Origin of the sequence: Planococcus sp. ISL-110, from assembly GCF_018613575.1 — a bacterium.
Lineage (GTDB): Bacteria > Bacillota > Bacilli > Bacillales_A > Planococcaceae > Planococcus.
On sequence record NZ_JAGGPX010000009.1, the window covers coordinates 1 to 57671 of the forward strand.

Sequence of the window (57671 nt, forward strand, 5' to 3'; positions counted from 1 at the left end):
CAGAGTTATGAAATTGATTCATTATCTGTAAATTACAAATAATAAAGAGAAATACCCAAGTAAAATGCTTTCCCCTTTTAAACAATGCCTCTTGTTAACCAATTGAAAATAAAAAAACGTCCCTGAAATTTCAGGAACGTTTTCTAAATCATTAAACTGTTGCCACTTTTTTCTCTTTTTTGATTTGCTTGCTTCGCAATTGTCCGCAAGCTGCATCGATGTCGGCGCCCTGCTCATGGCGTACTCCGCAGTTGATGCCTTTCTTTTTCAAAGCATCGTAGAAAGCAGTGATTGCTTCTGGGGTGCTCTGCTGATACTGATCATGCTCATCAACCGAGTTGTACGGAATCAGGTTGACGTATGATAAATGGCGCTTGTCTTCCAGCAGTTTCGCCAATTGGTTCGCTTCTTCGACATGGTCGTTAACATCGCGCAACAATATATACTCAAAAGTGATGCGGCGGTTCGATTTCTCCAAATAATAATCGATGGACGCCATCAGTTTTTCGATGGGATAAGCTTTGTTGATTTTCATGATGCGTGTACGCAATTCATTGGTTGGTGCATGAATCGAAATTGCCAGATTCACCTGCAAGCCCTCGTCTGCGTAGTCATAGATTTTCGGTACGATACCACTAGTCGATACTGTAATATGGCGAGCTCCGATAGCCAATCCTTTTTGCGAGTTGACGATGTTCAGGAAGCCCATCAAGTTCGCGTAGTTATCGAATGGTTCACCGATACCCATTACAACGATATGGCTGACACGCTCTTCTTTTTGCTGTGTGTCAAAATGCGCTTGTACTTGCATGATCTGTTCAACAATTTCGCCCGCGTTTAAATCACGGCTCTTTTTCAAGAGTCCGCTTGCACAGAAACTGCAGCCGATGTTACAGCCGACCTGCGTCGTTACACAGACGGAATTTCCATATTTAAAGCGCATCAGTACGGTTTCAATCAAGTTGCCATCCTGCATTTCGAAAAGGAACTTGATCGTTCCGTCCGCTGATTCCTGTTTAACCGTTTCTTTCAATGTCTGGATTGCAAAGTTGTCTTCAAGCAACTGGATGCAGTCTTTCGAAAGATTGTTCATTTCTGCGAATTCCGTGACGCGTTTAATATACAACCAGTCCCATACCTGTTCAGCACGGTACTTTTTCTGGCCGTTTTCTAAAAACCATTCTTTTAACTGATCTATCGTTAATCCATAGATGGAATTTTTCATTTTAGAACCCTCATTTCAAATTTCACAATTGCTTATTATAATACTAAAAATATCGCTTGACAACAACTATTTTTGTTTAGACAGAAAAATCTGACTTGAACACTTGCTTATTTTCTTATCCCTAAGGGTACAGAATGATAGAAAGGAGTTGGTGTTATGAGCGCAATTACACATGTAGGACTGGCAGTTCCTGACTTGGAAAAAGCAATTGAGTGGTATAGAAAAGTATTAGGCTTCTACATTCTGGCTGGTCCATTCGACTTTGATGCAGCGGATGAAAATCCGGAAGCGATGACATTGAACCTGCAAGGGGATGATCTGAAAAAAATGCGCAATGTTCATTTGATGTCTTTAAGCGGTGTCGGCATCGAACTTTTTGAATTTCAGGACCCTACATATCATGCTGAACATTATGCACCCCATGCTGGATTCATGCATATTTGCCTGGTTGTTGAAGATCTGGTCGATACGATCGAAAAGGCTGTACAGCACGGCGGCAAACAGCGAAGCAAGATTTGGAACATCAATAAAGGCAAACCTCATTACCTGGTCTACACCGAGGACCCTTTTGGCCATATTATTGAGTTGTACACACGCAGCACCTCTGAAATTTATGGAAATCAGTAATTGAAAAAGTCTTCCCGCTTTTATTTCACTTCAAGCGGACGCGTTCCACGGGCACGGCTTCTGTCGCCGCCTTCTGCTGCTTTCAAGGAATGGAGTGTTCATTAAGCTTTGGAAAACCAGGGTTTGTTAGAGATTTCTTGACAGCTCGGAAAAAACCCAGGCCACCTTTTCAGGTGGCCTGGGTTTTTAAATTTATATAGCGCTTCCGCTTTTCTTATCGTCCAGACTCTAGCTGCCAGATTCTAGGGTCATAAGCTACTCTAGCTATGCGGCTAAAAAAACGCCGCTTCGCCAGATCGTCTTATGCCCGTCGGAGCTGTGCGGCCGTTTCCGCTTTTCTTATTGTCCAGACTTCAGCGCCCAGCTCTTCGGGTCATAAGCCAACCCAGCTGTGTGGCTGCAAACACGCCACTTCGCTAGTCTGTCTTATGCCCGTCGGAGCTGTGCGGCCGTTTCCGCTTTTCTTTAGATCAATTGTTCTTTTTTCTGAAGCATCGTGCCGTTTTTAGCTAAATCTGCATGCCATGAGAAAGCTTTTTCTAGAACATGCGGGGTTTGTCCGCCGCGCGTCAAGGCTTCATCATAATACTCACGCAATTGCGCACGGTACAATGGATGGACACAGTTTGCCAGGATGACTTCCACGCGTTCACGCGGAGCCAATCCGCGAAGATCTGCATAGCCCTGCTCTGTTACGACTACATCAACATCGTGTTCCGTGTGATCCACATGTGATACAAACGGCACTACACTTGAAATATTTCCGTTTTTGGCAATTGATTTTGTTACAAAAATCGCCAAGCGTGCGTTTCGTGCGAAATCGCCTGAACCGCCGATGCCGTTCATCATTTTAGTTCCTGAAACATGTGTCGAGTTGACGTTACCATACATATCGAACTCCAAAGCCGTATTGATCGAAATCAATCCGAGTCGGCGGATAATTTCCGGATGATTGGAAATTTCCTGTGGGCGCATAATAATCTTGTTGCGGTAATTTTCAAATTCGCCGAAGACCTGTTTCATTTTCGGTTCAGATAATGTAATAGAGCAGCAAGAGGCGAAGCTCACTTTCCCTGCATCGATTAAATCAAAGACAGAGTCCTGTAGGACCTCCGAATACACCTGTAAATCTTCGAATTCCGAATCGACCATGCCATGCAAAACAGCATTTGCAACAGAACCGATGCCTGATTGCAAAGGTGCCAATTTCTCTGTCAATCGGCCCTCGCGGATTTCAGAACGCAAGAATTCAAGCAAATGGTCTGCCATGATTTTTGTTTCTTCGTCCGGTGGTACGATATTTGAAGGTGAGTCCAATTGTTCGGTGAAAACAATGCCTCTGACTTTTTCCATGTCGATTGGAATTCCGACAGTGCCGATACGCTGATCGACAGCTGTCAATGGAATCGGTGAACGCTCGCCTTGTTTCCCAGTATCATAGATGTCATGCAAGCCTTCAAATAATTCAGGCTGCGCCATATTAATTTCTATAATGATGTTCTTCGCGTGCTTCGCAAACACAGCATTGTTCCCGACAGAAGTTGTCGGAATGATCATGCCGTCTTCCGTAATCGATAAAGCTTCTAAAATTGCAAAATCTATCGTTTCTGTGACTCCTGTACGAATCCATTCTGCCGTATGCGACAGATGATGATCCACGAACAGCATTTCACCGTCATTGATTTTTTTGCGCATTGCCGGTTCTGCCTGGAATGGCAAACGCTTGTTGACGATTCCCGCTTCCGCGAACAATCGATCGATGTCTGAGCCTAAAGAAGCCCCTGTGAAGACATTGACCTTAAAGCTTTCATTTTCCGCACGCTTGACTAATGCCAAAGGAACCGCTTTCACGTCTCCAGCACGTGTAAATCCACTAAGTCCAAGTGTCATGCCATCCTGTATCCATGAAGCCGCTTCCTCTGGCGTGGTCACCCGGTCCTGCAACTGTTTTGCTTTAATGCGTTCAAGTTTTTTTTCCATTCTTATCACTCTCTTCCGAAGTTAGTTTAGTAGTTCTTCTTTATTAATAAAGCGTTTTCATGAACGGTCGCTCGATAAAAAATCGCGTTTCACTTAAAAAAGGTAGAACTATTCATCATCTATCATCTTTTAATTATTAGATAATTTTAACTTATCCTGTTTCGGAATTGAGATTTTCAGAGTGGAAAAGAGTTAATTCCTGCGAAGCAGAGAAAAGGCTGTTTAAAGCAGCATTTTTATAACGAAAAAGTACTGTTTTCAGCGCTTTTCGGAGTTGGATGGCCGCTTTTCCTTTTTTTGTCTAGACTCCGGTGCCCAGATTCTAGGGTCATAAGCCAACCCAGCGGCGTGGCAAAAAACGCCACTCTGCCGGTCTGTCTTATGCCCGTCGAATCTACATGGGCCCCTTCGCTTTTCCTTTTTGTCCAGGCTCCGGTGCCCAGATGCTAGGGTCATAAGCCAACCCAGCGGCGTGGCAAAAAACGCCACTTTGCCGGTCTGTCTTATGCCCGTCGAATCTACACGGGCCCCTTCGCTTTTCTTTTTTGTCCAGGCTCCGGTGCCCAGATGCTAGGGTCATAAGCCAACCCAGCGGCGTGGCAAAAAACGCCACTCTGCCGGTCTGTCTTATGCCCGTCGAATCTACACGGGCCCCTTCGCTTTTCCTTTTTGTCCAGGCTCCGGTGCCCAGATTCTCGGGGTCATAAGCCACTCCGGCTGTGCGGCACAGAACGCCGCTTCGCCAGTGCGTCTTATGCCCGTCGAATCTACACGGGCCCCTTCGCTTTTCCTAGAACCCTAAGAGTTTTCTGAAGTAGCTGGAATAGGATTGGCTGACGGGGATCTGTTCCCCATTATTCATTGCCAGCACAAATGTGGAATGCGTATCCGGATAAATTTCTTCTATATGATGGACGTTGACGATGAATGAACGATGGCAACGGATAAACGATTCACGAGGCAATAGGAATTCGAATTCCTGAAGGGAGTTTTTATTGGTGCCCGAATAGCCTCCCGCATGAACATGGGTTTTGCGGTCTTTCACTTCCAAGTACTTAACTTCTGTGAACGGAATCGGTTTCCAGCCATCCGAACTTTTCACGGTCACTACCGACTTGCCTTCAGTAAATGCAGGATAGATGGCCATGACACAGCCTTGCAGCTTGCCGTCGTGGTCAAACGGCACCGCCATTCCATGGTACGGTACGCCAAAAAGCTCCCGATTGATGAATTCGGATGTTTTCTGATTTGCTGTCAATGCTTTGTGGGCAATGGTCCCCGGTTTTACCGGATCCCCGGCTTTTATCTTTAAATCCACACGTTTGCTTGGACGGTAGTAAATATATTCTTTTGTGTTTGTCACAGCAATCGAAATTTCATCAGAGAATAGTTCCCCCATGACATTCAATAGTGAACCCAGTGTAAAACTCTCCATAATAACCCTCCTGTTCAAGCTCAATATTTTGATTATACATGAAAAGCTTTTCTTCCATTAGAAAAACCAGCCCTCTAAAAAGACCGGTTTTGGAATTTCATTCGGATAACAGCATTGTACCCTTATTCGCCAAATTGGCATGCCAGGAAAAAGCTTTTTCCAGCACGTGTGGCGTCTGCCCACCCAGCAGCAGCGCTTCCTCGTAATACGCGCGCATTTGCTCCCGGTACATCGGATGGACACAGCGCTCGATAATTAGTGGAACCCGTTCACGCGGAGCCAGTCCGCGCAAATCCGCGTACCCCTGTTCGGTTACCACCACATCGACATCGTGCTCGGTATGATCCACATGCGTGGCGAACGGTACAACGCTCGATATGATGCCGCCTTTAGCAATCGATTTGGTGACAAATATTGACAATCGGGCGTTGCGGGCAAAATCGCCTGAGCCGCCAATTCCATTCATCATTTTGGTGCCAGACACATGGGTCGAATTCACATTGCCATAAATGTCGAATTCCAATGCGGTATTGATGGAAATCAGACCGAGGCGCCGAATCAGGCCCGGATGATTCGTAATTTCCTGCGGCCTCAAAATGATTTTATCGCGATAGGCTCCAAAGTTTCCAAATACCTGTTTCATTTTTTCCTGAGACAAGGTGATGGACGAAGCGGAAGCGAATTTCACCTTGCCTGCATCAATCAAATCAAAAGCGGCATCCTGTAGAACTTCCGAATACATTTCCAAGTTATCGAACTCCGAATCGATCAAGCCATGAAGAACTGTATTCGCCACCGAACCGATTCCCGATTGCAAAGGAGCAAGGCGATTGGTCAAGCGCCCTGACTCTACTTCCGAACGCAAGAAGTCAAGCAGATGCTGAGCCATCACTTCGGTTTCTTGATCCGACTGCAGAATAGTGGAAGGAGAATCTTGTTGTGCAGTAAAGACGATGCCTCGGACCTTTTCAAAATCAACTGGTATCCCAATTGTTCCAATGCGGTCATCGACACGGGTCAGCGGAATCGGTGAGCGCTGCCCCTGCATTCCGGGCTCGTAAATATCATGAACCCCTTTAAATAGTTCCGGCTGCGAAAGATTGATTTCGACGATGACATTTTTGGCATGTTTGACGAAAACCGAGGAATTCCCGACCGAAGTCGTTGGGATGATCATGCCATCTTCTGTAATCTCCAAAGCCTCAATCACAGCAAAATCGATTGGCTCAATGACCCCTGCCCGGATCCATTCAGCAGTTTGGGACAAATGGTGGTCAACGTAAAGCATATCGCCGTTGTTTATTTTTTTTCGCATAGCCGGGTCTGCCTGAAACGGCAAACGCTTATGGATGATGCCCGCTTCCGCCATTAATTTATCCACGTCTGAGCCTAAAGAAGCCCCAGTAAAGACATTCACTTTAAACTGTTCTGTTTCTGCACGGCGAACCAATGCATACGGTACGGCTTTGGCATCTCCTGCACGTGTAAATCCACTTAACCCAAGTGTCATGCCATCTCTGATCCAAGACGCTGCCTCATCAGCAGAGACGACCCGATTCTGTAATTCAATGGCTTTGATACGCTGAAGTTTATTGCTCAACTTTATCACCTTTCGGAGGCTTTAGTTTGTTTGCCTGTACATTTATTATACCTTATTTGCTGTCATTCAAATATAAACCAGGCTCTGGAATGGTGGATTTCATCAATTGCTTTTCACACCCCTGAAACAATATGGAATAGATATTCCCTTGGCCAAAGCTTTTTTCTGGCAATCAAAAAAGGCTTTTCATTTATGGTAAAAATCCTTAGCCCAGTGCGTGCAGCGCCAAAGCGCTTGGACTTTTGGCGTCAGTGGCTGGAGCGAAATCCTCAGCTTAAAGCCTTATTTTCACAAGACCATAATTCGGAAAATATATCCAGACAGTTCCGTTGACAGCAGGTAGCCGCTCAAATAATATAGAAAAGCTGAAGAAAATAAATTTGGATAAAACATTATAGAAGAATAGAGGATACCTGCCATGTCTGCAGACCAAAAAAAGAAGATTTCCATCCTGATGATCAATATGTTCATCGCTATCGCAAGCTTCGGAATAGTCATTCCGATTCTGCCTTCCTATTTGGTATCGATTAACCAAAGCGGCATGGCCGCAGGCTTGATGATTGCGATTTTCGCCGCTGCCCAATTCATTTTCTCGCCAATCGCCGGAAAATGGGCAGATCAATACGGACGCCGAAAAATGATCATTTTGGGGTTACTCGGCTTAACCATCTCCATGTTCGTTTTTTACGCTTCTGACTCCATTTGGATTTTGTATTTATCGCGCGTCATCGGCGGAGTGGGGGCAGCTATGCTGATTCCGGCAATCTTTGCCTATATTGCGGACATTACGACCTTCGACCAGCGTGCAAAAGGAACCAGCCTGGTTTCAGCTGCTATGTCTCTTGGAATTGTCGTCGGGCCTGGAATCGGTGGCGTTTTAGCTGATTATGGATTGAAACTGCCTTTCCTCGTATCAGCACTGGTATCTTTAGGAGCAGTCCTTTTTTCCGTCATCTGGTTGAAAGAACACGATGTCACAGATGCCGATCCTGCATTGGCTGCCAAGTTAACGGATGAAGAATCCATGTTCACCAAGATTGGCCGTTCCACCAAAATGCCGTATTTCATTCCATTGATCATCACGCTCGTTATGAGCTTTGGCTTGCTGGCTTACGAATCAGTGGTGGGTCTATATTTGGACAATCAGTTTGACTCGACCGCAAAAGATATTGCCTTTATGATTACCGCAACGGGAGTCGTCAGTGTCATCGTCCAATTGTTTATCGTTGACCGGATTGTTCGCCGCTACGGAGAAGTTGCCATCCTGATTTCGTTTCTCGGTGTAGCAGCATTCGGCTTCCTGATGTCTTTGTTTGCAGGAAGCTATGCCATGTTCTTTGCCGTTTCGCTGGTGATTTTCCTGGCCACTTCCATTTTGCGCCCTGTCCTCAACACCTTGATTTCAAAAATGGCTGACGGTGAAGTCGGCTTTGCAATGGGCATGAACAATGCCTATATGAGCATTGGAAATGTAATCGGCCCTTTGCTTGCAGGCGTCCTTTACGATATCAATATTGTATACCCATTCATTTTGGGTCTGATCATGCTGATGATCACCATGTTTGTCACAGTAGCTTGGCGGCGTTCACGAACCGCAAAAGCTTTTGCAGCTGTATAATGCCTAACGACTAACAGGTTCTTCCAGAATAGCCTGTTTTTCTTGTGCTTTTTATCGACCATTGGTTCCAGCTTTACGGGTTTGTTTATACGTTGTATAATATTTGTACAACAAATACCATAAATCTATAGAATGAAGGTAATGCTATGTATAATATTAAGGCAGCTGCCAAAGTCTTAGATATGCCGAAAGTGACCATCCGTTCCTGGGAAACGCGTTACAATGCAATCACCCCTGCCCGAACAGAATCTGGACACCGCTTGTATTCGGATCAAAATCTGGAAGATTTAAAATGGCTAAAAATACAAGTGCAGGATAACGGTATGAAAATCAGTGAGGCCGTAAAAAAACTGCATGCTTCACGCAAGCAGTTCTTTGCTCCAACTAAAGAAAATCCTCCAAAAGAAGCAATGGAATACAATGAGCAAATAAATCAACTTTTTCAGGCTGCGGCCGAGATGGATACCGAGCGCTTCAACTATTTGTTGGATCTGCATTTTTCTTTATTCCATCACCAGACAGTCTTTTTTCATATTGTCGCGCCGCTAATGGTGCGTATCGGAGAAGCTTGGGAAGACGGCATCATCAGTGTTGCCCATGAACACATGATCACCCATATTGTCCAACAACGCTTTAATCAGTTTTTCCGCATTTTTCCGGTTTCCCCAAAGCTGCCGAAGGTCATGGCGCTGAGCCCAAGTGGTGAGCAGCATCAGCTGGGCTTGCTGCTGTTCACTTTATTCATGCGGGAGAATGGTTTTTCCGTGGTTTATATCGGACCGGATACACCACTCGACGGCTTGGAGGAAATGGTCACTAAACAAAATTTTAAATTGATGTGCATGTCCATCGCTTCGCGCAAAATGCTGCCGATAGCCAATCAGTATATTGACGCTTTATCCAAGGCCAATCCGGAAATGCATTTCATCCTCGGAGGCCAGGGTGTCGATTGTGAACGAGCCGAAGGCAACCGCTGGTATTTGGGCAACGATGTGAAGATGTGGCAGCAATGGCTGGATGAACAGAACTTTTAACGGTATACAAAAACTCCCTCAATCTTAGATTGAGGGAGTTTTTGTATCGTTTTATTATAGTCTTATTCCCAATCAAGCTCCTGATAATCTTTTTGATAAGGTCCGTTGTCTGTTACTTCCGAATGATAGAGTGCTTTTAAGGCAAAGCCTTTTTCAAGTTCCATTTCTTTAATCAACACTTTATACCGTTTTTTCAATTCCGGATGATCGCTGACCAGCTGCTCCATTTTGGATTTTGTGTATTTCATCTTTATCCGCTCCTTTTGGATCTTCTTCTCTCATTGTACACTGCTATAGAAAAAAACGCACTTGCCTTGGCAAGCGCGTCACTGTTTATCCCGCTTTAACGGTCAGTAAGACTCCCACTGCTGCAAGCGGGAGCACTGACCGTAAAAGTCCGATTGGATCAACTAACAACCAGTGGGGGATGAAAAATCCCCACTGATTGAAGTTTCTCTTTATTGGCTTCAGCCTAAATAATGAAAAACGAAATTCGCCAGGAATAAACCGGCAATTACATACAGGGCCGGTGAAACTTCACGCCATCTGCCGGTTGCGATTTTCAGAACCGGATACAAAATGAATCCGATGGCGATACCGTCCGCAATGCTGTACGTGAATGGTATCAGTGCCACAATCATCAGCGCTGGAAAGCTTTCAGTCATATCCTTCATATCAAGGTTCTTGATGTTCTGCAGCATCAAGCCACCGATGATGATCAGGATCGGCGCAATGGCACTGTCCGGAATCAGTTTGATGACCGGAATAAAGAACGAAGCAACCAGAAACAACAATCCTGCCGTAATGGTCGTCAAGCCTGTCCGGCCTCCAGCTGTCATGCCGGCTGCACTTTCGACCGTAGCTACTGTTGGGCTGGTTCCAAAAACGCCGGATGTCATGGCTGACACGGAAGTTGCCTGAAAAGCACGGCCGAATTTCTCCGGATGCTCGATGAATGCCACTTGTCCGTGGACAAGCCCGATGTTTTCAAATACCAGTACCATCGTCAGCGAGAATACCGCAACCCAAAACGTCATGGACAGGATGTTGCCAAAGGACAGCGCTCCGAATACCGCAAATGCTTCTGTCGCATTGATTGACGACTCGCTCATACTGCCGAAATCAATCAACCCGAAAAACGAAGCGATGACCGTTCCCACCACAATCGTGATGAGGAAATTCCCTGGCACGTTGCGGATGAACAGCACAATTGCAACAAGGAAGGTCAGCACTGTCGCCAGCACCTGCGCTTCTGCAAGCGAGCCGAGTGCCAGGATCGAACTCGTCCCACGCTCAACGATGCCGCCTTTTTCAAGCCCGATCAGCATAAGGAATAAACCCAGTCCGACCGTAATCGCTTCCTTCAATGAATGCGGCACTGCCGCGCTAAGCATTTTCGCGAAACGCGTGAATGCCACCGCCACAAAGATCACACCGGAAACAAAAACGACCGCCAGCGCTTCCTGCCACGACAAGCCCATCGATTGGACCATCGTGTAGGAAAACAAAGCGTTGATTCCCATACCGGGCACCAGCAAGATCGGGGCATTGCCCCAAAACCCCATGATCAAACAGCCGAAGACCGACGCCGCAATTGTCGCGACAATCGCCGCTTCAAGCGGCATGCCTGCTTCCGACAGGATCAGCGAATTGACGGCGATAATGTACACCACCGTAAAAAAGCCAACCAAGCCCGCTGTCATTTCTCGTTTGACCGTTGTGCCGTTTTCCTGAAGACCAAAAAATCGATCCATCCAATTAAACATAGTCAGTACCTTCTATTAAATTAGCCCTCTCCCTACCCGCTCTGCCTATCGAAATAGGTAAGCCAAGATAGGAGTGTAATTCAAAAAGAGGGCGCTGTCAAGAGGATTTGCTTGATAAGAAAGCAAGTTTTCCACGAGCGACTGTAAATTTTTTTGAGCGACTGCAAATCCGACTGAGCGACCGGAAAATCGTTTGAACGGCCGGTAATCAGGTTTTTTTAACCATGTATGAAAATAGGATAGTTCTAGAGAGCAATGTAATGCTATAATTCAGTTAATTTATAGAAGGAGGGATTCATATAGGAAGAAAATTAGATCCATTGCCTCGAACGGAAGCATTGGAACTGTTGCTGGTGCGACTCAGCGAACAGCATCCGCAACGATCGTTTCTTGAGCGGGAGCTTCACTGGACAACTGCCGGAAAGAGAGGCGAGAGCCGCCTGCAGAAAAAGTTCAATGAATTCTATCTGGACGAAGAATTCCAGATACTATGGGACGTCAGCCTGAAAATCGCCAACTGGCCGGTTCAGATAGATGGCCTTCTGCTGACCGAGCGCTGCGCTATCATCATCGAGTCTAAAAACATCAATGGCCAGCTCCATTTCGATGAAAAGACGGGCGAATTTTTCCGCATTAATCCTGTGGGGGAAAAAACCGTCATGGAAGACCCCAGAGTCCAGCTGAATAAAAATATCCGCTTTTTGACACAGTTCTTCAAGATGAAAAAAATCAATCTTCCGGTAACCGGACTAATCGTCTTTACTGCCAAAGATTGCGAATTCGCATCCAAACCGCATGGCGCTTCTATCTGTAAAACTTATCAAATGATTGAGTTCCTCTTAAAGATTCTGCAGGCTTTCCCCCATGAAGCCGAACAGATTAAACTGTCTAAAATCAAAAAAATGATTTTGACAAATCAAACCCCTTATAAACAGTCTCCATTATGCACCTACTATTTCATTGACCCAAACGATTTGCGGCCTGGCATTTTTTGCCGTCAATGCAAGTCCCTATCGATGCAGCGGGACAAGCGCAGCTGGATCTGCAGCAGATGCGGCACGCGCGATTCCTCCGCTCATCTTTTGGCGATCCAGGAATATTTCACTTTTGTGGAACCGGAGATTACAAATCAAAAGTTCCGTGAGTTTTGCGGATTGGCATCTCCAGCCGTCGCTTCTCGCATACTTGCCAAGTTGGATTTGGAAAGCTCTGGCGCTGCGAAAAACCGAACTTATCATTATCGAAAAGAATGAGAATTGCCCCGCAAATTGCGGGGTTTTTTTTGGAAAATAGCTGAACGATTGCAAATCGATTTAAACGATTGCAAATTTTTTTGAACGACTGCAAATCCGCCTGAACGACTGCAAATCTTCTTGAACGTTTGCAAATCCGCCTGAACGCTCACAAAACCAAAAACGCAGCAAAAAAACCGCCTGAACCCTCTAAATACAAACCCTAAAAACCCACAATGCCCGCTTTCCGCAAGCGAAAAGCACTAAAACCAAAAAAGGGACCTGCAGCAGCTGCAGGTCCCTCTCCAATATAATGTTTAGACGAACATGCCGGCAATGGCTGCGCTCAATAATGACGCGAGCATACCTGCCGCAACGGCACGAATGCCGAGGCGGGCAATATCCGGACGGCGGCTTGGCGCCATTGAACCAAGTCCACCAAGCAAAATTGCGAGTGAGCTCAAGTTGGCGAACCCACAAAGGGCAAAACTGATAACCATTACTGTTTTTGGTGACAAGTTTTCGATTTCAGGAGCAAAAGCTGTGTACGCAACAAATTCGTTGAGCACCAATTTTTGTCCGATGAAACTGCCGGCCTGGACAGCTTCTGCCCAAGGCACACCGATCGCCCAGGCAAGCGGTGCGAAGATGACACCCAAAATACTTTGGATTGTCAGTCCTTCAAAACCGAACCAGCCGCTGATGCCGCCGAGCATGCCGTTCAATAAGGCGATTAACGCGATGAACGCAAGCAACATCGCACCAACATTTAACGCCAATTGAAGACCGTCAGATGCACCTCGCGCCGCTGCATCCACCACGTTGACCGAAGTTTGGTCTTTTTCCATTACAAATTCTTTTTCTTCGACTTCCTCTGTTTCTGGAATCATTATTTTAGCCATGATCAAACCGGCTGGTGCAGCCATGAAGCTTGCAGCAAGCAAGTATTCAAGCGGTACGCCGAGAAGCGCGTAACCCGCCAAGGTTGAACCGGCAACAGAGGCCAGTCCCCCGGTCATCACTGCGAACAACTCTGATTTGGTCATGCCTGCGATAAACGGACGGATGACAAGTGGCGCTTCCGTCTGTCCGACGAAAATATTCGCTGCAGCAGAAATCGATTCTGCTTTGCTTGTTCCAAGAAGCTTCGATAATGCGCCTCCCAGAAGTTTGATGATGATCTGCATGATGCCAAGGTAATAAAGAACTGAAATCAAAGAGGAGAAGAAAATAATGATCGTCAATACCTGGAAAGCGAAAACAAAACCAAATCCTTCTACATCAGCCGCTGGGCCGAATACAAAGGCGACCCCTTCACCAGCATAATCGATGACATTCTGGACTTTATTCGAAAGGCCCAACAGGAGTTTTCTCCCGAATTCCCATTCCAGCACCATAAATGCAAACGTCATTTGGATGGCTAGTCCACCGAGAATTGTCCGTGGCTTTATGGACTTCTTGCCGCTTGATAATAGGAAGGCGATTCCGAGAACAACGAATACGCCAAAAATGCCCCACAATAAATTCACAACTTCACCTCATAGATATTTTTTTATCCGGCTTTAACGGTCAGTAAGACTCCCACTTTTGCAAGTGAGAGATCCACTGACCGTAAAAGCCCGATTGGATCAACTAACACTTAGTGAGGAAAAAGAAAATCCTCACTAAGTGAAGTTTTTTATCAGAAAATTAAGCAAATAATTTGTTTAACTCTACTGTCGTCAGACATCTTACCAAATCTATTGAAAGAAGTAAATGACTATTGTGTGACAAGAAGACAACGCATTCATAAGTCCTATTTCCCGTTATACCGGGCTTTATCGGCCTACTCTCCCCTCTCTTCTATTCCAGGATCGGCTTTCCTGAGGAAAAAAGCCAAAACCACGCCAATAATACTCAAAACACCGACCACGAAAAACGAAATATTAACGCCGCGGATCAATCCCTGTACTCCATACTGTTCAGGATCGAGCGCAGTGCTGGTCATGATGGTCACCAAAAGCGCCGTCCCGATCGAGCCCGATACTTGCCGCATCGTATTGCTCATTGCCGTGCCATGCGGGATCAGCCGTTCCGGCAATTGATTGAGCCCGGCCGTCGTCACCGGCATCATGACCAGAGCCACACCAAACATGCGGATGGCATGCATGATGGTCAAATAAAGGAATGAAGTGGTCGCCGTCAGCACCGTAAACTGGAAAGTCGAGACCGTTACAATCGATAAACCGGTAACAGCCAGCCACTTGCCGCCGACCTTGTCAAAAATCCTGCCGGCAATGGGATTCATCAAACCCATAATGATCGCTCCCGGCAGCAGCATCAGACCCGATTCAAGCGCTGTAAAGCCATGCATATTCTGCATATAAATCGGCAGGATTGTTGCGCTGCCGATCATGGAAATAAAAACGATGACACTCAGCACCGTTGATAAGGTGAAAATGCTATAGGAAAAGACCCGGAATTCCAGAATCGGCTGGTCCAGACGAAATTGCCGGCGTATGAAGAACAACAGCGAAACGATACCAACCAAAATAGAGGCGGATACAGCGGGACTGTCCCAACCCAGCGAACCGGCACTCGAGAAGCCGTAAAGAATGCCGCCGAAACCTAAAGTCGACAGCACAATCGATAAGATGTCCAAAACGGGAAAAGTTTGCTTCGTGACATTTTTCAGAAAAAAATACGCCAGGATGAGATCCAGCAGCGCAATCGGAACGACGATATAAAACAGGGCACGCCAAGGGTATTGTCCGACGATCCAGCCTGACAGCGTCGGGCCGATTGCCGGGGCAAAGGAGATGACCAAACCGAATAAACCCATCGCCTGTCCGCGTTTTTCCACAGGAAAAATGATGAACAGCACCGTCTGGGTCAAGGGCATCATGATGCCTGCACCGGCCGCCTGCACAATCCGCCCGACCATGAGAACGGAAAAACCGGGAGCCAATGCACAAATAACGGTACCGGCCGCAAATAAACCCATCGCCACAAAAAACAAATTGCGCGTAGAAAATTTGCCGATCAGAAAAGCCGTAATCGGAATCATGACCCCGTTGACCAGCATAAAGACCGTAGTCAGCCACTGTGCTGTGTTGGCAGTGATGCTCAGATCGTCCATGATATGGGGCAACGCTGTTGCCAGCAGGGTTTGGTTGAGGATTGCTATAAAGACACCGGCCATCAAAACTGACAGGAAAGGACCTTTCGCAATATTGGTATCTTCTATTTTCTTCTGTTCGATTCTCTCCATTTCCCGTCCCCCCTGTCACCTTTACTTTATTGCTTACCCGCTCGACTTTTCAAATATTCGCCTGTTCAAACAAAAAACTGCGCAGCCCGAAGGCCACGCAGTTCCCATTTATTCTGTCACTTGATTTCTTCGGCGGTTCACGCGATAGAATACCAGATACAACGCTGGAATCATAACCAGTGTGAACAAGCTGGAGAACGCCAAGCCGGCAATGATGGTCACAGCCAATGGCTCAAACAACGGGTCTCCCGATAAGGCAACTGGCACGAGTGCAATGATCGACGTGATCGATGTCAGAAGAATCGGCTTGATGCGGGCATAGCCCGATTCGATGATTGCTTCCTTAATATCGAAGTTGCCTGACAGACGGCGCGCTTCCACAAAATCGATGAGGACGACCGCGTTCCGCACAACAATCCCTGTCAGGGAAACGATTCCCATAACGCCCAGGAAACTTAACGGTGTCTGTGTCAGGAACAAGCCGAGAATCGCACCGGAAATTCCCAAGTAAACGGCGATCAGCACTAGGAATGGCAGGCTGAACGACTTAAACTGGAAGGCGATGACCAGATAAACCAGCAGGAGTACGACCAGGAACAGCAAGCCAATTTCAGCAAAGAACGCTTCCTGATCTGAATTTTCTCCGCCCGTCGATAGTTCGTAGCCTTCCGGCAATGACTGGCGTTCAGCATCCACTACGTCCAGCATCTTATTTTCAAAGTCATCCACTTCGCCGAATGCACGAAGCGTAATGGACCGGTTTCCTTCTTGATGCGGAATTTGGGCCAATCGTGTCGCCTCTTCCCCCGTCAGCAATTCATCCATCGGAATCAGCTGCGGCGGGCCCTGTTCAGTAAGGGAAGGAACATCGAACTGAGACAGGTCAATCGGTTCGCCATCTACAATGCCTGATTGTTTCAAAGACACTTCGTATGGCATCTGGCCCTCATAAATCGTGTACAATGGCACGCCCTGTGTCAACAGCTGCAGCTGATTGGTCACTGTGCTGAGCGCTATATTGTTCGCCTGCAGAGCCTCTTGGTTCGGTACATATTCGATAGCTGGAACCGGATCACCCAGGTTATCAGCGACGATGTCTGCCCCATTTTCAAGCATCTGCTGTTTCAGCACATCACGAAGCGATTCCAATTCTTCAATGTCTTCACCTTTGATGGCCACGGTCACGGGAGCGCCAACAGGCGGGCCCTGGACTATCGTCTCCAGAAAAATCTCAGCTTCCGGGAAGCGATCGCGCAGCTCTGGCTGCCATTTGCTGATAAAGTCGGACGCTGTCGTGTTTTCACGGTCGATGCGGAATGCCACCTGACCCGTATTGCCGCCTGTATTGCCCATTGAAGCGGAGAACAGGTTTGGCAGGCCTTCACCGGTAAAGATGGCTGTTTCAGTGACCTGCTCATCTTCCGCTGCCACCTGCTCGGTCAAATCGGCAAGGAATGCATTTGTTTCTTGGATGGTCGTGCCTTCTGCAAGACGGACATCCATCGTCACTTCTTCCCGGTCAGCTGCCGGGAAAAATTCAAACGGTGTTAAGAGTGCAAGGGACAATAAGCCTGTCGCTACCAGCAAGCCGCCAATTCCTACAAGAAGCGGCCGTTTCAATACGCTGCGCAACACTTTATTGGAATAAAACAAGGCAATCTTCTCCAACGGTTTTCCTAGGAAACCCGGAGTGTCTGAAATTTTCTTCGCTCTTCGTTTTGTTTTCAAATACTGCATCATCGGCACCAGCGTGATCGACAGCACCGTTGAAGCCAAAATGGTGGTGATCAAAATACTCGGCAAGGCTTTGATGAAGGCCCCATTGCCTCCTGACAAGAGCAGCAATGGCGAAAATGTCACGACGATCGCCAAACTGGAGGAAATAATCGACGGATACACTTCACGGACGCCGGTGATGGCTCCATTGAGCGGTGAGTCGCCCAATTTATAGCGCCGCTGGATATTGTCGTTGACCACGATGCTGTCATCGACCAGAATACCGATGGCAATAATGAGCCCGATGACCGAAATCTGGTTCAAGTCGACACCCATGAACGGAATCGGAATCATGCCGATCAGCACCGAAGCCAGCACTGTCAAAGCAACCGCAAAAGCTCCATACAAGGTCAACCCAGCTGTAGTGACAATCAAGACTGCCAATACCGCAATGGCCAATGAAACATACAGGCTGTTGAAGATTTTGTTGACATTATCCGCTTGTGATTCGTATTTCTCTGCTTGCACACCAGCTGGCAAGGTTTCTGTAAATGCCTCAATCACTTCCGAGACATTGTCATCTACCGAAGGAACATCCTGCTCTGTCTGCAAAAAGACCGTATAGGAAATCGCCCGTTCCCCTTCGAACGTCACAATATCTACAGTTTCCTGGTCTACGGTTTCAATGGTCGCCACGTCAGCAAGCGGAACGGCTGCCCCGCCTACTTGAAGCTGCTCAAGCTTTTCGATGCCTTCGCTTTGCTGTACGGTAAGGCTGATTTGTTCATTGCCATTGTTATGGGTTCCGAGCGACAACGGCTGGTTTGCCCGCTGAAGCGATTCGAGCACTTCGAATGGCTGAAGGTTATTGGCTGCCAATTCTTCACTGTCCAGTTCAATAAGCACTTGCTGCGTATTCAAGCCTTTGACAGTAGTTCCCGCGACTCCTGATACCGCTTCCACTCTTTCCGATAAATCAGATAATCCACTTTCCATATTGGCTAACTCTTCTTCATCTCCATAAAACATATACGACACCAACGGGAAAGTCAGATCTAGTTTTTCAACTGTGGGTTCCTGAGCTGTATCAGGAAATCCTGAAGCTGCGCTGCCGGCCTGCTGCTGGATGCTGTTGATCAGTTCGTCCGGGTTCTCGCCATCCTCAATTTCCAGCGTAATGATGGAAGCTGAATTGGCAGAGATCGACTGCATTGATGCAATGCCATCCACTTTTTGGATTTCACGCTCCAGCGGATTGGTTATGGAGATTTCCACTTCTTCCGGTCCCGCACCCGGCAGTATCGTTGACACCAAAACCAGGTTCGATGGTGTTTCCGGAATTTCACGCTGAGGCAGCGTCAGGAACGTATAAGCTCCTATAATCGAAAAAATCAAAATCAGGAAAATAAATAATTTGCTGCGATCCAATAGATAGTTCATCGGCTTTGCCCCTTTACTTTTTTGTATAATAATTGTATAACTCAAACTTTGGAAACGCTAGCATAATGCATAGAAAAACCGGATGAAATTTCCATCCGGTTCTACAAGCTCTGCATTTTTTGCTGCTTCATCAAAAAAGCGGCGATAAACAGGAGCAACGGCAAGAGAATAGCCAAGCGGAACCAAATTCCTTGCCCATCCATCGAGATTAGAAGCGCGGGCAGAAGCAAAGCGACCCCGCTCCAAAAAAGTGCTTTCCAAGACCGTTTCCAAAGACCGATAAACGCCAGCACAACCGCAGCAATAACCAGAGACCAAAGCAAAATTCCCATCAGAAATAAGCCCACCGGTAAGCACCTCCTTATTTTTATGAATCTGTTATTTATCTATACCCTTTTTGAAAATTAAACATCACAAAGACATAAAAAAACGGACAGCTAAATTTCGCTGTCCGGTTAAAAACTAATTATAGATTTTGGAAAAACAAGCGAATGACATCTATACCGCCAATGACATTACCGGCTGCGGTCCCTAGATTGGTCAAAACAACGACCAACAAAACGCGCGTGACTTTATTGTCCCAAAATCCTTTGAGGGTGAAAACGTCTTTCGATAAGGTCTGAAAATCACCGACGTTCGGTCGGCGGATATACGCTTGCGCAAGTCCCGAAAACCAGCCTGCGGCCAGGAGTGGGTGCATGGCCCCGATCGGTCCGCCGACAAAAGCGGTCAGTATCGCGAGTGGGTGACCGAATGCTAAAGCGGCACCAATCGCGCCGAGGCAGGCCGTCCACAAAATCCAGCTGATGGTCTGATCAATGCCGGCGGCCGGGTTATTTATGAAGGTAATGGCAATCATCGCAACCAATGCCAATGGAATGGCCCAGCCGATGATTTTCGGCCACTTTGACTTTGGTGGAACTTTTGATAGTTCTTCCAGATCGTGTTCATTGTGGACTTCTTTGACGATCCCAGGAATATGGGCTGCGCCGAGGACCGCAACAATTTTTTTGCCAGGCGCTTTTTTAATTTTCTGCGCCAGGTATTGGTCCCGCTCATCGATAAGCGGTTTTTTCAGTTTAGGGAAGGACTGCGTAAAATCATCCATCACTGCGTTCAAAGTATCCTGTGATTTCATCTTTTCGAGGTCTTCTTCCGAGATCGTCTCTTTGCTGAAAATGCTGAAGAATACCGAAGTCAGCAGCTGCGCTTTGCCCATGAAGCCGATATTTCCCCAAATACGTGAAAATGTCACTTGAATATTGCGGTCGGCCAGCACCAATTCCGCACCGCTTTCTTTGGCCGATGCAATTCCCTGGATCATTTCCTGTCCGGGCTTGATGCCAAACTGATCTGCCAACCGATTCTGGAAAGAGGAGATAGCCAAGTTCATCAGCAGGAGACTGGCCTTCTTTTCCTTGATCACTTTGAAAATATCCGTTTCCTTCCACTTGCTGCCCTGCATCACCGATTCATAGCGCTGTGCATCCAATTCAATGCACACCGAATCCGGCTGCTCCGCTTCAATGACCGCTTTCACCTGCTCCGCACTGACTTTGGAAACGTGTGCCGTACCGATCAGGATCAATTCTTTTTCTCCGTATTCTATGCGTGTAATATTTTCATGCATCATGGTGTACTTCCTTTATAGAACTATATTTCTTTTCAACTCATTATGAAAAGACTGTCTATTCTTTATAATGAATCACAACAGCGAAAATATCAATGCCGCGCCCTTGTAAATCCGGCTGAAAAAGCGGATTGCGGTCACAGATCGGTCGCATTGAAGGTATTCCCTTCTTTCAGGTTGCCGGTTTGGAAGCCTTTATAGAACCAGCGTTTGCGCTGTTCCGAACTGCCATGAGTAAAGCTTTCCGGCACCACATAGCCACGCGAACGCTGTTGGATCGTGTCATCTCCTACTGCACTTGCCGCGGTTAACGCTTCTTCCAGATCTCCTTCCTCCAAGTAGCCCATGCCCTGCGCGTGATGCGCCCAGACACCCGACAAATAATCTGCCTGAAGTTCCAGGCGAACCTGCACTTTATTGTATTCTTCTTCACTCAATTGATTGCGAAGCGGCTGCACTTCTTCCATGACGCCGAGCAAGTTCTGTACATGATGACCCACTTCATGCGCCACTACATATGCCATGGCAAAATCACCTGGTGCCTGAAACTCGTTCTGAAGTTCATCATAAAAGCTTAAATCGATGTATAGCTTATAGTCTCCAGGACAATAAAATGGTCCGACGGATGCACCTGCCGTTCCGCATGCTGACTCAACGCTTCCGCTGTAAAGCACCAATGTCGGTTCGACATATTCCATGCCTTCTTCCTCAAATACTTCTGTCCAGACCTGTTCGGTATCTGCCAAAACGACCGATACGAATTCAGCTAGTTCCTCTTCTTCCGCAGTTGCTTCATACGGCTCGTTTGAAGTAGTCCCTGCCGATCCGCTTAATTGATCAAGGATGACACTCGGATCACCGCCTAAAAATGCCACCAGTAAGACAATCAGTATGCCTCCTATGCCGCCACCCGCAACCATTGCTCCGCCTTTCCCTCTCCGGTCTTCCACATTGCTGCTGGCCTTTCTGCCCTTCCACTTCATATCTGTTCCTCACTTCACTATTGTTTTTTAGTTTAAGCATACCCGTTAACACATTGGTTCTAATCCATTTTGGACAGCCGGTAAATTAAAAATTGTTCGCGCGGATCTTTATGGAAATCAGGCAGTGAAATTTCTCGCACCAATTGAAAGGCGGTGCTGCTTTCCAGGAAATCGCTGTAATCCTGGGATGCAAAAAACAAAATCACTTCCACCGTGCGCGGATCCGTTTCGGCTGAACGCAAAATTCCATTGATAAAATTGATGAAAACCTGCACGGAAAACGGATTGAAGAAATAAAACTTATTGTCCCGTGCCGCTATCGGATAGTCCTGCGCCAGGCAATTATAAAACTGGATGCTCTGCTCAGCGGCTTTATTCTTTTTTGTATACCGCTTTTTATTTTCGGTGGCTTCAGTAAAAAATTCCGTATTCATTTCGATCCCAGCACTTTCCGCTCTGAATAAATGGTGGACATAAAAATTCAGGCGCCCTTTCCCGCATCCGACGTCGACCAGCCTGTCTCCAGGAGACAGGCTATACCTCTCGAACAGCCTGTCCAGCAGCTCGTAAGGAGTGGGTTCATAGCGGTTATGATGCAGGGAGTCCGTAAAGCCCTTCTGGTTTCCTGCTGTTGAAATGTTCAGCCGTCGTTCATAAGCTTGCTCGTCCAACACGGATCACCTCTTTCTGATAAATTTTACGTTCTTCACCTTGCAATTGACAAGGGAATTTGTTATAGTACAGCTAATTAAATATTTCTTGCTCCAGCTTATATGGAGTAGGATAGAGGCGCAAAAACCATCAGTACGCAAAACGAGGATGATGAGATCCATTGACGTTTGCCGAAAGGGGTATTTGCCGAAGTGGCGGAAATCTCATATTTTCGTTCGCTGGGTCTGCATTCAATAAATGCAGGACTGTCATATAGGAAACTATATGGAGGGCTATCTGATGCACAGGAACGAATGGTAAACATTGTTTCTACTGCAGCAACGGGACCCCTCGTTGCTGCTTTTTTGTTCATTCCTGACTGGCCCCTTACCTCTAAGTTTCGAAAAAAAATTAGAAAAGGGTGTGTTTTTATGAATTTTGGCCAAATAGTTACAGCAATGGTGACGCCGTTCGACCAACATGGAGAAATTGATTTTCCAGCAACACAACGACTGATAGAGCATTTGATAGCAAACGGTTCAGACGGCCTTGTCGTCGCAGGGACAACAGGTGAGTCCCCGACCTTATCGGCAGATGAAAAAGTGAAATTGTTCCAGTTTACCGTCAACACTGTAGCTGGGCGGATCCCGGTAATCGCCGGGACTGGTTCCAACAACACACGCGCGTCCGTTTCATTGACGGGACAAGCGGAAGAAGCGGGCGTTGATGGCATCATGCTGGTAACACCTTATTACAACAAACCTTCGCAGGAAGGCATGTTCCAGCATTTCCAGGCGATTGCCCAGTCTACACGTCTGCCCGTCATGCTATACAACATCCCAGGACGCAGTGTAGTCAATATGTCTCCCGAGACGATTATCCGACTATCCAAAATCGACAACATCGTTTCTGTCAAAGAAGCGAGCGGCGACTTGGATGCAGCTGCAGAAATCATTGAAAAAACACCGGCATCGTTTTCTGTCTACAGTGGAGACGACAGCCTGACCTTGCCGATGCTGTCTATCGGCGGCACTGGCGTCGTCTCGGTTTCCGCACACATTATCGGCAACGATATGCAGGACATGATCACCAGCTTTAAAACGGGCGATGTAAGGGCAGCTGCTGCCATTCACAGACGATTATTGCCGACGATGAAAGCATTGTTCGCAGCACCAAATCCGTCCCCAGTCAAAGCGGCACTTAATATGACTGGCGTCCAGGCAGGCGGTGTACGCTTACCGATGATTCCACTTACCGAAGAAGAAACTTCAACGTTGCGCAAATCATTGCCGGACCTGCATTCAGAGGCTGTCACCAACTAAATTCATCAAAGAAAAAACGCTGAAGCCTACGGGCTTCAGCGTTTTTTTGTCAGCTGATCTTCATCTGGTCCAGAACACGCTTCAAACTGCCGCCGATCTCCAAATCCCTTAAATCCACTCCGATTTCTGCCAGCGTTCGGGCGATTTCCGGCCGGATGCCAGTCAGAATGGAACGCACACCGACCAGCTTCAGCGACTGGATGACTTTGATGATCTGCTCTGCCACCATCGAATCCACACGAACCACTCCCGAGAGATCCACAATCAGTACTTTGATTTTCAGTTGATTTGCCGATAGCAGCGTTTTTTCCAAAATGTAACGGGCCCGGTCAATTTCAATGCTGCCCACCAATGGCAAGATGGCGATCTGGTCACTGACAGGCACGACAGGCGCGGACAATTCGAGAAATTCTTTTCTAGCCATTTTCAATTTGCGTTGATACGAAGCTGTATAGGCTTGGGTATATGAATAAGCCGCATAATCCAATATGGAATGAAAAAGTTCCATGACCTCAAAAAGACTTTGAAGTTCCATCTTCTTTTGGATTGCTTCCGTTTTGATAACTGTCCCGATATGTTTGCGGTAAAGTGAGGTTTCTGCTAACGCATCTTCGAGCAACCTGCCGTTTTCAAGAAAAAAGTTACCTGTCGCTTCTCCCCACTCGTTAATATTCGCATAGACACTTTTCATGTCACAGCTATTGCTGATCGATTCTCCGATCAGCTCCACAAAATCGGTTCGAACTTTATTGACGATGCCGATAAAGGCTTTGTTCATTTGGAGCTGCTCCGCCGGAACATCCTTGACCGCTTCCTCATGGATCAATTGGGCGATTAGTTCCTTGTCCGCCAGCACCCGTTCAGCCAGTAACTGATTATCTTTTTCCATCGCAACCCCCAAAGATGAAGATATTTTTATCTGCCCCTATTATAGCCTTTGAACCACTGATTGCAATGGGTTTTTTTCTCCTGTTTTGCCATACTCAAAAGTACATCCGTCTTTGAGACGGGTGTACTTTTGGGCCTTCATTAATTTCCACTAACACGATTTCTGCCATTGGCTTTGGCTTTGTAGAGAAAACCATCAGCCCGTGACTGCAGATTTCCCACTTTATCTCCGGGCACATACGCTGCGACACCGATACTGACCGTGACGGGTACATGTTGCCAGGCAGCTAATGCTATGCGGGTGCACAAGGCATTTCCCATGGCCAACGCATCCTCAACAGCTGCATCGGGCATGACCACCACAAACTCTTCGCCGCCAAGACGAACCACTATATCATCAGATCCAACTTCTGCTTCCAGGCGGACGGCCAATTCCTGCAGCACGGCATCCCCCGTCTGATGGCCATATGTATCGTTGACTTGCTTGAAATGGTTGATATCCAAAATCAGGACATTATTGCGCTTTAAAATATCGCTCCCCATTACAATTCCCGCCTTTTGTGAACTTTTGGATAAAAGGGTCATTCCATTTACTTAAAAGTAAAATATAACCCAATCAAAGCATCAATAAATTGATTTTAACGCAGAATGCGTGAAAATTTTTATTCTATTGCCCCACCTTTTTATACAATAAAAACCAGCAGACATAAAAGTCTGCTGGCAGGTGATGCTTATGGAATAATCTAGTTGAACTGAGCCAAATTTTCAGCTTGTTTGCTTTTTTTAAAAAGAAAAGGGAATCTGAAGAAACCGTTTTACCAACTTGCCTTCTTAACACCCGGAATCTGGCCTTTATGCGCCAATTCCCGGAAGACAATGCGCGACATGCCGAACTTGCGCATAAAGCCACGCGGCCTTCCTGTCACCCCGCACCGATTGTTTAAGCGGACTGGAGACGAATCCTTGGGCAAATTAGCCAACGCCTGAAAGTCGCCCTTTTCTTTGAGTTCTTGCCGCAGCTCCGCGTATCGTGCGACCATCGCCTGCTGCTTTTTATGGCGTGCAACCTTTGATTTTTTAGCCATTATAAACCCTCCTAAAAGTAATTATTACGATTTGTATTTCACAAAAAATTATTTCGTCTCGCGGTGAATCGTGACCTTCTTGAGACGTGGGCTGTATTTTTTCAATTCAATGCGTTCCGGGTTTGTCCGCTTATTTTTCGTTGTGCTGTAATTCCGATCCCCAGTTTCTGTACACGCCAATGTTATATTGACTCTCATCGTTTTCCCTCCTCAAGAAAGTAATTGAAATCCTGGCAGCGGATCTAGGAATGTTGTCCAATCCTGTTCTGCCTCGCTATCTGTCAACAAACACAGATCCAGCCCTTTGACTATGCCTGACTGGTCCATATCGATGCCGATCATCACCAGCTCAGTCATTTTAACGCCATTTTCCAGGTCCCACCGGCCTGCATGCTCAATACCAAGCGATGGCCCGGCCTGTGACAATAAGACAGCCGCCTCAGTTCTTGTCGCCAGCCACAAAAATCCTTTGGCACGGACGACTTCCACTGGCCATTCCAAAATCCATTTCATCAGCCGTTCTGGATGGAACGGCTTCTGGCTGCGATAGACAAATGAAGCAATGCCATATTCTTCGGATTCGGGAACATGCTCTTCGTTCAGTTCCTTGATCCAGCCGGCGCTTTGACTCGATTTTTCAAAGTCGAATAAGCCCGTGTTCACTACTTTGTCCAACGCCACTTTGGAATGCATCGTTTCGATAATTTGCGCATCCGGATTCAAGGCTGCAAGCAGCTCCTTCAATCGGCTTTTTTCCTGTGGTGCTACCAGATCCATTTTGTTTAATAGGATGACATTGGCAAACTCAATCTGATCGATCAGCAAATCTGAAATTTCGCGGACATCTTCTGCAGTCGCCTCCTGGTTTCTTTCCAGTAGTGACTCTCCTGATGCAAAATCCTTCCAGAAAGCATAGCCATCCACTACCGTAACCAAAGTATCCAGACGGCAAATATTCGTTAAATCGATTCCGATTGCTTCGTCCTGGTATGTAAAGGTCTGCGCTACCGGCAGCGGCTCACTGATTCCTGATGATTCGATGACGATGCAGTCGATATCTCCAAGCTTCACAAGCTTCTCAACTTCCACCATGAGATCTTCTCTTAAGGTGCAGCAGATGCAGCCATTTTGCATTTGCACCAGCTTTTCCTCGGTTTGAGAAAAGCCTCCTTGCTGGACCAAAGCTGCATCTATGTTCACTTCACTCATGTCATTGACAATAACTGCCACTTTCAGGTTTTCCCGGTTATGAAGCAAATGATTGAGCAAAGTCGTTTTTCCGGCTCCCAGATAACCGCTCAGCACCGTAACCGGAACAAGTTTTTCCATGATGGCACAACTTCCTTTCTCTTTTTCTCAAATAGTAATGATTACGTTTTATATTGTATAAAAGAACCAGCTGTAAAGCAAGCTTTTATTTCTCAGTCTTTACTGTCATCTCAATCGGGATTTTGTACTTATTTTAAGTTTTATTTTAAGCTTAGATTATTAAACAACCGCTGAGACGAAATTATTGAACTCGTCTCTTCACATCCCGGATGATGGACAAACTTTAGTTTTGTAAGCGGATCGAAACGCAGCGTTGTGGATAATGAAAGCGAATAATGCAAAAAACCACCGGGGACATTGTGAGGTCAATGTTTCCAGTGGTTTTTCTAATCCTGTTTATAACAAGGCTGTCCGCTTTAGTGAGCCAGCTGAAAGATCACTTTATTCTTCATAAAGGAGTTTGTAATCAATAGAACATATCAAACCAGCCATTATTTATTGTTTGTTTATACCAATAGTAACTATCCTTTTTTGTTCGTACTAATGTGTTGAAATCAACATGAATTATGCCGAAACGCTTATCATAACCTTCTGCCCATTCAAAGTTATCCAGAAGAGACCAGGTTAGATATCCTTTTATATTCACGCCGTAATCGATGCTTCTCTTTATAGAGGTTAAATGCTGTTTTAAGTATTCAATTCTTCTTTGATCGTGGACTCTTCCGTTCTCTACTTCATCGTTATAGCAAGCCCCATTTTCTGTTATGTAAATAGGAATAGAGCCATATTGATCTTTTATTTTGGTTAACACTCGATAGAATCCTTCAGGATAAATAAACCAGTCGAAATCTGTTTTCTCAAATCCAATATCAATTCTTTCCAAATCAAACAGATCTTCATCTTTTTTATACCTTCCGACACTGCCCGTATAATAGTTGATACCCAAGAAGTCGATAGGTTGATTGATAATTTCCATGTCGCCTTCTTCAATTTGAAGTGTAACACCTTTTCCCTTAAACCAATCAACCATAAATGCAGGGTAGCTCCCTTTAAATACTGGGTCGAAAAACCACTCCATTAAAAATCCCATACCTCTGTCGCAAGCATCAATGTCTTCTTGCTTACTACTAAAAGGTTCGAGCCATTCAACGTTAGGGGCATACCCGATGCCGCCTTCAATCCCTAATTCTCTAAATCGACTGACTGCTTTTCCGTGAGCCAGCAATAAGTGATGCGAAATATTGGTTGCAAGCTGGAGATCGCGGTTGCCAGGTGCATGTATTCCGATAAAGTTAGATAAGAAAGATACACACCAAGGCTCATTTATGGTTATCCAACTTTTAATTTTTCCATTGAATTCTTTGAACATAAGCTCAGCGTAGTCAGCAAAGGCATCCACTGTTTCCCGGTTTTCCCAGCCACCTTTATCTTGCAGAGCTTGTGGAAGGTCCCAGTGATAGAGCGTACACATAGGCTCAATACCGTTGGCTAGCAAGGCATCAACAAAGTCATGGTAAAATTTCAATCCCTTTTCATTTACTTCGCCAGAACCTGTAGGGAAAATTCGTGGCCATGAAACAGAAAAACGATACGTATCGATGCCCAATTCTTTCATCAGTTGAATATCTTCTTCATAACGGTGGTAACTATCGACTGCGACATCACCATTATCTCCATTTAATACTTTGCCAGGTGTGTGTGAAAAAGTGTCCCAAATTGACGGGCCTTTTCCATCTTTAAAAGCAGCACCCTCTATTTGGTAAGCAGCAGTTGCAGCTCCCCATTTCATATCTTTTGGAAATTCCATAATTGCCATTCCTAATACCTCCAATAACCATTATTTACAGTTTACTTAATTTTTTTCTTTGTTTCGTGCCTTTGGTTTTATGGATGGGACTCCCACAGGATTCCCTGACAATCAGCTCTGAATCGATAAAAACCGGCTTTAATTCAGATTTGCCGTTTATTAAGTCATTTAACATATAAGCTGCCAGTTTCCCTAATCTTTCTTTGTCTTGCCTAACAGTTGATAGAAGAGGGGCGCTATAGCGACAAGCATCGATATCATCACATCCAACGAGACGAATGTCTTCAGGCACTCTTAGCCCTGCTTCCTTGATGGCCCTCAATGCGCCGAATGCCATCAGATCAGATGCTGCAAAAATCGCTTCAGGGTGCACCGGCGCTTCCAGGATTTTTTTCATAGCAGTATATCCACTATCTTCATAGTAATCTCCATATTCAATCCATTCTTCTCTTACTTCAAGCCCGAATTGATTCATAGCCTGTAAATAGCCTTGCCCTCTTAATTTTGTAACCTCAGAATCTTGCTGTCCCCCTATAAAGCCGATGTTCCGCACTGAATTCAGATAGAGATGCTGAATCACCTTAGCAGCTAAGGTGATATTATCTGTCATCACATAACTTGAATGCGGTCCATCTAATACTAAGTCAATGCCCATACAAGGGATTTCGCTATTGACCAAATCGTAAATAGAGTCTTCAATTTCCTCCCCTGTGATAATTACACATCCATCTACATGGAAATGCTTGCACCGGGCTAAGTAACTACCGTTATCTTGGGAGAAATTTTCATTTGAAAACATCAGGATGTCATAGCCTAATAAGCCGATATTTTTTTTGAATGCAGTGACAACTTCAACGAAAAAAGGGTGAGTAAATTCGACATTTACTTTTCCAGCGTAAATTAAGCCAATCAAATTGGATTTTTTCGTTGCCAATGATTTAGCTGAAAAGTTTGGTTGATACCCTGTTTGTTTGATAACATCTAATATTTTTTTCTTTGTGCTTTCGTTAACGCCGTGATAGTTATTTATTGTTTTGGATACAGTCGCCGGTGAGACCCCAGCCATTTTCGCGATGTCTTTTATTGTTAAACTCATTTGAACTCCTTTTATTGCCCCTATAGTAAAGATTATTATGATTAACATAACGAATCAGTAAGTTTTAAAGCAAGCTTAGCAACGAAATGATGCGATTATTTCACCGAACCTTCTGTAATACTGGAGATAAATAAACGGTTGAACAATAAGAAAATAATGATTAATGGTACAGTCGCCCAAAATACGCCAGATAAAATCATTCCAAAGTCAACATTAAATGTGTTGCTTAAAGAAGCTAATGCTACTTGGATTGTGTAATTTTCCGGGTCTCTCAGGATTGTGAACTGCCATAAGAACTCGCCCCATACAGCTGTAAAAACAATAATTCCTAGCGTTGCGAAGGCTGGCAATATGATCGGCAGCACAATGCTTCTATAGATTTTAAAGTTTGAGCAGCCATCTAATTTCGCAGCTTCAATTAACTCATCAGGTACAGAGTCGCTTATGTATTGTCTCATTAGAAAAATCCCTAATGGATTTAAAAAGAATAAAATCATAACACCTGCCAACGTATCAAGTAATCCAGCTTTTGCAATTAGAAAATACTGTGGAATTAACCCGAGTTGAGGTGGAATTATCATCGTTAACAATATTGTGATAAAGAGCAGATTTTTAGCCGGGAAATAAAATTTCGCAAAAGCAAATCCTGCTAATGAGCTTATAAACAATACGACAATGGTGACAATGGAACATAATACGAAAGAGGTCCACAATGCCCCAAAGAAATCAATTTGAAGTAAAACCTTTTGAAAGTTTTCGACCATCATATTTCCAGGTGTAATAGTAGGCGGGATTGAATTATAGGCAGAACTTGTTTGAGTTGCCATAACAAACATCCAATAAAATGGAAAAAGAGAAAGGATGGAAGCAAGGGACAGGAACAAGTAAACAAATATTTTACCTAAAGATAGTTTTCTTTTTTTAGTTGGCTTATGCATTAGTTTACCCCCTCTTTTTCTTTTTACCAATTCCGGATGTTAAATAAGTATTGATTGCAGCAAAAATGACAATGATAACTAATAAAATAATCGCTGTGGCAGATGCAGTCCCAAACGACTGAAGTCTAAATGCATCACGATATAGATACATCACAACGGTCATGGCTTCGTCTCTAGTAAAAGCTGCTGCTCCTAAAAATACAGTGGGTTCAGAAAACAGTTGCAATGCACCGACTGTCGAGAAGAAAACAGTTAAAATAATGAACGGTTTAAGTAAGGGCAATGTAATGTAGATTGCCTGTTGAATTTTATTTGCACCATCTATTGTGGCGGCTTCATAGACATCATTCGAAATACTTTGAATACCTGCTAGATAAATAATGGTGTTGTATCCAACCCATCTCCAAAACACCATGATTGATATGGCTATTTTCGTACCCCATTCTGAAGTTCCCCAGCTTACTGGATCAACACCAAATAGTCCTAGTACATAGTTTGCCAATGAAGACTCGTGGTCACTAAACAGAACACTAAAAATCAAAGCAACAGCAACCATTGAGGTAATATAAGGCATAAAGATCGTAACTCTGAAAAAACTTCTGAAACGGAGAAATGCAACATTTAGTAAAATCGCTAAAATAATACCTATAACGATTTGTGGGGCAGTACCTATTAAACCGATAATAATCGTATTGTATAGGGATTTCCAAAACAGCGGATCCTCCAAGACGATCCTGAAGTTGTCTAACCCAACAAAGCTCATATCACCTAATCCATTCCATTTTTGAAAAGCTAAATAGAAACTAAAAATGGCTGGATAAAGACCGATAACCCCAAAGATAATAAAGAAAGGTGCTATGTACAAATAGGCAGAAACCATATCTTTCTTTTTTTCAGACAATTTCTTTTTTTTGCCTTTTTTCCCTTTTTGATAAGCAGAGTCCATTTTCACTCCCCGTTTCAACTTAAAATGAGGATATGGCTTCCGTGAGGTCACCATATCCAATAAAAATGTTAGTTTTACCTACTGACTTATGAACGATCTACTAAGTCTTGAGCACGTTTAACGGCTGCATCCCATTCTTCTTCAGGATCTGCTCCATTTTGCACATTTTTCAAAGCATTTAATATTTCATTGTTCACAGGGAAGTATTTTACCCCTTTAAATACAGCAGTATCGATATCTTGTGCTGCTTCAGCGAATACAGATGATGTCACTTGGCCGCCGAAAAACTCATCTTCGCTGGCCTGGAATTCTTCCATTTCATAAACAGCTGGAGCTGACGGGAACAATCCTTTGCTTTGGAATGATTCCAACTGATTATCAGCAGAAACTAACCATTCAGCAAAATCATAAGCTTCTTGGGCATTTTCAGTTTCATTTGGAACAGCAATATAAGATCCACCCCAGTTTGCAGCGAACTCCGTAGGTAATGTAGCAACTCTCCATTTACCTACAGCATCAGGCGCGTTGCCTTCCATCCAACCCTTTAACCAACCTGCACCTAGCTCTACCGCAAAGTCACCATTGTTGACCGCGTTTGCCCATTCAGGTGACCACATTTCAAATTTCCCGACGACTCCAGCTTTATCAAGTTCAACTGCATAATCATAGGCTTTCTTAACGTCGTTGCCTTCTTCGGCGATTAACAATTCACCTTCAGGATTTAAGTATGTTTCTTCTGAAGCATCCAAATTAGCTCTAAAAGCCATTTCTATGCTATCAACAAAAGGTTTACCCGTTTCTTCCAAGACTTTCAATCCTGCTTCTTTAAATGCTTCTGGAGAATCAATTAATGCCTCTACCTCTGAAGGTTCGGTAGGTAATCCCGCTTCTTCAAATACATCAGCACGATAGTATAATGCTTTTGGTCCAATATCTGTAGGTAAACCGAATAGGAAATCACCTTCTTGGTTTGCACCAGCGTTCCATTTCCAATCTAAATACTGATCTTGAACATCTTCGGCACCAAGATCATATAGATTTTCAAAACTGCCTTGCGCTTCTTTAAATCTGTCGAACTGATCAACCTCTAGCATCGCGATATCAGGAGCTCCGCTTCCAGCAGATAAAGATGTAAATAATGCGTCATGATGTTCTGCAGTTTCTGAAGCTTTAAACTTAATGGTTACATTAGGGTTTTCTGCTTCATATTCTTTTGCTAACTCTTCGTAATTAGTAGCTCCAAAAGACCAAAAACTTAATGTTACTTCCTCATTGCCATCACCCGAGCTACCTGATTCCTCTTCTTCGTTGCATGCTGCAAGTGTTAAAGAAAGAGCCAACGTCGTCCCGAGTACAGACCATTTTTTCATGTTATTCAATGTGCTTCCCCCCTAAATTTTAAGTGATTCTCCTTAGCAAAAAATCTGAATATCATTTCGTGTTGAGTAAGTATTGCGCATTTTACCGAATAACGAAACCGGTTTCGTTATTCGGTAAAAAAAGAGATTTAAACCGCTTACAATTACAATATAAACGTAATTTTCGTATTAATCAATCTTTTATTTAAAAATTTATGTAAACCGGTTTCGTTAAATGGATTTATCTCGTTTGGTCCACGGCAGCTAGAAAGAACTATATACCTTGAACGAATGATCTTTTATTGCCGCTTTTCCGAAAAGCACGGTACATATGTAATAAAAAGGCAACACCCAGATAGCAGTGACCTCTTAAAGATACACTTTAGGAATGGCTTGCCCGAATTATCTCAAACCAGTTTTTTATCGATTTCCACTTTGCTGCCTTTCGGCTCTCAGCGCTTATTCCACCTTACTTTTTTCTCTTCCGCAGAAACTACGGGGTTTATTCTAAAAAACAACGGGGTAGATTATCATTACCTTACTTTACAGGTGATTTATCACTATTAGGAGGAATTGACAATGACAAACAAAGAAACAACTTTAATTCAAGCATACGACGTACAAGCGGAAGTTTTGCATAAAATCAGTGAACTGAAAGCACAAGGCTATCAAGAAGAGGATATGTATGTAATTGCCAAGCATGATGAGCAGCTGTCAATGGTCCAGGGCCAGACGGACGTTCATTTGAATACGCAGGAAGATGAAGATATGATGAGCAAATTCAAATCCTTTATTTCAGGAGAAGATTCCACTCGGGACGCCTTCACGCAAATGGGATTGGCAAGCAGCGAAGCGGACGAATATTACCGCCAAGTAGAAAACGGCAAGCTTGTGCTTTATGTCAACAGCGACTATGGCACATCCTATAAGCCATACAACGGCACTCAGTCCGGGACCGAAACGGCAAGTACAAAAACTGCCGGCAGCCATGAAGAGGAAGAACATCTGCGTCTCCACGAAGAGCGCCTGAATGTTGATAAAGAAAGCGTGCAGACAGGCGAAGTGAATGTCGGCAAACATGTGGTGGAAGAACAGCAAACCATCGAAGTACCCGTAGAACGCGAAGAGGTATACGTAGAGCGCCGTCCGGTAAACGAGGAAGCCAACTCTGGAACTGATGGATTGACGGATAAAGGCGTTTACGACGACGGGGAAACCATTCACATCCCGGTTTCTGAAGAACGTGTCGAGGTCAGCAAGAAAGACGTCGTCAGCGAAGAAATTGTTGTCGGCAAACGCAAAGTCCAGGACACTAAAGTGGTAAATGAGACTGTTCGCCGCGAAGAAGCGGATATTGATGAGCAGGTAACATCGAAAAAAGATGAACGCAACTCATTTTAATGAGCAGCAAAAAGCACAGCCGGACGAGTTTATCCGGCTGTGCTTTTTTCAGTCCCGTTGCCCAAAGGTTTATCCGGCACACGACTACGGGTAAATGAATTTAAACAACGTCAATCGATGCAACTGACATGGGAGGAATTGAGCATGGAGAAAAAAGGAAACAAACTCATCGGCCTTTTTGATGCGCAAGCGCAAGTGCTGATCAAAGTCGGCGAATTGAAAGCAACAGGATACGCAGAAGAAGAACTGTATCTGGTATCAGCACAGGATGAACAAATCAGCTTGCTGATCGATCACACCACTGTCCATGTCGACACGCAGGACCGGGATAATTTCAAAGGCAAGGTCATTGCCTTTTTAGCCGGCGAAGACATCACGAAAGATGCCTTTAACCGGATGGGATTGGAAGCGGAAGAAACAGATCATTATTTCCGGCAAGTCGAGAGCGGCAAACTCCTCCTGTATACGAACAGCGAACCTGCGTCTGCTTTCCAACCGGAAACAGCTTTGCCAGCTGATCGAAAAAGTGATTTCTCTGATGCTCCCCCAAATGTCGAGGAACAGCGGCTTGCCCTTCACGAAGAACGCCTGAGCATCGATAAGGAAAAGGTCCAGACCGGTGAGGTCCACGTCCAGAAACAGCTGCTGGAAGAGGATAGAGAAATTCAGGTGCCCGTGGAACGGGAGGAAATCGTTATTGACCGGCGCCCCCTTTCTGAAGAAACGGATGCCGAAAAAGATGAGCAGGTGCTGACGCCGAAACAAGCTTATGAAAAAGGCGATGCCATCTATATTCCACTTTCAGAAGAGCGGCTGGATATCGGCAAAAAGACAGTGGTACGTGAAGAGATCGTCATCGGCAAGCGCAAAGTCCAAGACGTCCAAGTCATCAATGAAACGGTTCGACGTGAAGTAGCCGATGTTGAAGAACACGGGACGGTCCATAAAACCAATTAATAAAGCAACAAGCAAGCTTATACCAATATGCAAATCAGCATTGCTTCTGGCAGTGCTTTTTTCATGTATAAAGTATGCGTTGTTTATTCAAGCACACCGGAATATAAATGTGAATGATAGGAAATAAAGTTATTTAGAGTTTAGAAATCCATCAGCAATAGCCACTTCCACGAGCGCAAGACCGTGATGACGCACTGCATAAAAAGTCCTATCCACCAATGATTTATTAGCCTTTCATCAATCAATCCCCCGCCGCCAGCCATGTTATACTGAAAAGACTCAATATGGAAAGGATGATCCTTTTGTCTGAACTGACTCATTTCAATGCCCAGGGCCGTGCCAAAATGGTCGATGTCTCTGATAAGGAAGACAGCGTCCGCACAGCCCGTGCCACCACGTCCATTCTGCTGAACAAAGCAATCTACCAGCAGATCAAAGAAGGCACCAATAAAAAAGGCGATGTTTTCGCCGTCGCGCAGGTAGCCGGCATCATGGCCGCCAAAAACACTGCCCAAATCATCCCGATGTGCCATCCCTTGGCGCTCAGCGGTGTCGATATCGAATTTCAATGGAACGTCGATGAAGACGCCAATCACTTTGAAGTCCTGCTGACAGCTGAAGTTAAAACGAAAGGACCAACGGGCGTCGAGATGGAAGCTCTCACAGCCGCTTCAGCCGCAGCTTTGACGATCTACGATATGTGCAAAGCCGCCGGCAAGGAAATGGTCATTGGCCCGACCATGCTGCTCCAGAAAACCGGCGGGAAATCAGGCGATTACGCTCGCGGCTGAAGAAGCTGAACTACGAGGGCCACTTCACCACTCCATCAATTCCGCAAAAAAAGCCTATGGATCCGTCAGTTGAGACGGATCCATAGGCTTTTGATTTTACTGATTGGTGAAGCTTCTTCTCGTCAGCCAACTAAGAGCGCGACTCACGATGCTTGGTCAATTCAGAGTAGATATGCTGGATTTCCGGCAGTATCAGACGCTCCATTGCCAGTTTTACGGCCCCACGGGAACCCGGCAGGACAAAGATGGCTTTATCATTGGCCACACCGGCTGCTGCACGGCTTAAAAGTGCTTTTGTGCCAATGTCTTCGGAAAAACTGACGTAACGGAAGAGCTCGCCAAAACCGTCAATTTCTTTTTCAAAAAAAGGTTCGACCGCTTCCAGCGTGACGTCACGTTTAGCGATGCCTGTTCCTCCGGTGGTGACGATTACATCAATGCCATCCTTCTCCAGCCAGTCGGACATGATGACGCGAATGGCTGCAATGTCATCTTCTACTACGTCATAATCCACGAGTTCCAGCCCTTTATCCAAGGCAAGCCGCTGCACAAGCTGGCCCCCGGTGTCCGTTTCCTTTGTCCGCGTATCACTGATGGTCAATACCGCCATACGCACCTGATGATCCGTTTGGAACGATTCCGACATACAAACTCCCCCTCCAGATTACCCGAATACTTGATGATATATTTTCCGTCCTTCTGCCACATTATGGACACCGTGAATCAGCAAACGGCCATTTCCGAACAGCACCATGCGGTGATGGAAGACCTTTAATTCGACAAAATAAGGCGTCCGCTTCACCCCAGCCTCCAGACGGTTGCCGACTTTTTCCGCATCGTCCAAGGTAATGGGGCGATTTGGGTCAGGCAAGATCTGCACCGCGTCACGGCCGCATAAAACAGCATAGGAGCTCACGCCCGTTTCGGTGAGCGATGGGAATACCGCGTCCTGTCCACAGGTTTTGCAGCCAGGATCTTTGATGCGCGCCACGCCGATATCCAGCTGGCTGTTGTCCCATAAATTGAAATGATGGATCTTTTTCCGCATCGCTTCGCGGTTGCCGCTCAGCCATTTCAATGCTTCTGTACACTGAAGCGCGGCCGTCACCTGAACCGCCGGTGAGATGATGCCGACCGTATCACAGGTTTCATTGATTGCCGGAAGCACCGGCAACAGGCAACGGAAACAAGAGCTTGCCCCCGGTATGAATGGAAAAACCACTCCCGAACTGCCGACACAGGCGCCGTAGATCCAGGGCACGCCATATTTTACCGATGCATCGTTGATCAATAGGCGGGTTTCAAAATTATCGGTGGCATCAAGGATCAGATCGCTGACAGCTGCCAGTTTCTCCATGCCAACTGCATCCAGATGCTCCAGATAAGTGAACAAACGCAAATCGCTGCGAATCGCTTTCAATCTTTGCTCTGCCGCTGCGACTTTCGGCAGCATCTGCTGGGCATCCTTTTCGGTGAAAAGCTGCTGGCGCTGGAGGTTCGATAGCTCTACATAATCACGATCGACCAAGTGTATCGTTCCGATGCCGGCACGTGTCAGCGTTTCAGCGATTGCCGATCCTAAAGCCCCGCAGCCGATGATGGTGACAGTCGATAAGGCCAGCTTTTGCTGGCCGGTTTGGCCAAGCGGTTTGAATAAGACTTGCCTTGAATAGCGTTCATCCACGTTGGTTCCCACTTTCTGTCGCTTGATCACTCAAGCCTTTTCTTCATTGCAATAAGTTTACCATTCGCGCCCCAAAACTGCAGTCAGCATTAGTATGCCGTCTTTTTAATCATCTGTCCGTTTTCTATCCGCATGACGCGGTCTGCCAGTTTTTCGGCATCCGCAATCCGGTGAGTCACAAAGATGATCGGGATTTGCCATTGCTCGTGGATCCGCAGCAGTTCATCCTGGCAGCGGTCACGGTTGGCATCATCCAAGGCTGAAAACGGTTCATCGAGCAGCAGGATATCCGGCTGAGCAGCCAAAGAACGCGTCAATGCCACACGCTGTTTTTCACCGCCCGAAATCTGATGCGGGTATTTGCCAAGCAGGCCAGTAATGCCGAGTATTTTCGTCAGTTCGGTAATATGCGATACATCCGCCCTCTTCGGCAGCGCGTACAGGATGTTTTGTTCGACGCTCAAATGCGGAAACAACGCGTAGTCCTGAAACAAATAGCCGACTTTTCTCTTTTGGATCTTCAGCGGCTTTTGCCCTTCGCTGTAAAAATCCCGGCCATTCAAGGAAATCATACCTGCATCCGGATGGACAATCCCCGCCAAGCAATTCAGCAGCGTGGTTTTGCCCGAACCGGAAGAACCGACCAGCGCCAGGATTTCCCGGTCCAGTTCGAATTGCATCTCCAAACTAAAATGATCTAATTGTTTCTGAAAATCCACTAAAAGCATGGGCTCACTCCCTCCCAATTCGTATAGCGGTCTTTTTACGCCAGTAGTTGACCCAGGTGATGGCGGCTACTCCAAGCGAGGAAATGATCAACACCCAAAACAAGGATTTCTCCATATTCCCTGCTTCATAGGCAAAGTAAATCGCCAGCGGAACTGTTTCCGTAACACCCGGGATGTAGCCGGCAATCATCAATGTGGCACCGAATTCGCCGATGCCGCGCGCAAAGGCCAGGATTAGGCCCGCGAGAATGCCCGACCAGGCCAGCGGAAAGGTGATGGTCCGGAAAATACGGCATTCGGATACCCCCATCGTCCGCGCCACGTTCTCCCAGCGCGGATCCACTTTTTCATAGGCGGCCAGGACACTTTGGTACATCAGCGGCAAAGACACTACGAACGAAGCGATGGCCGCACCTATCCAGGTGAAGACCACTCGAAAGCCGAACCATTGCTCCAATAAGATGCCCAGTGGGCCATTGGCGCCGAACAGGACGATCAAGCCGAAGCCGATGACCGTTGGCGGCAAGACCAAAGGCAGCAGAATCAAGGCTTCAACCAAACTTTTTCCGAAAAAGTCACGCCTGTTCATCAATCGTGCCAGTGCCAGGCTGACCACAAAGACAAAAAACGTGGAAATAATAGCGACTCTCAACGATAGCCAAAGCGGAGACAGATCATACGGCATCACGGCGTTGCTCCTTCTGGCGCCAAAAAGCCGTATTCCTCCAGAATGGCCTGCCCTTCTGGACCGGTGACAAAGTCCAGAAAAGCCGCAGCTTCCTGCTGTTTTTCTGAAGCCGCCACAACAGCCCCCGGGTAAACGACAGGATCCCTTTGTCCAGGCACCTCGAGCGTCCCTGCTATTTCCCGGGAAATAACGGCATCGGAAGAATAAATGATCCCAAGTCCGGCATTTCCGCTTTCGACATAAGTCACGACTTGCCGCGCGTCTTTGGCATAGATGAGGCGGCCTTCAAGCGGCTCCCACAACCCCTGGCTTGCCAGGGCCTGCTTTGTATAATCCCCAAGCGGCACGCTGTCCGGCTCTCCAACGGCAATGGTTTCCTGCGTCTTTAGTAACAATGACGCAACATCCGCCGTTTGCGGAAATTTCTCCAAAGAAGCCAGAACCAGGCGATTTTCAGCAAAAGGCACGATGCTGTCTGACTTTATGAGCTGTTGCGATTCGAGTATTGCCATATCCTTTTCGCTGGCCGACAAAAACAGGTCCGCGGGTGCGCCCTGCTCGATTTGGCTTCTCAGCTTGCTGGAGGAGCCGTAGTTAAAACTCAACTCGATATCCGGCTCTGCCTCATAAAACTTCTCTTCCATCTTTTTCATCACTTCTGTCAGGCTGGAGGCGGTCGAAACCAGCAGTTCGCCGTTATTTGCAGATGTATTGCTGCAGCCGCTCATGAGCATCGCCAGACTTATAAGACCGATCATTTTTTTCATTTCAAGGACTCCTTATTCGTCTAAAATAGAGCTTGCCCATTGCGGCAAATTCTCCACGTACTTCCAGTATAACGCCCGCTGGAGAGAAGCTGAATAATTTTCCGAATAATCTTGTAAGAAGCGGAGCGATTGGGTAAAATGAGGCATATAAAAAAAATAACGCATCACCTTATCAAGAGAGGCAGAGGGAATGGCCCGATGACGCCCGGCAACCGCCAGTTCACTAACTGGAATGGTGCCAAATCCACCAGAACCGCAATGTTCTGAAAGATGAGGAAGAGAATTTATTTACAGACAGCCACTCTTCCCCTTTTTAGCGGAAGAGTTTTATTTATTTAGAGGAGTGATGGCATGAAGCTGAGCAAAGCCGAACGGATCAAACGAACGCGGGTCCCTGTAGTGGATCCCTCATTGGCAGAACGTCTGCCCCCGGGGCAAGTCCTGACCGAACGCTTTCCTGTTCTTCACGAAGGCGAAGTGCCTGTATACGATATGGCCGCTTGGACACTGAAAATCTTTGGCCAGGTCGATAAGGAAGTCACCCTGCATTACGACGATCTATTAAAATTGCCGCAAACGACCGTGACCCGTGATATCCATTGCGTAACGCGCTGGTCCCGTTTCGATAATACGTTTACAGGCGTCCGCTTTATCGACTTGATGAAAGAATTGGGCGTCACGCCGAAAAGCGGTTACGTCATGCTTCACGGCGATTACGACTACACCACCAATGTCGCCCTGTCGGATCTCGACCGGGCGGACGTGCTGCTTGCCCATTCGCTTGACGGCGAGCCACTTACTGCAAAACACGGCTATCCCTTGCGCTTCGTAGTGCCCCATCTGTATTTTTGGAAAAGCGTCAAATGGGTTCGCGGTATTGAATTCATTGATGAAAACCAACCGGGCTTTTGGGAGCAGAACGGCTTCCACATGAACGGCGACCCGTTCAAGGAAGAGCGCTTTTCTGGGGAAGACCTGGAAATTCCAGATGATGAATGGGAGAAAAAAGATTTCGACTGATTCCGGCTAGTCTTATGATTCCAAGGCAACTGAACTGTCACTTTAAGAGATAACTTGCATCAATTTCGAACTTTATTTTGCTTATTATTTTAAAGAACCCATCAACCTTTTATGCGAGGGTTGATGGGTTCTTTAAATCATATATAAAATTTATGGCAGCTTCCGATAATCAACGATATGTAAACTGAGTACTTGATCAGAATTCTCTTCTATTTCATTTACACAAGATATTTTACGTTCTCCTATAATTAAAATTTAGCATTATAAATAAAGTTGGAAAGGTTAATTTACCTACTCTATCTTCTATTTTCTATCTCTTTAAACACTGGATAATGAATTCTCTGTTTAACCTAAATCGTTTCTCTCTTTTAACATCGTGAATCTTTCAGTTTTAGTATCAAAAGATATAGACACACTTTCAATTTTTTGATTTTGCTCAAGCGTAATAATTCGTTTTTTCTCGGTCAACCCTTCAGCTATCGTATTGAAGCAGTAAATCAGCAGCATGAAGACGAAAATCGGCGGGAGGATCATCCAGAATTGCTGGGTGACGAACGCCTCCCTGGAGATGGCAATCATTCCGGACAGCTCATAAATTTCTGGAATAAGTCGCCCGGGACCGTCCTGACTTGCTGCACCTCCCACGAAGATCGACAAGATGCCCAAATGTACAAACATCTGGAGCACTTGCACGACTTGCTGTGTCCAGTTCAGCACAAGCTTTGGCCACAACTGTGGATTGATGTGCTTAACCAAAATCCAAATCAGGGAACCACCCATCAAGACAGAGCTCTGCACATACTCTTTCTTCAGTGTTTCGTTCATTTCGTTGCCAATCGAGCTCATCGTGATCGGCAACACAATGAGTGACATGATCAATATTTGAATAGCGAGACGTTCAGGTAAGGTGGTGGTCCAATCTCCATGATTAATGAGGACTGGCACGAGTAACACAAAGACCAGCAGGCTTAAGGGCAGGAAATGCATCCCATCGGCAATCGAGGTCACGGCTTTTCTGATTCTATTGTTTAAATAGAAGACATAGATGAAGCCGAATACATAACCTGCAGCGATGCGGACCGTAGCAATGATGAATGTGATGGCAATGGTGTATTTGATGCCCACCAGCAATTGCTGGAAAATCGAATAACCATAAGGATCCGTTCCGAATGGAAGTTCGGAAGAAGGCGGATGTGGGGCACTGCTCAACATGCTGCCATCATCTGCATATAAGTATTGCGTTTGGCCGACCTGGTCATCGAAAAAGAGAAAGTAGAAGAGACTAATGAAGAACAGTCCTAAAACGATCAAGGATGGAATCGTGATTTTCAAACGCGAAAGGAAAACCGATCGCAACTTTGGAAAAATTTTCGTCGTCTCTTTTCTCTCTCTCCTGAAGATTGAGGAAATGAGTGCGCACATCTGAGTGACATCCAGTAAATGCAAATTAAACTTCCCAAAAACAGTATTCCGTTCGATACGTTCTTTATTGATCATCAGTTCAACGAATGCGTAAAAAAGAAAGAACGGCGTGAAAACCGTTGCGAGGATAAACGTGATCCCTTTCGGTGTGAAATCATTTCTTAGGTAATAAAGGATGCCCTCTATTCCAAACAGATGCTCGATGATGAGCAACGAAGAGATGGTGAGCCACACAATGGATTTCGACTGGAAGAACAAGCTTTTCAGTACATTGGAGGTGCAATGCTTCAGTAAAACCTCGGTATTTCCCAACCCTTTGCCTTTCGCAAGATCCACGTAAGGCTGCTTCCATTCGGCTTCAAAAAGAAGGACGAACAATTTGAAGAACAGCAGCGTCGGAAGAACCGACAAACAAAGGATCGGTGCCAAATAAACCAAATCGCCACCCAGGCTGTAGAAGTCGAGGACCAGGTAACCGGTTATTGCATAGATTTGGACGACCGCGATTTGAATCAGGAATATGTATGAAAAATCCGGGAACGACTCCAACACTTTTGCAGATTGCAAAATGATGGGTTTTGTACGTCCTTTTGACAGCATCACCAGCATTGCGAGTCCAAACGACAGCAAGAGTGCAAGGAGTAATGCAGCAATCAAAATTGGCATGGAATAAAGATAAGGACCGGTTAAATAGTGTGAAAAGGAGACATCAACCATATCGAACGTACCAGGAACACGGTAATTGAGCTGCCACTCGGCAGGGCGCAGCAAGGCAGTCAGTACTTGCCAGCATGTCTGGAAAAACAAGCGAATGTCGAACAATTGACCGGGTGAAAAGAGAACGGGAGCACAGCTGATCAACAGTATCCCGAGTAAGCCGAGTAAATATTTTAACGGGATGAGAACAATGTTTTTCAAGCAAATCCCTCCTTTCGGTGAGTGGATTTTGAATAACTGCCGTTACCCAATGAAATACTCCCTGTAAAAAACGAACGTCATAACGAGTGCAAAAATAAAATAAGTGAGAGAACCGAAAAAGACAAAAGAGGTAAATGCCGCCTTATTTTTTAACGGCATCCGAATACCGGTTTCGCCTCTCGTTTCCATGTCTGATTGACGGGTATACGGGCTGGTTCCACCTTTAAAGCTAAGAAGGGCCAACCCTGCGCAGACGACTCCGAAGGGAATGGATACGTCAACAAAGTTCATGTTAAATGTAGACGAAATCAACCAGTTTCCAATCCCAAGAACCAGGAGTGTTAATGTGAAAATAAGACCTGACTTCATAAAATTCCTCTCCTGTTTTTTTGATTTTGTGCTGTCGAAAGAAAGAAAAACTTCGATGAAATATTGGGAAATAAAAAGTCCTTCTTAAGTGTATACGGTAAAAAATACTAATAGTTTCAATTATTCGGAAAATATGTGTACCGCAACTATGCTTTATTAAGTTCCAGTCAATCTCCTTGCAATGTACGTAGGCCACTTTGTCTTAAATTAGCAACTAGAAGCTAGATATCATCTGACTTCTTGTTAAATGAACTTAGCTTCCCGTTTCAATATGTAGCTTACATGTCTTCAACCAGAAAGCAAGAAACGTTGCACCAGGTAAAACCGGCATGGAGAAGAGGTCCGGATGTTTTTAAAAAATCATCGTGTGAGATAGTTATGTTCTCGAATGAGTCAGCTACTTAGCAACTCAACTGCAAATTGTCAGAGGAAATTGAGTAGGCGGTACATCTATAACTATGGAATATATGCCGTAAAATCAAATGAGTTCCCTTTTATCATTAAGAAGGAAATATGGCTAACGAGAACAATACCTAAGATGTAAATATATATTTTATAATTAACTTTCTTGCAGAGTTCATTGCCTTACTCGATTTAGGCTGTTTCACTACTATATTGCTCTACCAACTTATAAAGGTTTTCTCCGCTTACTGGATGTCCTTGATTTAAAACCTTTCGATTATTTTTCATGTATATCATATGAGGAATCGCTTGAATCTTTAGATCTTGAAAAATATTTTCATTGATAGAAAAATCTATATCTTCGTTATTAAAGTGACGTAAATACTCTTTATTGTTTTCTAAAGATAAGTCATTAGAAATTACTAAAGTGTTTACACGATCAGAATTTATATTCCTCTTTATTTCTTTATAAATACTCTTACAGGCTCGACAACCGGGAGATAAAAACAATAATAAAAAATCTTTTTCTGTAGAATCATCAATCGTTAGTTCAATTTCCTGTTTTCCTATAGTTATAATTTTCATAGGTGGTATTTCTTCTATTAAATTTTGCTTGAAAAATGAAGGATTTTCTTTAATCTGCTCTACTAGCTGAATATATCTTCCTAAAAGTTTTAATATTTTAATATTTAAAATTACTAAAAATAATATGATGCCGTACGTTATTATAGCCAATACTAATAAAGTCTCACTCATTATTAAACACTTCCTCTTCCAAAAATCGTATTTTTTTCACTCGGTTTCTATATTCAACGTACAAGTAATAAGAAAGTGCAATAAGAAGACCTATAGTTAAATATGGAAGAATTTGTGGTATCTCTTCTACTGGATGTGGGAATACAATTAATATGATAAGGAGGGAGATCAAGACGCCATTTCTATAAACTGTTTCAATTGATAAATTTTCAGAATTTAACAATCCTCCGCAACCACAATTTATTTGTTCGCTACTCGTTTTAAGCTGATAAATGACAATTGATGTGTAGAGTACCAGAAGTGTTATTGAAGTAAAGATAGTCCAAAAATAATTGTAATTTAAAAGAAGACTTATAGAAATTAAAAATTCTACAAAAAACAAGCTTATCACAACAATCTTACCTGGTACGATGAAAGGTAAATTATAGAGAGATACGACCTTTAGATGTTCTTTAAAGTCTATAATTTTATTTAGAGAAGTCGATAGAAATATAATAATGATTAAGCTTTGTATAACTAAAGCAAGGTGAGTCATTTTCCGACCTCCTTTTCGCTGTGCCACTTAGCTTGCATATTATAAAGTTGCGCATATTCTTTATTAAGCGTAATCAACTCTTTATGAGTACCCTCTTCAATTAAATGGCCATCTGAAAAAACCAATATCCTATCTGCTATTTTTGTAGAAGCCATACGGTGAGAGATAAATATAGACGTTTTGTTCTCAGTTAAATTTTCAAATTGCTCATAAACTTTCATTTCAGCTTTCGGGTCTAATGAAGAAGTTGGTTCATCAAAGATAAATATTTCTCCTCCCTTATATAACGCCCTTGCAATTGCAATTTTTTGCCATTGCCCTTCTGACAAGTCTTCTCCATCTAAAAATATTTTCCCTAAAATAGTCTTAAGACCGAAAGGCAATTTGCTCACTATTGATTCTACTTCAGCTTTAGAAATTACTTTTTTTATTCTTTCTTGATCTACTTCCTTACTCAAAGTGATATTTTTTTCTAAGGAAAAGTTGTATTTTATGTAATCTTGAAAAATAATAGTTATATTTTTATGAAGTTCCTTAATATTAATTTTGCCTACATCAGTTCCATCGATTAAAATTTCTCCTTTGCTTAATGGATATAGACCCATCAAGCAGTTTATAAGAGTAGTCTTTCCTGATCCGTTTTCGCCTACTATAGCAATTTTTTCCCCATAGTTTATTTTAAAACTTACATTATTCAAAGCTAATTGCTCACTATAAGGGTATTTAAAAGAAACATTTTTAAATTCTAAGGAGCTTTTAAATGAAAATGATTTTTCTTTTATAGAAGAAGTTTTTTTCTGATTGGCATCGGTAAATTCTAAAAAATCAAATAAATCACTAATGTAAAGATTTTCACTATATATTTCTCCAATATTCGTAGCAATTTCTATTAAACTTTTTTCTACCATCTGAACACTCAACAAAATACTTACAAAGTCACCAATCTGCATCGCTTTGTTTCTAGCTATTAAAATTAAAAAAAGACTGATTATAAAATAGAGGATAGAAGACAGTACATTTATAGAGGTGTTCGCCTTTTCTCTAGATTTGACTAAATTCACTTGTTCTTTGCTTACTTTTTTAAAGAGAAAGGCCCATCTATCAAGAAAGTTGCCTTTTAAGTCAAACAGCCTTATCTCTCTGGCACTGTCTCTATCAGTTAGAAGAGCACTTAGATAAGAATGTTCTCTTGCTTCAGGAGTTTGAAAGACGTGCATGAGATATTGTTTCTTTCCAAACTTTATCTGAATATAAATAATAGGAAACACTACGATCACCACAATCACCATTAGCAACCAGTGGTATTGAACTAAATAAAAAGCTAAGCTAACCACAGTAATAATGGATCTAAGAATCTGAAAAGTTGAGTGTATAGGAGACATGAAACGGGCACCTTTGCTAAATTGAATTCTCTCTAAATGATTATGAAATTTATGATTTTCAAAATATGACAAAGGAGATTCTGCAGCTTTTTCTGATACTTTTTTTTCTAGTTCATAATCTATCTTCTTTTCAAACTTAACGTTCAGATAAGTTTGAAAGTTTGGGATACTTTTTTGGAAAGAGAACACCAATAGTTGTAAAATAAATAATTCTATTACAGTCTTACTATAAATAATCCCTTCCTCCGTTAATAAAAAAGACACTTCATTAACTATTTCTTTAGATAACCATACTGTCATTAAAGGGATTAGTCCGGTAACTATGGCCAAAAAAGAAGAAAATATAACCCACAATTTAGCGTGTTTATATATAAATCTAACTGCTTTTATGTAATATGAATTAGTCATTTTATCTCCAATTTTTACGGATTTTAAATAATGTATAAAGACGGATAATCAAATACAATTATCCGCCAGTTAAAAATTTTTTAAAATTACATAAACGAAATGCGTTTTACTTAACTGTACATTTTTACACAGTAACAAGCTTCTGATCCATCATAAGCGAGTCCGCACTTTTCATAATAACCACACGGACACGCAGGAACGCAAGGGGTTCTAGATATACCACTAAGGGATTTGGCAAAATTTTTCAGCATTTCTTCACCTCCTTTTTAAAAGAATATTAATGCTCCCTAATTTTTTATTAAAAGGGAACAAATCATGAATGAATATATTTTTTATATTTTCTAAAAAGTTGCGCAACTTATTTTTAATGATAAAGGACGGTGTATCGTTTGTAAATTTTGTCATATAACAAACAATTATTACCACATATGGAATAAAATTTGGAAATCGTATGTTATACTAAGTGAAACAACAAAATTATCAGTAATAATATATTTTTATCCTGTTTTTTTCCTGTAATTCATTTTAAGATTCAAACAAAATAATATTAATCATCCTTCTATGAAAAAGGAGAGGCTTTTTTTGAGTATAGGCAACAGAATTCGAAGAACAAGAAATCTTAGTGGTCTCAGCTCAGGAGAAGTTTGCGCAGGAATCGTTTCACCTTCTCATTTTAGTAATATTGAGAATAACCGATTTATGCCTGCAGCTGAAACACTATCGATGATAGCTGAGCGATTATCCGTTCCTCACAGCTATTTTATGTCAATTCATGAAGACGATAGTGAATTGGCAGAGCTGTTAAATGTATTGAATCAAAATATTGAAGAGGGAAATGTCGGAGGAATCCGACACTTCCTAAAGATTAATGAAAGCAAACTTTCATACATCTCATCTCTCAAGCAAGAAATGTACTTCAATCTTTTACAATTTTTTGCGTTCATAAAATTAAACTCTATCGATAAGGCAGTTTGTCTGTACCAAGAAAAAATCGTCTGTTTCAACATCACCACATTGACTGTTAATGAAGAACACCAACAAAGATACTATCATGTTTCAGGTTTATATTTTTTCTTCATTAAAGACTATGAGAAGAGCATTTATTTCTATAAAAAGGTATTGGAAATCCCTACAAGCCAATTGATTCATGCAAAAATATCCTTTAATATCGCACTTGCACTTTCTAAAATGCGTAAGTTCATTGAAGCTCTTACTTTTTCAGAAAGAGCTACAGATTTCTATTTCCACTTACACGATTGGAAAAGGATTGGGAATTGTTATAATTTATCTGCTTATATTGCACGCGAGCAGAAAAAATCGGATGACTCAGAAGCTTATATCCATAAGGGATTCGATATCCTCGACGAAAAATCGATTGCATTGAAGGCAATGCTTCTCCATAATTTAGCACTGATTCACAAAGACCGGGGTCACTTTGCTGAATCAATTGATTGCTTGAACTCTGCCATCCAGCTGAAATTGGAAAGTGGTCAAGCAGATTTGTTTCTTAGCTATCGAGTTAAGCTAGATGTCTTACTTGAAACAGAAGATTTACTTGCATTTAAAAAGCTGGCGGATGTCATTGAAGTCCACAGTCTGACAGCTATCGACCAAGCAAGTTTTTACTTTTTACTGGCCCAATACCATCATCTATTTGAGAGCTACGAACTTTATGAAAATTTAATGAAAAAGGCTGTTGATCTGCTCACAAAAGAACAGACAAATGAATGCCTTATTGCTGCTGCCGATCACTTCTCCCGATTTTACGAAAAGAACCATAAATATAAAATGGCTCTCCATTATCAAAAAATATGTACAGTTGCGCTAAAAAACTTTTAAGGAGGGAAATACGATGAAAAAGTTAATTATTTTGATTTCCGTTCTCTTAGCTGTGGTAGTAATCGAAACGTCAGATGTTCAAAGAAATGCTATTAATGGAGAACCTGGTATACCAGAAACTATCATAAAAGTTTGATGTATTATAAAATGTCTTACCATGAATCGACTAAGTGACTTTAAGGATTAAGAAGAATTTAAGTATTATTCATAGCACTCATATTAAATGCTGAGGACCTCCCATATAGACAGAACCCAGCTACTAACCGGTTTAATTTTTCTTATGTTACTTTAAAATTAATCCCGATATGGATGTTGAGTTTTTACCGCTGCATTACTATATATATTCAAGGCATATTTAGTTCTGCTAAATTTATACTCATACGAATTTCATAATGTGAAGAATCTTACTAAAAGACCCTGAAAGACAATAAGGAGAAGCACCAAGTTTCTAGTCTATAGAAGCTTGGTGCATTCTTAGTTGTATACTAATTTAGAAACTGTTTTGGATTTAGCCATATTATCGGCAAAATATTTTGAGAATACGATAAATGATAAAGATTTTTATAACTTAAAAGCCCCTTAATTTTTTTTACCTTTCATCGAATTTGTTTAAAAATGAATATTTAAATTTAACCGTTCGTAAAAGTACACCTTTCCGAACGCTTTAAAAAGGGCCAAAATACGATAAAAAAGAACGTCCGTAAAGGTGGCAACACACTTTACGGACGTTCGCTAAATTACATACACATTTACGAACACTTTTCCGGTGAGTGAAGGGAAACATTCATTTTACGGGATAAATTTTGTAACATCGTAAATTTGGCTATATACGAATTCTTTTTCTCTGTCCATTCCTTCTATCTGCATGATTGATTTTCCGCTTCATAGAGGAAAACAGTAACCCCTCCCTTTTTGGAAATCTGCGTTAGAATAGAAGATAAGTACATTACCTATCAGGAGGAATCGCAATGAGATTTGGCATTATCGGAACAAATTGGATCACCGATCGATTCATTAAAGCGGCAAAGCAGCATCCAGAATTTACGATTGGGGCAATTTATTCACGGACAACGGAAACTGGCAATGCGTTTGCGGCAAAGCATGACGTTGAAAACGTCTATACGGACATGAACGCGATGTTCAGCAGCGGGGACATTGAAGCGGTTTATATCGCCTCCCCCAACGCCTTCCATGCCGAGCAAAGCATCCTGGCCATGGAGCACGGCATCCACGTGCTGTGCGAAAAGCCTGCAGTAACGTCAGTCAAAGAAATGGACCGCGTCATCGAAGCTTCACATACCCACAAGATTACTTATATGGAAGCAATGAAATCCACGGTGACGCCGTCTTTCCTGAATTTGAAGAAGAATTTGGAAAAAATCGGACCGATCCGCCGTTTCGTTTTTCATTACAATCAATATTCTTCACGCTACGACAATTACAAGAACGGCGTCATCGAAAATGCCTTTAAGCCGGAACTGGGCAACGGCGCAAAAATGGATCTTGGCGTGTACGGCATCGCACCCGTTATCCATTTGGCAGGTGCTCCCGAATCAGCCATGAAAAATAATTATCTCCTGTCTACAGGAGCAGATGGACAAGGCAGCATGATTCTGAACTATGCCGGTCTGGAAGCCATCATCATGTATTCGAAGATTTCGGATTCCTTTATGCCGAGTGAAATCCAGGGCGAGAACGGCATCATCGAAATCGACCGAATCAGTGACCCGAAGCACATCACCATCAAATACCGGGATGGCGGGACAGAAGATTTGTCTATAGCACACGAATTCGATACGATGTATTACGAATTGGCAGAGTTCATGGACTGCGTGAAAAACGGGCAGCTGGAATCCGCCATCAATACGCACGCCATTTCACGCGAAGTGACGAAACTGCTGGTGTGAAGCTAAAGATTTGAGCAAACCGGGATATAGGTATTGGCTTTTTTCCATTGCTTTAGAGAATATAAGATGAAAAAACCGCTCCAGGCGGACGCTTTCCCGGGGTGCGGCTTCAGACGCTTCCCCCGCTTTGCTCAGTCCAGTGTCTTCAGCTCGTACTGCTCTCCCCCAGGAGCCGCCGCCTTCCGCTCTTTTTCTGAGCATCCTGTAACTCTTAGTAAACGAAAAACCGAATTGTATGTTACAAGTAAGATATGGAGCAAAATAGTACTCATTAAGAATGATTCACTCAACATAGATTATTCTTTTTCAAATTTAACTTGATGAAAATCACTACTTCGACAACAAAGGAAGTGCACTATGATAAAAGGAATCATATTCGATTTTGACGGGTTGATTTTTGATACGGAAACACATCAATACCGGATTCTCCAGGAAATGTTCAGCGAATATGGCAGTGAATTGCCGCTTGCGCTGTGGCAAAATGAAGTCGGAACAGACAGTGGATTTTCTCCGTTCCACTATATGGAGCAGCAGATCGGTAAACCAGTGGAGCATGCGCTTCTCGAAGAACAATACGAAAAAAAGTTTCTTTCAACTTTATCCCAGGAAAAAGCCCGTGACGGTGTGGAGGATTACTTGAAGATGGCGCAGGAGTTGGAGTTGAAGATTGGGCTGGCGTCCAGTTCCAGCTACCGTTGGGTCTCCAGCCACCTGAAAAACCTTGAGCTGTTCGATTATTTCCAGTGCATCCGAACCTCCGATCATGTGGAAAAAGTAAAGCCTGATCCCGCTCTGTATATTCAAGCGGCTCAAGGTTTGGATCTGCATCCCGAAAACTGCCTGGTTTTTGAGGATTCTGCTCATGGCGCAACAGCTGCTAAACGGGCTGGCATGGGCTGTGTTATCGTACCGAACAAAATAACCAGCACGATGGATTTCTGCAAGGTTGAACACCGGCTCGATTCCATGGCGGATATGCCGCTGAAAGATCTTCTTCAATATGTGGCTTCAGTGAAAGTAAAACGTTAATAATCGAAAAAGATGGTACTGGATAAATTCCAATACCATCTTTTTTGTTGTGGTGAAGCTCTTGTTATTTCTTCGCGGTATACTTCCTGATCGCCGGCAGAATCTCTGTGCCGATCAAATCGATGTTGCGTTTCAGGCGGTCGATCGGGACGCCGCCAAAATCCATTTGCGCGATATAGCGCTGGTGTCCGAACATTTCATGCTGGTACAGGATTTTTTCGATGATCTGCTGTGGACTGCCGATGTTCATGACGCTGTCCTTTTGTGCACCGTGCATAAACGCCGCTTGTGGATAACCTTGGCCATTGGTTTTGTGCATACCTTTGTCCACATGTGGATAAACTTCTTCCATTGCCTGTTGGGTGGTTTCGGCCGCATTAAAAAATCCGGCCGTCGCTACCGGCAGTTCAGAGGGACTAAAACCGCTTTCCTTGGCAGCGTTGCGGTAGGCGTCGATTGTGTACTGAAAGTTTTCTGCAGGACCGCCGAGCGTTGCAAGCATCATTGGCACGCCGGCATGTCCCGCTTTGATGGCACTCGCCGGATGGCCGCCGACTGCACGCCAAATCGGCAGCGAACCTGTCGTGGGACGCGGGATGACCTGTGCATCGCGGAGCGGCGCACGGAAACGGCCGCTCCAATCGACCGTTTCCTGGCTGTTGATCTGCAGCAGCAAATCGAATTTCTCTTCATACAATTCCTCGTAATAACGGATGTCGTAGCCGAGCAGCTCAAACAAGCCGACACGCGAAGCACGCCCCGCAATGATTTCTGCACGTCCGTTCGAAATCAAATCAATGGTGGCAAAATCCTCAAAAACGCGCACCGGATCCGATGTACTGATGATGGTAGAAGAGCTGGAAATCTTGATGTTTTTGGTCGCCTGGGCAATCGCTGCCAGCACAACCGTATGCGCCTGGGTCGCGAAATATTCCTGATGGCTTTCCCCAACGCTGAAGAAATCCAGCCCCGCCTGATCTGCCAGCTGCGCGAGCCCGATAATTTCCTGAATGCGCTCTCCTGCCGAAATCCGCTGTCCTGTATGCGGGTCGGGAAGATGATCTCCCAATGTATACAAGCCAAACTCCATGCCTTTGTCCGGGTTGATGCGGTATTGTTCCATGTCCATTGTCATTCCTTCCTATTGTCCACTATTTTACATAAGCCCAGTATAATCTGACGGATGAGCCGACTAGAACTAATATGCCTGACCAAGAAAAAAAGAGCAGTCTCCATAATAAAACCGGAACCGCTCTTTCTTTATTTATTTCAACTGCGTTGCGGCAATGGCGAAATAAGAACCCGGCTCTTCCGAAAATTCCACACGTTCAAAATGGGCTTGGAACCCCGCGTCCGCAAGCAGCCTCTCCCATTCCGGCATGGAAAACAAGCCGGCCTTGGCGCTGTCGTGTTCGTGGGTAATCTGTCCATTACTATCCCGCATGAGGTAAGCGTATTCCGTTTCCGTCACCCCATCTTCCGGATCGCTGTCGTAACTCCATTCCAAATACCGCATGCCCCGTCCGCCTTTATCGACTCCACCATGGTCTGTCCGTGGTTCGAAGGTCTCCATGTACTGATCCGGCATAATGAACAACAGGCCGTCCTGTTTTAAATGCTTTTTGGCATTCTTCATGACCGCCAGCAACTCGGCTTTATCTGTAAAATAGGAAATCGCGTCGTGGATAAACACAAGATCAAACTCGGTCCCGGCGGCAATCGTCCGCATGTCCCCTTGCATATGCAGACAGTCCGGATTCAGCTCGCGGCTGACCTCCAGCATGTCGGGCGACAGGTCCGTCAAAGTCATCGAAAAATACTTTTTCAGGTAAAAGGCATTGCTGCCGCCTCCTGAACCAAACTCTACCGCGTCCTTGATAGCGGGATGGTACTGCCGGATAATTTTCAAGAAAAGATGGGCTTCTTCCTCGTATTCCGTGTGCGGGGACATCAACGGCCACCATTTCGCCAATTCCTTATACAGCTTCATCTGGATCACCCTTCCGATTTTTCTTTTATTATATAGCGGTTGAGGAGAAAGTGCGGAAGAAAGTGCTCTATACTCCATCACAAGTAAACATAGACTAGTTAACCCAGGACTATTAAACTACAATAAACTTAACTAGAAATTTGCCCTTATCTATTCGAAAGAAGGAGATGAAAGATGAAAAAAGTTCTTTTATGGATTGCCGTGGCAATCCTTATTATCCATCTCGTGACCGGATACCACGCCACTCCAGAAGGTGCATTCGAAGAACTGCAGCAATCAACAGATGCCACCCTTATTCCTCTAGTGGATGAGGGGCATGTAATCCTACTAGATGAAAACGGAGGACTTTCCATTGCGCTCATGATTACCGAGCGCGGTTTCTTGGTTACCACCCTTTACACGGATTTTGAAACTTTCCCTACCAACTTGAATGTGTTTGATGTGGATCTGGATCATACAATTGCATTTTTAAACGCACCTGGGAATTGGGAGCATGCTTACGGCCTTGTTAAAAGTGAAGAGGTAAAATATTTGGCAAGTTCATGGCCCCTGGAATACGAAGACCCATTAACAGTCCACCCTTTAGCAGATTACATCCTCGACTCCGCTGCCGAAGATCTCGTTCTCTGGGACTTTCCTCAAGAGCTGGAAAAGGATACCCTGCAGTCTTCCTTCTATTTTCTGGATGCAAATGAAACATTGATTGAGAGAATTAAAAATGATTATAGAGTAGAAGAGTTTTTTGTTAGCGAAGACTCATAGAAATGGCAGAGAGTTACTAAAGTGACTCGGATAAAGAAGGCTAAATCCATTTGGTTTCTCACGCTGCACCAAACTGCATTTGGAATTGCGCTTTCACCTGAAAAAACACCGCTTATCGTGTTGGATTTCATTGTCCTCGCACCCATTTGCATGACGCCATATCACAACAGATGAATGCATCCGCTTCCCTATGGTAAAGTGATGGCATATGACAGGAGGGGGGAACGCGATTGAATATTAATATCGATTCTCTTGTTACTTTTTTATTTATATGGGGAACACCGCTCGTTCTGATGAGTTGGGCCTATTTAAAGATGGATGCAGATGACCGGAAATCAGCGATGAACGACTTCAAATCACGCCGCTTTATCGTGACCATCGGTTCGGTTACATTCGGAGCTTTTCTGATACATCTCGGAAGCGTGCTGTCTGTTCAGCTTTTGGAAACAATCGGACTTTTCATATTGGCTTTGGGCGGAATTTTTTCAATAATCACTACGTGGAAGAGCAGCAAAGGCCGGAGCCTGTTAATTTTCGCACTGATTTGCTTTATGATTTATCTCAACGTCAGCTGACTTGGCTGCCGGTTTGCCGGGAGATCCTTCCGGGAACCCATAGGTTAATGGATTAAGATGAAAAAAGGGGGATGAACATGATCTTTTTTATTATTTGGCTATTGCTGATCAGCTATGCCGTGTTTCTGGCACCCGGCGGCGATACTGATCCTATCATGTCAAACATATTCAGCGGCAATTTCGGGGAAATCGATCCGCTGGTGTTTGCCATCTTCAATTCACTCGGCTTGTTTCCGATGGTATTTTTGACCTTATTGCTGCTGAATGACCGGCAGAAATGGCCGGCGTGGCCGTTCGCCCTGCTATCGTTTGGCATCGGTGCTTTTTCGCTCCTGCTTTATTTCGCATTCGGTGACCGAAAGGCCGAAAAAAGGCTGCGGACTCCGGATTGGCTCGTGCGTTTTCTTGGCTCCCGCTTCTGGCTGATCCTCTTGATGGTGTCTTGGCTTGCCAATGGGCTGACGCTGCTGCAGGGCTTTTCGCTGGCAGCCTACCGGGAAGCCTTTTTCGCATCGAGTCTGGTCTCCGTCATGACCGTCGACTGGCTTGTGCTGTGGGGCTTGTCCGTCTATGCTGTCCACCGCTTCTACCCGCAGGCAGAACTCAAGGCCCTCGCCTGGATCCCGGTTATCGGACCGGTACTGGTGCTGTTCATCAATAAAAAAAACCAGACCCTATAAAAATACGGCCATTACGCTGAAATTTGCGGAATGGCCGTATTTATTTCTGCTTACTGAGCTGTCATGCCGCCGTCCACCACAAACTCCGAGCCTGTGGAATAGCTTGCTTCGTCAGACGCCAGGAACAACACCATATTGGATACTTCCTCCGACTGGGCGACGCGCTTTAATGGAATACATTTCGAAAATTCCTCAACAGCCGCCTTAGCGTCTTCCTGAACAACCATTGGTGTAGCAATAACGCCCGGATGGACGGGATCACCGTCTTCATGCCAAGGAATACCGAAACCTGATTGAATGCACCGTCCCCAAGTTCTTCTGCCAAAGCCTGGCCTTTCTTTTCGTTCAAATCCGTCAGTACGACTCTTGCGCCTTCTTCGATGAATTTCTTCGCATGGGATCCGCCCCTACCTTGTGCTCCACCGGTGATGAATGCGACTTTTCCTGCTAAACGGACCATATTCTGTTACTTCTAAAATTTTGCTGAAAATCGGCTTGTAAATAAACTGCGTTTGTAATTTAACAGATAATAATTCAGTTTGTCCATCTCTAAAGATTCATGTCATACTTAATTCACTAGCTTGTCCATTTTCCGGACACAACAGGAGGAGAACAACATGGACCCCACGGAAGACCGCCGCATCCTGCGGACCAAAAAAAAACTGAAAACAGCACTGCTGCAGTTATTGGAAGAAAAAGGGTTGCACGAACTGACCATCACGGAAGTCACTAAACACGCAAACTGCAACCGCGTCACGTTCTACTCTCATTACAAGGACTTGAACGAGCTGCTTGCCGCTATCGTTGAAGATCATCTGGACGGTCTCGTAAACCATTTCCGAAAAGGTTTTCAGGAACTGGAACGCTTTTCTTCAACAGATGTGCAGCGCCACCTGCCAATTTTCGCGTACATTTACGAACACCGGTTTATCTTCCGGCTGATCATTAAAGGCGAAGTGTTACCCGGATCTCAGAACCAGTTTTGCGAAAGCCTTGTGCAGGTAGCCGCTACTGAGCTGCGCCTGGAGGAAGAAAGCAACCTGGAAATTTCGGCGCTCAATTATTTCATGACCTATGGCAGCCTGGGCTTTTTCCTTTACTGGACCAAACAGGATTTTAAGGATTCTCCTGAAATCATGGCTGAAAAACTGGCCGCCCTGCACGGCAAAATGTATGAAGGCGCAGTTGTGGTCGAAGATAAAAAACAGTGAAAAAGGCATTCCCCGAAGGAATGCCTTTTTCATTGAGATGTCGTACGTATTCATGAATTTTCACTTTTCTTATTGTGCGATATATCCGCCATACGGCATGGATAGTTGTTCTCCTTACATAAGAAGTTGCTTTAGCGGTCAGACATGATTGCTTGAACGAATTCAGCCGGTTATCCCCAATTCACCAGCAAAAAATTTCATAAACGCAGAATCCCTTGATTTATCCAGTGGAATCTTGCATATGTGGATGATTTCAGCCCAAAACGGGGATAACCTTGCCGCTTCGTCATTCTTTTCCATTTATCCACATGTGGATAAAGTATGACTGCCACTTGTGGTTTCCCATCCACAAGTGACAGTCAAAAATCCATATTTTTCAGTTCACCCGATAAAGGAAGAGAAGTTCTGTAAGATCTAGGTATATAGAAAAACTCTTTCCTGCAATGACCAAATAAAAAGTTTCGTTGGTGTGAAAAATGGACTATCCGGGTATTTTAGGAGTATAAAAGAATACTGATTTCATGCAGCTGAATTTGAGAAAGAGGTGCAGGTGA

Annotated in this window: 53 protein-coding genes, 1 pseudogene and 2 riboswitches (1 of these 56 running past the window's edge); of the genes and pseudogenes, 18 read left to right on the plus strand and 36 right to left on the minus strand. The window is 44.4% G+C overall.

The window, feature by feature from the left end; all coding sequences use genetic code 11:
- Window positions 1-151: 151 nt before the first annotated feature.
- Window positions 152-1225, minus strand: coding sequence for a dual-specificity RNA methyltransferase RlmN (rlmN, locus tag J7I83_RS05165; protein WP_215099618.1), 1074 nt, complete (start codon window positions 1223-1225; stop codon window positions 152-154).
- Window positions 1226-1381: 156 nt separating this feature from the next.
- Between rlmN and J7I83_RS05170 the strand changes: the two genes are divergently transcribed.
- A complete protein-coding gene (locus J7I83_RS05170) occupies window positions 1382-1852 on the plus strand; it encodes a VOC family protein (protein ID WP_215099619.1) in 471 nt (156 codons plus the stop codon).
- Window positions 1853-2317: 465 nt separating this feature from the next.
- On the opposite strand, the gene J7I83_RS05175 is transcribed toward J7I83_RS05170, so the two are convergent.
- The 3 genes from J7I83_RS05175 to J7I83_RS05185 form a co-directional block, all read right to left on the minus strand.
- Window positions 2318-3832 (minus strand): succinyl-CoA:acetate CoA-transferase ScpC, encoded by a 1515-nt coding sequence (locus tag J7I83_RS05175; RefSeq protein WP_215099620.1) that lies wholly within the window; start codon window positions 3830-3832, stop codon window positions 2318-2320.
- Window positions 3833-4622: 790 nt separating this feature from the next.
- Window positions 4623-5267: a LytTR family DNA-binding domain-containing protein gene (locus J7I83_RS05180; RefSeq protein WP_215099621.1), complete on the minus strand. Its 645-nt coding sequence runs from the start codon at window positions 5265-5267 to the stop codon at window positions 4623-4625.
- 97 nt (window positions 5268-5364) lie between these two features.
- Window positions 5365-6867 carry a succinyl-CoA:acetate CoA-transferase ScpC gene (locus tag J7I83_RS05185; RefSeq protein WP_215099622.1) on the minus strand — a complete coding sequence of 501 codons (1503 nt, stop codon included), beginning with the start codon at window positions 6865-6867 and terminating at the stop codon, window positions 5365-5367.
- Window positions 6868-7285: 418 nt separating this feature from the next.
- On the opposite strand from J7I83_RS05185, the gene J7I83_RS05190 reads away from it, so the two are divergent.
- Entirely contained in the window at window positions 7286-8485 is a 1200-nt protein-coding gene (locus tag J7I83_RS05190; RefSeq protein ID WP_215099623.1) for an MFS transporter, read from the plus strand.
- Window positions 8486-8631: 146 nt separating this feature from the next.
- Window positions 8632-9519 carry a MerR family transcriptional regulator gene (locus tag J7I83_RS05195; protein ID WP_215099624.1) on the plus strand — a complete coding sequence of 296 codons (888 nt, stop codon included), beginning with the start codon at window positions 8632-8634 and terminating at the stop codon, window positions 9517-9519.
- Window positions 9520-9581: 62 nt separating this feature from the next.
- Here J7I83_RS05195 and J7I83_RS05200 read toward each other — a convergent pair whose 3' ends face one another.
- Window positions 9582-9767, minus strand: a complete 186-nt coding sequence (locus J7I83_RS05200; RefSeq protein ID WP_215099625.1) for a hypothetical protein — start codon at window positions 9765-9767, stop codon at window positions 9582-9584.
- A gap of 219 nt (window positions 9768-9986) precedes the next feature.
- Complete coding sequence (locus J7I83_RS05205; RefSeq protein ID WP_215099626.1) at window positions 9987-11285, minus strand: NCS2 family permease; 1299 nt, start codon at window positions 11283-11285, stop codon at window positions 9987-9989.
- 320 nt (window positions 11286-11605) lie between these two features.
- Between J7I83_RS05205 and J7I83_RS05210 the strand changes: the two genes are divergently transcribed.
- Window positions 11606-12538 carry a nuclease-related domain-containing protein gene (locus J7I83_RS05210; protein ID WP_251047478.1) on the plus strand — a complete coding sequence of 311 codons (933 nt, stop codon included), beginning with the start codon at window positions 11606-11608 and terminating at the stop codon, window positions 12536-12538.
- A gap of 296 nt (window positions 12539-12834) precedes the next feature.
- Here J7I83_RS05210 and J7I83_RS05215 read toward each other — a convergent pair whose 3' ends face one another.
- From J7I83_RS05215 to J7I83_RS05245, 7 genes are all read right to left on the minus strand, one after another.
- On the minus strand, window positions 12835-14046 hold the full coding sequence (locus tag J7I83_RS05215; RefSeq protein WP_215099627.1) for a NupC/NupG family nucleoside CNT transporter: 1212 nt from the start codon (window positions 14044-14046) through the stop codon (window positions 12835-12837).
- 296 nt (window positions 14047-14342) lie between these two features.
- Window positions 14343-15767 (minus strand): DHA2 family efflux MFS transporter permease subunit, encoded by a 1425-nt coding sequence (locus tag J7I83_RS05220; protein WP_215099628.1) that lies wholly within the window; start codon window positions 15765-15767, stop codon window positions 14343-14345.
- 108 nt (window positions 15768-15875) lie between these two features.
- Window positions 15876-18923 (minus strand): efflux RND transporter permease subunit, encoded by a 3048-nt coding sequence (locus J7I83_RS05225; RefSeq protein ID WP_215099629.1) that lies wholly within the window; start codon window positions 18921-18923, stop codon window positions 15876-15878.
- 101 nt (window positions 18924-19024) lie between these two features.
- Complete coding sequence (locus J7I83_RS05230; RefSeq protein ID WP_215099630.1) at window positions 19025-19270, minus strand: hypothetical protein; 246 nt, start codon at window positions 19268-19270, stop codon at window positions 19025-19027.
- Window positions 19271-19389: 119 nt separating this feature from the next.
- Window positions 19390-20556 (minus strand): TraB/GumN family protein, encoded by a 1167-nt coding sequence (locus J7I83_RS05235; RefSeq protein ID WP_215099631.1) that lies wholly within the window; start codon window positions 20554-20556, stop codon window positions 19390-19392.
- A 134-nt stretch (window positions 20557-20690) separates the two neighbouring features.
- Entirely contained in the window at window positions 20691-21536 is an 846-nt protein-coding gene (gene ypfJ / locus J7I83_RS05240) for a KPN_02809 family neutral zinc metallopeptidase (RefSeq protein WP_215099632.1), read from the minus strand.
- 59 nt (window positions 21537-21595) lie between these two features.
- Window positions 21596-22207, minus strand: coding sequence for a class I SAM-dependent methyltransferase (locus J7I83_RS05245; protein ID WP_215099701.1), 612 nt, complete (start codon window positions 22205-22207; stop codon window positions 21596-21598).
- 105 nt (window positions 22208-22312) lie between these two features.
- Window positions 22313-22491: riboswitch (Lysine riboswitch) on the plus strand.
- A gap of 127 nt (window positions 22492-22618) precedes the next feature.
- On the opposite strand from J7I83_RS05245, the gene dapA reads away from it, so the two are divergent.
- Window positions 22619-23509: a 4-hydroxy-tetrahydrodipicolinate synthase gene (gene dapA / locus J7I83_RS05250; RefSeq protein WP_215099633.1), complete on the plus strand. Its 891-nt coding sequence runs from the start codon at window positions 22619-22621 to the stop codon at window positions 23507-23509.
- A gap of 49 nt (window positions 23510-23558) precedes the next feature.
- Here the strand turns inward: dapA and J7I83_RS05255 are convergent, their stop codons facing one another.
- The 10 genes from J7I83_RS05255 to J7I83_RS05300 all read right to left on the minus strand — a co-directional run bounded on the left by J7I83_RS05255 (window position 23559) and on the right by J7I83_RS05300 (window position 32908).
- On the minus strand, window positions 23559-24398 hold the full coding sequence (locus J7I83_RS05255; RefSeq protein ID WP_215099634.1) for an STAS domain-containing protein: 840 nt from the start codon (window positions 24396-24398) through the stop codon (window positions 23559-23561).
- A gap of 140 nt (window positions 24399-24538) precedes the next feature.
- Window positions 24539-24940, minus strand: coding sequence for a GGDEF domain-containing protein (locus tag J7I83_RS05260; protein WP_251047479.1), 402 nt, complete (start codon window positions 24938-24940; stop codon window positions 24539-24541).
- 272 nt (window positions 24941-25212) lie between these two features.
- A complete protein-coding gene (rpsN, locus tag J7I83_RS05265; protein ID WP_215099636.1) occupies window positions 25213-25482 on the minus strand; it encodes a 30S ribosomal protein S14 in 270 nt (89 codons plus the stop codon).
- Between the two features lie 48 nt (window positions 25483-25530).
- Entirely contained in the window at window positions 25531-25680 is a 150-nt protein-coding gene (gene rpmG / locus J7I83_RS05270) for a 50S ribosomal protein L33 (protein ID WP_142826743.1), read from the minus strand.
- 12 nt (window positions 25681-25692) lie between these two features.
- A complete protein-coding gene (locus J7I83_RS05275; RefSeq protein WP_215099637.1) occupies window positions 25693-26811 on the minus strand; it encodes a GTP-binding protein in 1119 nt (372 codons plus the stop codon).
- Between the two features lie 406 nt (window positions 26812-27217).
- The gene (locus J7I83_RS05280; RefSeq protein WP_215099638.1) at window positions 27218-28567 is read right to left on the minus strand and encodes a GH1 family beta-glucosidase; all 1350 of its coding nucleotides are present in this window, start codon (window positions 28565-28567) and stop codon (window positions 27218-27220) included.
- Window positions 28568-28592: 25 nt separating this feature from the next.
- On the minus strand, window positions 28593-29654 hold the full coding sequence (locus J7I83_RS05285; RefSeq protein ID WP_215099639.1) for a LacI family DNA-binding transcriptional regulator: 1062 nt from the start codon (window positions 29652-29654) through the stop codon (window positions 28593-28595).
- A gap of 95 nt (window positions 29655-29749) precedes the next feature.
- Window positions 29750-30592 carry a carbohydrate ABC transporter permease gene (locus J7I83_RS05290; RefSeq protein WP_215099640.1) on the minus strand — a complete coding sequence of 281 codons (843 nt, stop codon included), beginning with the start codon at window positions 30590-30592 and terminating at the stop codon, window positions 29750-29752.
- Window positions 30593-30596: 4 nt separating this feature from the next.
- Window positions 30597-31538 carry a carbohydrate ABC transporter permease gene (locus J7I83_RS05295; protein ID WP_215099641.1) on the minus strand — a complete coding sequence of 314 codons (942 nt, stop codon included), beginning with the start codon at window positions 31536-31538 and terminating at the stop codon, window positions 30597-30599.
- A gap of 86 nt (window positions 31539-31624) precedes the next feature.
- Entirely contained in the window at window positions 31625-32908 is a 1284-nt protein-coding gene (locus J7I83_RS05300; protein WP_215099702.1) for an ABC transporter substrate-binding protein, read from the minus strand.
- 567 nt (window positions 32909-33475) lie between these two features.
- Between J7I83_RS05300 and J7I83_RS05305 the strand changes: the two genes are divergently transcribed.
- The 3 genes from J7I83_RS05305 to moaC all read left to right on the plus strand — a co-directional run bounded on the left by J7I83_RS05305 (window position 33476) and on the right by moaC (window position 36045).
- Window positions 33476-34297: a YsnF/AvaK domain-containing protein gene (locus tag J7I83_RS05305; RefSeq protein WP_215099642.1), complete on the plus strand. Its 822-nt coding sequence runs from the start codon at window positions 33476-33478 to the stop codon at window positions 34295-34297.
- Window positions 34298-34441: 144 nt separating this feature from the next.
- Window positions 34442-35254, plus strand: coding sequence for a DUF2382 domain-containing protein (locus J7I83_RS05310; RefSeq protein ID WP_215099643.1), 813 nt, complete (start codon window positions 34442-34444; stop codon window positions 35252-35254).
- 302 nt (window positions 35255-35556) lie between these two features.
- Entirely contained in the window at window positions 35557-36045 is a 489-nt protein-coding gene (gene moaC, locus J7I83_RS05315) for a cyclic pyranopterin monophosphate synthase MoaC (protein WP_215099644.1), read from the plus strand.
- 130 nt (window positions 36046-36175) lie between these two features.
- Here the strand turns inward: moaC and J7I83_RS05320 are convergent, their stop codons facing one another.
- The 5 genes from J7I83_RS05320 to modA all read right to left on the minus strand — a co-directional run bounded on the left by J7I83_RS05320 (window position 36176) and on the right by modA (window position 39912).
- Entirely contained in the window at window positions 36176-36691 is a 516-nt protein-coding gene (locus J7I83_RS05320) for a MogA/MoaB family molybdenum cofactor biosynthesis protein (RefSeq protein ID WP_215099645.1), read from the minus strand.
- 18 nt (window positions 36692-36709) lie between these two features.
- Window positions 36710-37729, minus strand: coding sequence for a ThiF family adenylyltransferase (locus J7I83_RS05325; protein ID WP_215099703.1), 1020 nt, complete (start codon window positions 37727-37729; stop codon window positions 36710-36712).
- Window positions 37730-37818: 89 nt separating this feature from the next.
- Window positions 37819-38457, minus strand: a complete 639-nt coding sequence (locus J7I83_RS05330) for an ATP-binding cassette domain-containing protein (protein WP_215099646.1) — start codon at window positions 38455-38457, stop codon at window positions 37819-37821.
- A 4-nt stretch (window positions 38458-38461) separates the two neighbouring features.
- A complete protein-coding gene (gene modB / locus J7I83_RS05335) occupies window positions 38462-39142 on the minus strand; it encodes a molybdate ABC transporter permease subunit (protein ID WP_215099704.1) in 681 nt (226 codons plus the stop codon).
- Window positions 39142-39912 (minus strand): molybdate ABC transporter substrate-binding protein, encoded by a 771-nt coding sequence (modA, locus tag J7I83_RS05340; protein WP_215099647.1) that lies wholly within the window; start codon window positions 39910-39912, stop codon window positions 39142-39144. Before modA ends, modB begins: the two co-directional genes overlap by 1 nt.
- Before the next feature lie 166 nt (window positions 39913-40078).
- Window positions 40079-40189, plus strand: a riboswitch (SAM riboswitch).
- An 80-nt stretch (window positions 40190-40269) separates the two neighbouring features.
- Between modA and J7I83_RS05345 the strand changes: the two genes are divergently transcribed.
- Window positions 40270-40932 (plus strand): sulfite oxidase-like oxidoreductase, encoded by a 663-nt coding sequence (locus J7I83_RS05345; protein WP_215099706.1) that lies wholly within the window; start codon window positions 40270-40272, stop codon window positions 40930-40932.
- A gap of 345 nt (window positions 40933-41277) precedes the next feature.
- Here the strand turns inward: J7I83_RS05345 and J7I83_RS05350 are convergent, their stop codons facing one another.
- The 5 genes from J7I83_RS05350 to J7I83_RS05370 all read right to left on the minus strand — a co-directional run bounded on the left by J7I83_RS05350 (window position 41278) and on the right by J7I83_RS05370 (window position 47124).
- Complete coding sequence (locus J7I83_RS05350) at window positions 41278-43272, minus strand: hypothetical protein (RefSeq protein ID WP_215099648.1); 1995 nt, start codon at window positions 43270-43272, stop codon at window positions 41278-41280.
- Window positions 43273-43314: 42 nt separating this feature from the next.
- The gene (locus tag J7I83_RS05355; RefSeq protein ID WP_215099649.1) at window positions 43315-43641 is read right to left on the minus strand and encodes a hypothetical protein; all 327 of its coding nucleotides are present in this window, start codon (window positions 43639-43641) and stop codon (window positions 43315-43317) included.
- Window positions 43642-44235: 594 nt separating this feature from the next.
- Complete coding sequence (locus tag J7I83_RS05360) at window positions 44236-44799, minus strand: thioredoxin-like domain-containing protein (RefSeq protein ID WP_215099650.1); 564 nt, start codon at window positions 44797-44799, stop codon at window positions 44236-44238.
- A complete protein-coding gene (locus J7I83_RS05365) occupies window positions 44792-45334 on the minus strand; it encodes a MauE/DoxX family redox-associated membrane protein (RefSeq protein WP_215099651.1) in 543 nt (180 codons plus the stop codon). Before J7I83_RS05365 ends, J7I83_RS05360 begins: the two co-directional genes overlap by 8 nt.
- Window positions 45331-47124 carry an ABC transporter ATP-binding protein gene (locus tag J7I83_RS05370; protein ID WP_215099652.1) on the minus strand — a complete coding sequence of 598 codons (1794 nt, stop codon included), beginning with the start codon at window positions 47122-47124 and terminating at the stop codon, window positions 45331-45333. The genes J7I83_RS05365 and J7I83_RS05370 overlap by 4 nt, the downstream gene beginning before the upstream one ends.
- Before the next feature lie 582 nt (window positions 47125-47706).
- Here J7I83_RS05370 and J7I83_RS05375 point away from each other — a divergent pair.
- The 4 genes from J7I83_RS05375 (at window position 47707) to J7I83_RS05385 (ending at window position 51899) form a co-directional block, all read left to right on the plus strand.
- Window positions 47707-48963, plus strand: coding sequence for a helix-turn-helix domain-containing protein (locus tag J7I83_RS05375; RefSeq protein WP_215099653.1), 1257 nt, complete (start codon window positions 47707-47709; stop codon window positions 48961-48963).
- A 13-nt stretch (window positions 48964-48976) separates the two neighbouring features.
- Window positions 48977-49099, plus strand: a complete 123-nt coding sequence (locus J7I83_RS17985; RefSeq protein WP_285228674.1) for a hypothetical protein — start codon at window positions 48977-48979, stop codon at window positions 49097-49099.
- Between the two features lie 832 nt (window positions 49100-49931).
- Window positions 49932-50870 carry a Gfo/Idh/MocA family protein gene (locus J7I83_RS05380; RefSeq protein ID WP_215099654.1) on the plus strand — a complete coding sequence of 313 codons (939 nt, stop codon included), beginning with the start codon at window positions 49932-49934 and terminating at the stop codon, window positions 50868-50870.
- A gap of 357 nt (window positions 50871-51227) precedes the next feature.
- Window positions 51228-51899, plus strand: coding sequence for an HAD family hydrolase (locus J7I83_RS05385; protein WP_215099655.1), 672 nt, complete (start codon window positions 51228-51230; stop codon window positions 51897-51899).
- Window positions 51900-51963: 64 nt separating this feature from the next.
- Here J7I83_RS05385 and J7I83_RS05390 read toward each other — a convergent pair whose 3' ends face one another.
- Together J7I83_RS05390 and J7I83_RS05395 are read right to left on the minus strand one after the other, a co-directional pair.
- Window positions 51964-53022, minus strand: a complete 1059-nt coding sequence (locus tag J7I83_RS05390) for an LLM class flavin-dependent oxidoreductase (RefSeq protein ID WP_215099708.1) — start codon at window positions 53020-53022, stop codon at window positions 51964-51966.
- Window positions 53023-53163: 141 nt separating this feature from the next.
- Window positions 53164-53889, minus strand: coding sequence for a class I SAM-dependent methyltransferase (locus tag J7I83_RS05395; protein WP_215099656.1), 726 nt, complete (start codon window positions 53887-53889; stop codon window positions 53164-53166).
- Between the two features lie 174 nt (window positions 53890-54063).
- On the opposite strand from J7I83_RS05395, the gene J7I83_RS05400 reads away from it, so the two are divergent.
- From J7I83_RS05400 to J7I83_RS05410, 3 genes are all read left to right on the plus strand, one after another.
- Window positions 54064-54651, plus strand: coding sequence for a hypothetical protein (locus J7I83_RS05400; protein WP_215099657.1), 588 nt, complete (start codon window positions 54064-54066; stop codon window positions 54649-54651).
- A gap of 230 nt (window positions 54652-54881) precedes the next feature.
- Window positions 54882-55226 carry a hypothetical protein gene (locus tag J7I83_RS05405; protein WP_215099658.1) on the plus strand — a complete coding sequence of 115 codons (345 nt, stop codon included), beginning with the start codon at window positions 54882-54884 and terminating at the stop codon, window positions 55224-55226.
- 77 nt (window positions 55227-55303) lie between these two features.
- The gene (locus J7I83_RS05410) at window positions 55304-55906 is read left to right on the plus strand and encodes a hypothetical protein (protein WP_215099659.1); all 603 of its coding nucleotides are present in this window, start codon (window positions 55304-55306) and stop codon (window positions 55904-55906) included.
- Window positions 55907-55956: 50 nt separating this feature from the next.
- Here J7I83_RS05410 and J7I83_RS05415 read toward each other — a convergent pair.
- Window positions 55957-56366: pseudogene (locus J7I83_RS05415) on the minus strand (SDR family oxidoreductase).
- A gap of 157 nt (window positions 56367-56523) precedes the next feature.
- Here J7I83_RS05415 and J7I83_RS05420 point away from each other — a divergent pair.
- Both J7I83_RS05420 and J7I83_RS05425 read left to right on the plus strand, forming a co-directional pair.
- Entirely contained in the window at window positions 56524-57117 is a 594-nt protein-coding gene (locus tag J7I83_RS05420; RefSeq protein ID WP_215099660.1) for a TetR/AcrR family transcriptional regulator, read from the plus strand.
- A gap of 553 nt (window positions 57118-57670) precedes the next feature.
- Window position 57671, plus strand: partial view of an AI-2E family transporter gene (locus J7I83_RS05425; RefSeq protein WP_215099661.1) — a 1-nt sliver only. The gene runs 1229 nt beyond the window's last position; just 1 of its 1230 coding nucleotides falls inside the window; its start codon straddles the right edge of the window (only 1 of its three bases is visible, at window position 57671); its stop codon lies off the right edge, out of view.

What these genes read in the sequence shown, in the direction of transcription:
- J7I83_RS05420 (WP_215099660.1), top strand. Translation starts at nt 56,524, where the DNA reads ATGGACCCCACGGAAGACCGCCGCATCCTGCGGACCAAAAAAAAACTG.
- J7I83_RS17985 (WP_285228674.1), top strand. Translation starts at nt 48,977, where the DNA reads ATGAAAAAGTTAATTATTTTGATTTCCGTTCTCTTAGCTGTGGTAGTA.
- J7I83_RS05365 (WP_215099651.1), bottom strand. Translation starts at nt 45,334, where the DNA reads ATGACTCACCTTGCTTTAGTTATACAAAGCTTAATCATTATTATATTT.
- J7I83_RS05395 (WP_215099656.1), bottom strand. Translation starts at nt 53,889, where the DNA reads ATGAAGCTGTATAAGGAATTGGCGAAATGGTGGCCGTTGATGTCCCCG.
- rpsN (WP_215099636.1), bottom strand. Translation starts at nt 25,482, where the DNA reads ATGGCTAAAAAATCAAAGGTTGCACGCCATAAAAAGCAGCAGGCGATG.
- J7I83_RS05235 (WP_215099631.1), bottom strand. Translation starts at nt 20,556, where the DNA reads ATGATGCATGAAAATATTACACGCATAGAATACGGAGAAAAAGAATTG.
- rlmN (WP_215099618.1), bottom strand. Translation starts at nt 1,225, where the DNA reads ATGAAAAATTCCATCTATGGATTAACGATAGATCAGTTAAAAGAATGG.
- J7I83_RS05205 (WP_215099626.1), bottom strand. Translation starts at nt 11,285, where the DNA reads ATGTTTAATTGGATGGATCGATTTTTTGGTCTTCAGGAAAACGGCACA.
- modA (WP_215099647.1), bottom strand. Translation starts at nt 39,912, where the DNA reads ATGAAAAAAATGATCGGTCTTATAAGTCTGGCGATGCTCATGAGCGGC.
- ypfJ (WP_215099632.1), bottom strand. Translation starts at nt 21,536, where the DNA reads ATGAAGTGGAAGGGCAGAAAGGCCAGCAGCAATGTGGAAGACCGGAGA.
- J7I83_RS05275 (WP_215099637.1), bottom strand. Translation starts at nt 26,811, where the DNA reads ATGGAAAAACTTGTTCCGGTTACGGTGCTGAGCGGTTATCTGGGAGCC.
- dapA (WP_215099633.1), top strand. Translation starts at nt 22,619, where the DNA reads ATGAATTTTGGCCAAATAGTTACAGCAATGGTGACGCCGTTCGACCAA.
- J7I83_RS05285 (WP_215099639.1), bottom strand. Translation starts at nt 29,654, where the DNA reads ATGAGTTTAACAATAAAAGACATCGCGAAAATGGCTGGGGTCTCACCG.
- J7I83_RS05310 (WP_215099643.1), top strand. Translation starts at nt 34,442, where the DNA reads ATGGAGAAAAAAGGAAACAAACTCATCGGCCTTTTTGATGCGCAAGCG.
- J7I83_RS05290 (WP_215099640.1), bottom strand. Translation starts at nt 30,592, where the DNA reads ATGCATAAGCCAACTAAAAAAAGAAAACTATCTTTAGGTAAAATATTT.
- J7I83_RS05390 (WP_215099708.1), bottom strand. Translation starts at nt 53,022, where the DNA reads ATGGAACAATACCGCATCAACCCGGACAAAGGCATGGAGTTTGGCTTG.
- J7I83_RS05255 (WP_215099634.1), bottom strand. Translation starts at nt 24,398, where the DNA reads ATGGAAAAAGATAATCAGTTACTGGCTGAACGGGTGCTGGCGGACAAG.
- J7I83_RS05300 (WP_215099702.1), bottom strand. Translation starts at nt 32,908, where the DNA reads ATGAAAAAATGGTCTGTACTCGGGACGACGTTGGCTCTTTCTTTAACA.
- modB (WP_215099704.1), bottom strand. Translation starts at nt 39,142, where the DNA reads ATGCCGTATGATCTGTCTCCGCTTTGGCTATCGTTGAGAGTCGCTATT.
- J7I83_RS05385 (WP_215099655.1), top strand. Translation starts at nt 51,228, where the DNA reads ATGATAAAAGGAATCATATTCGATTTTGACGGGTTGATTTTTGATACG.
- J7I83_RS05170 (WP_215099619.1), top strand. Translation starts at nt 1,382, where the DNA reads ATGAGCGCAATTACACATGTAGGACTGGCAGTTCCTGACTTGGAAAAA.
- J7I83_RS05190 (WP_215099623.1), top strand. Translation starts at nt 7,286, where the DNA reads ATGTCTGCAGACCAAAAAAAGAAGATTTCCATCCTGATGATCAATATG.
- J7I83_RS05260 (WP_251047479.1), bottom strand. Translation starts at nt 24,940, where the DNA reads ATGGGGAGCGATATTTTAAAGCGCAATAATGTCCTGATTTTGGATATC.
- J7I83_RS05280 (WP_215099638.1), bottom strand. Translation starts at nt 28,567, where the DNA reads ATGGCAATTATGGAATTTCCAAAAGATATGAAATGGGGAGCTGCAACT.
- J7I83_RS05360 (WP_215099650.1), bottom strand. Translation starts at nt 44,799, where the DNA reads ATGAGTGAGACTTTATTAGTATTGGCTATAATAACGTACGGCATCATA.
- J7I83_RS05195 (WP_215099624.1), top strand. Translation starts at nt 8,632, where the DNA reads ATGTATAATATTAAGGCAGCTGCCAAAGTCTTAGATATGCCGAAAGTG.
- J7I83_RS05225 (WP_215099629.1), bottom strand. Translation starts at nt 18,923, where the DNA reads ATGAACTATCTATTGGATCGCAGCAAATTATTTATTTTCCTGATTTTG.
- J7I83_RS05305 (WP_215099642.1), top strand. Translation starts at nt 33,476, where the DNA reads ATGACAAACAAAGAAACAACTTTAATTCAAGCATACGACGTACAAGCG.
- J7I83_RS05295 (WP_215099641.1), bottom strand. Translation starts at nt 31,538, where the DNA reads ATGGACTCTGCTTATCAAAAAGGGAAAAAAGGCAAAAAAAAGAAATTG.
- J7I83_RS05330 (WP_215099646.1), bottom strand. Translation starts at nt 38,457, where the DNA reads ATGCTTTTAGTGGATTTTCAGAAACAATTAGATCATTTTAGTTTGGAG.
- J7I83_RS05200 (WP_215099625.1), bottom strand. Translation starts at nt 9,767, where the DNA reads ATGAAATACACAAAATCCAAAATGGAGCAGCTGGTCAGCGATCATCCG.
- J7I83_RS05320 (WP_215099645.1), bottom strand. Translation starts at nt 36,691, where the DNA reads ATGTCGGAATCGTTCCAAACGGATCATCAGGTGCGTATGGCGGTATTG.
- rpmG (WP_142826743.1), bottom strand. Translation starts at nt 25,680, where the DNA reads ATGAGAGTCAATATAACATTGGCGTGTACAGAAACTGGGGATCGGAAT.
- J7I83_RS05355 (WP_215099649.1), bottom strand. Translation starts at nt 43,641, where the DNA reads ATGAAGTCAGGTCTTATTTTCACATTAACACTCCTGGTTCTTGGGATT.
- J7I83_RS05400 (WP_215099657.1), top strand. Translation starts at nt 54,064, where the DNA reads ATGAAAAAAGTTCTTTTATGGATTGCCGTGGCAATCCTTATTATCCAT.
- J7I83_RS05380 (WP_215099654.1), top strand. Translation starts at nt 49,932, where the DNA reads ATGAGATTTGGCATTATCGGAACAAATTGGATCACCGATCGATTCATT.
- J7I83_RS05370 (WP_215099652.1), bottom strand. Translation starts at nt 47,124, where the DNA reads ATGACTAATTCATATTACATAAAAGCAGTTAGATTTATATATAAACAC.
- J7I83_RS05220 (WP_215099628.1), bottom strand. Translation starts at nt 15,767, where the DNA reads ATGGAGAGAATCGAACAGAAGAAAATAGAAGATACCAATATTGCGAAA.
- J7I83_RS05410 (WP_215099659.1), top strand. Translation starts at nt 55,304, where the DNA reads ATGATCTTTTTTATTATTTGGCTATTGCTGATCAGCTATGCCGTGTTT.
- J7I83_RS05175 (WP_215099620.1), bottom strand. Translation starts at nt 3,832, where the DNA reads ATGGAAAAAAAACTTGAACGCATTAAAGCAAAACAGTTGCAGGACCGG.
- J7I83_RS05180 (WP_215099621.1), bottom strand. Translation starts at nt 5,267, where the DNA reads ATGGAGAGTTTTACACTGGGTTCACTATTGAATGTCATGGGGGAACTA.